Source organism: Methylorubrum podarium (assembly GCF_022179745.1).
GTDB classification, from domain to species: Bacteria; Pseudomonadota; Alphaproteobacteria; order Rhizobiales; family Beijerinckiaceae; genus Methylobacterium; species Methylobacterium podarium.
The window spans coordinates 1-43,487 of sequence record NZ_BPRD01000188.1 but is presented as its reverse complement, the minus strand read 5'-3'; the positions used below and the strand labels follow the sequence as shown (position 1 = coordinate 43,487).

Genomic DNA, 43,487 nt, shown 5'->3' with positions numbered 1-43,487 from the left:
GCGCGCTCCAGCGCGCGGACCACCTCGCGGGCGTAAGGATCGGCGTCGCTGGTGATCGTCGCCACCACCACCTGAACCGGCGCGAGCCAGAGCGGGAAATGCCCCGCGAAATGCTCGATCAGGATGCCGGTGAAGCGCTCCATCGAGCCGCAGATGGCGCGGTGGATCATCACCGGCGGCTTCTTCTGGCTGTCGGCGTCGATGTAGCTGGCGTCGAAGCGCTCCGGCAGGTTGAAGTCCACCTGCGTCGTGCCGCACTGCCAGTCGCGGCCGATGGCGTCGCGCAGCACGTACTCGAATTTCGGCCCGTAGAAGGCGCCCTCGCTGGGATTGACCGCGGTCTTGATCCGCCCCGCCGACTGCTCCTCGATCTGCGCCAGCACCCGCGTCATGACGGCTTCCGCATGGTCCCACAGGGCGTCGGAGCCGACGCGCTTCTCGGGGCGCGTGGAGAGCTTCACCAGGATCTGGTCGAAGCCGAAATCGGCGTAGGTCGAGAGGATCAGGTCGTTGATCTTCAGGCACTCGGCGGCGAGCTGGTCCTCGGTGCAGAAGATGTGCGCGTCGTCCTGGGTGAAGCCGCGCACGCGCATCAGGCCGTGCATGGCCCCCGACGGCTCGTAGCGGTGGACCACGCCGAACTCGGCCATGCGCAGGGGCAGGTCGCGGTACGACTTCAGGCCGTGCTTGAAGATCTGCACGTGGCCGGGGCAGTTCATCGGCTTCAGGGCGAACCAGCGCTTGTCCTCGGCCTCCTCGCCGGCGGATTGGGCGGCGAACATGTTCTCGCGGTACCAGCCCCAGTGGCCGGAGGTCTCCCACAGCGACTTGTCGAGGATCTGCGGCGCGTTCACCTCGGCGTAGTCGCCTTTCAGGCGGCGGCGCATGTAGGCGATCAGCTCCTGGAAGATCGTCCAGCCCTTGGCGTGCCAGAACACGACGCCGGGCCCCTCCTCCTGGAAGTGGAAGAGGTCCATCTCCTTGCCCAGGCGCCGGTGGTCGCGGCGCTCGGCCTCCTCCAGCCGGTGCAGGTAGGCGTCGAGATCTCCTTGAGACGCCCAGGCCGTGCCGTAGATGCGCGTCAGCATCGGGTTGTTGGCGTCGCCCCGCCAATAGGCGCCGGCGACCTTCATCAGCTTGAAGGCGGTGCCGACCTTGCCCGTCGAGGTCATGTGCGGGCCGCGGCAGAGGTCGAACCACTCGCCCTGGCGGTAGATCTTCAGATCCTCGCCCGCGGGGATCGCGTCCACCAGCTCGACCTTGTAGCTCTCGCCCTTGTCGGCGAAGAGCTTCTTGACGTCGTCGCGCGTCCAGACTTCCTTCGTGAACGGGGCATCGCGCGCGATGATCTCGCGCATCTTCGCCTCGATCTTCGGGAAGTCCTCGGGCGTGAACGGCTCGTCCTTGGCGAAGTCGTAGTAGAAGCCGTTCTCGATGACGGGGCCGATCGTCACCTGGGTGCCGGGCCAGAGCGCCTGCACCGCCTCCGCCAGCACGTGGGCGCAGTCGTGGCGGATCAGTTCGAGCGCCCGCGCGTCGTCGCGCGAGAGGAACTCGATCGCAGCGTCGTGCTCGATGATGTCGTCGAGGTCGCGCACCGTGCCGTCGAGCGCCATGGCGACCGTGCGCTTGGCGAGCGACTTGGCGATGCCCTCCACCACGGTCCGACCGGTCACCGCGGCGTCGTACGCGCGGGTGTTGCCGTCGGGGAAGGTCAGGATGGGCATGATGGGACCGTGTTTTTCGGAAGCAACGCCCCGCGGAGGGGACGGCGGGTTTTCGGAAGGCGCGGGGGTGAAGTCAATGCTGACGTGACGTTCGAGCCCGCGTGGCTTCTCGCAGCTTCGACGACGGACCCTTTCCGGCCTCCGCGCCGCCCCTCATGCTGAGGCGCCGCGCAGCGGCCTCGAAGCACGCCGCGACATCTCTCCCGGCTAACCGGTGCCTTAGGATCGACCGTTCCGGCGTGCTTCGAGGCCGAGCGTTCGCTCGGCGCCTCAGCATGAGGAGCGCGGCGCTTGCCGGAGAACGGGCTCGGACCGGCCGTCAGAGATCGTCCGGCCCCCAGCCGAGGCGCAAGGCGATCGCCCGGGCCTCGGCGTCGTCGAGGAACAGCACCAGCCCCGCCCCGCCGTCGGCGGCGATCCGGAAGCGGCGCGTCTCACCCGCTGGCCGGCACGCGTCGAGCTGTTCGAGCAGGCTCCAATCGAAGTTCTTGTCGGCCGGGAAGGTGATCGCCGGGATCGGCGGCTCCGTCTCGAACGCGACGCGGAAGCCGTGCCCGTAGGGGCCGAGCCCCGGCACCCGGGAGACGGTGAGGCCGCGGCAGGTCCAGACGCCGGCGATCTCGATCACGCGGGCGAAGAGTGCGCGGTAGGGCTCCTCGTCGGCGCCGTCGTAGCAGTGATCGACGAAGATCGCCGCGTTGGCGAACTCGTCCTCGATCCCGTCCGCCAGGGCGCGGTAGCTCCACAGGATGTCGATCGCCAGCGCGTCCGGGGCACGCTCGGTCAGCGGCAGGGTCTCGTTGTTGTCGCCGAGGGCGAATTCCGGATGCTCCGCCATCGACCGGGCGACGGCGCGAACGGACTGGCCCTCGTAGTGGGGGCCGAGCCGCAGGCCGGCGGCGATCAGGCCCTCCAGGGCCGCCTCGACGGCGTCGATCTCCGCCTCGCTGCGCACTTGCGGCGGCTGCGGCGTCGGTTCCCAGTCCAGCAAAGGCGAGGCCGGCAGGGGCGAGGCCGCCATGGGCGAGGCCGACATGGGCGGCGGGGAGGGGCGCTCCTGCCCGAACAGGCGACGAATCCAGCCGATCATGTCGTGCTCCACAACCATGCCGCCCCGCGCACGCCCGAGGCGTCGCCGTGCAGGCTGGCCCGGATCGGCGTGTCGAAGGCGTCGGAGAAGACGTGCGGCGCGACCGCCTCGGGCAGCGCGGCGACGAGGCTCTCGACCCGCGAGAGGCCGCCGCCGAGGACGATCACGTCGGGGTCGAGGATGTTGACCACGTGGGCGATGCCGCGCCCGAGGCGGTCGATGTAGCGCGCCATCGCGTCCGCCGCCGGCCGGTCGCCGGACTGCGCGGCGGCAACGATCTCTTCCCCGGTCCGTGTCTGGCGGGAACTGCGGAAAAAGTCGGCGGCGAGGCCGGGCCCCGAGAGCCAGGTCTCGATGCAGCCGTGACGGCCGCAATAGCAGGCCGGACCGGGGCGCTCGTCGTCGCGGGGCTGGGGAAGCGGGTTGTGGCCCCACTCCCCGGCGACGGCGTTGCGGCCCGTCAGCGCCTGCCCCCGCAGGGCGATCCCGGAGCCGACGCCGGTGCCGAGGATGATCGCCCAGACGATCGCCTCGCCCGCGCCGGCCCCGTCGACGGCTTCCGAGACGGCGAGGCAGTTGGCGTCGTTCTCGACCCGCACCGGGCGGTCGAGCCGGGCGGCGAGATCCTTTACGAATGGCCTGCCATTGAGCCAGACCGAGTTGGCGTTCTTGATCAGGCCCGTGGCGCGGGAGACGGCGCCGGGCATGCCGACGCCGACGCTCGCCCCCGCGGTGCCGGCCTGCCTCTCCAGTGCGGCGACGAGGCCGGCGATGGCGTCGAGGGTTCCGGCATAGTCGCCGCGCGGGGTCGGCACGCGGGTCTCCGCCCGCGTCGCCCCGTCGGCGTCCAGGGCGATCCCGGCGATCTTGGTGCCGCCGAGATCGATCCCGATGCGCAACCGCTCGGAAGCCAAGACGGGTTTACTGCGCCGCCACGGCCTTCGGAGCGGTGGGCGGCACATCCTCGCCCGGCCCCTCGGGCGACTCGTCCGAGATCTCGGTGCCGATCGCGACCGGATGCGCCATCACCTCGGCGAGCTTCTTCTTGTCGAGCTCGCCCTCCCAGCGGGAGACGACGATGGTGGCCACGCCGTTGCCGATGAGGTTGGTCAGCGCGCGGCACTCCGACATGAACTTGTCGACGCCGAGCACGAGGGTCATCGCCGCCACCGGCACCGGGTTGCCGGGGATGGCGGCCAGCGTCGCGGCGAGCGTGATGAAGCCCGCGCCGGTCACGCCCGAAGCGCCCTTCGAGGTCAGCATCGCGACGAGGAAGATCGTCGCGTACTGCCCGACCGAGAGGTCGGCGCCCACCGCCTGCGCCAGGAACAGGGTGGTGAGCGTCATGTAGATGTTGGTGCCGTCGAGGTTGAACGAGTAGCCCGTCGGGATCACGAGGCCGACGACCGAATCCGAGGCGCCCAGCCGCTTCATCTTGGTCATCATGTGCGGCAGCACGGTCTCGGAGGACGAGGTGCCGAGCACGATCAGCAGCTCGTCCTTGATGTAGGCGAGGAACTTGATGATCGAGAAGCCGGCGAAAGCCGCGATGCCGCCGAGCACGACGAAGATGAACAGCAGCGAGGTGGTGTAGAACGTGCCGACCAGCCAGGCGAGGTCCACGACCTTGCCGATGCCGTACTGGCCCACGGTGAAGGCCATGGCGCCGAAGGCGCCGATGGGGGCGAGCTTCACCACGAGGCCGATGATGCGGAAGAAGACCTGACCCGCCGCGTCGATGCCGCGGGTGATGCCGGCGCCCTTCTCGCCCATGCCGGTGAGCACCACGCCGGTCAGGATCGCGATCAGCAGGACCTGGAGCAGGTCGCCGGTGGCGAAGGCGTCGAAGAAGCTCTTGGGGATGATCGCCAGGATGTGAGCGACGGTGGAGTCGGCGGCCGCCTTGCTGGCATAGCTCTCGACCGCCTTGGCATCGAGCTTCGACACGTCGGCGCCGAAGCCGGCGCCGGGCTGGATGACCTCGCCGACGATAATGCCGACGAGGAGCGCGATGGAGGAGACCACCTCGAAGTAGATCAGCGCCTTCAGGCCGACGCGGCCGACCTTCTTGAGGTCGCCGATCGAGGCGATGCCGTGGACGATGGTGCAGAAGATGATCGGCGCGATCAGCATCTTGATCAGCGCGATGAAGGCGTCGCCGAGCCATTTGAGCGACACGCCCGTTTTCGGGCTGTACCAGCCGAGCAGGACGCCGAGCACGATGGCGATCAGCACCTGGATGTAGAGCACCCGGTACCAGGGCACGTGCGCGGCGGGCACGCCCGCATCATGCGTTGCGGAATGGGCCATGTTTCCTCACCGATACCGTGTTGCGCGGCCTCGCCCGGGCGGCTTTAGGCGGACGCTAGTCTCTTTAATTTCAGTGCTCAATCGCACGCCGGTAGTCGGCGCCGCCTTTGTAACCGACGACGCTTCGGGCGACCCGGCCCGACTTTTCGGTCTGCCAAGGTCCCGTACGGGCGGGGCTGATGGCAAGGATGCGATGTCCATGCAAGGCTTGGGCGGTCCGATGCCGCAGGGATGTCGGTGGATGAAGTGGGTCCGGAAGACGTGCGAGGGGGCCGGAGCGGCCCGCAACGGCGGCCGGCCGGCTTTCGCCCGGCGCCGGCCGTTGGCCCTTCCCCTCGACGGGGGAGCGCTCTAGAAGCACGGCATGTTCGGCCTCTTCCCCCGCGCGACGCGAATTACGGGCCCGGCCTCCGCGTAAGGCGCCGCACCGGCGGCCGCCCCGGATGCCGGGTGAAGCCCTCCGCCCGTTTCCCTATCGCCGTCCCTCGCGACGAGAATCCTGCCGAACCCATGAGCGACCAGACCAACGCCGCCCCCGCGGCCGCACGCGACTACTCGCGAACGCTGTTCCTGCCGAAGACCGACTTCCCCATGCGCGCGGGGCTGCCCACCCGCGAGCCGCTCTTGCTGGAGCGCTGGAAGAGCATCGGCCTCTACGAGAAGATCCGCGCCGCCGCGAAGGGTCGTCCGCGCTTCGTGCTGCATGACGGACCGCCCTACGCCAACGGCAACATCCATATCGGCCACGCGCTCAACAAGATCCTCAAGGACGTGGTGGTGCGCTCGCAGGGCGCCCTCGGCCGCGACGCGAATTACGTGCCGGGCTGGGACTGCCACGGCCTGCCGATCGAGTGGAAGATCGAGGAGCAGTACCGCGCAAAGGGCAAGAACAAGGACGAGGTGCCGGTGCTGGAATTCCGCCAGCAATGCCGGGCCTTCGCCGCGGAGTGGCTGGACATCCAGCGTGAGGAGTTCAAGCGGCTCGGCGTCACCGGCGACTGGGACCACCCCTACTCGACCATGGCCTATCCCGCCGAGGCGCGCATCGCCGCGGAGCTGATGAAGTTCGCGGCCTCGGGCCAGCTCTACCGCGGCTCGAAGCCGGTGATGTGGTCGGTGGTGGAGAAGACCGCGCTCGCCGAGGCCGAGGTCGAGTACGAGGAGCATGTCAGCGACACGGTGTTCGTGGCCTTCCCGATCCGCGCGGGCGCCCCGGCCGAACTGGCCGGCGCCCGCGTCGTGATCTGGACCACCACGCCCTGGACGCTGCCGGCCAACCGCGCCGTCGCCTACTCGAAGCGGGTCGCCTACGGGCTCTACCGCGTCACGCAGGCCGCCGAGGACAATTGGGCCAAGGTCGGCGACAGCTACCTGCTGGCCGACGCGCTCGCCGAGGGCGTGTTCAAGGCCGCCCGCGTCGAGGCGTTCGAGCGCGTGGCCGACGTGCCGGCGGCGAGCCTCGCCGGGCTCACCCTGTCGCACCCGCTTCACGCCTTCGATCCCGGCTACGGCTTCCCGGTGCCGATGCTGGAGGGCGAGCACGTCACCGACGAGGCCGGCACCGGCTTCGTCCACACGGCGCCGAGCCACGGCCGCGAGGACTTCGAGGTCTGGATGGCCAACGGCCGCCGCCTCGCGGAAGCCGGGATCGACACCCGCATCCCCTACACCGTCGATGCCGACGGCATGCTCACGAAGGAGGCGCCGGGCTTCACCGGCCGCTTCGTCTTCACCGCCAAGGGCGAGAAGGGCGACGCCAACAAGGCGCTCATCGCCGCGCTGACGGAGGTCGGCGCGCTGGTCGCCCGCGGCGTGCTGCGCCACCAGTACCCGCATTCCTGGCGCTCCAAGAAGCCGGTTCTGTTCCGCAACACGCCGCAATGGTTCATCGCCATGGACCGGCCGGTGGACGCGTTGGGCAACCGGACCCTGCGCGAGACCGCGCTGCACGCGATCGAGGAGACGCAGTGGGTTCCGCCCCAGGGAAAGAACCGGATCAACGGCATGGTCGCCGGCCGGCCCGACTGGGTGGTCTCGCGCCAGCGCGCCTGGGGCGTGCCGATCACCGTCTTCGTCGAGCGCGAGACCGGAAAGGTGCTGCGCGACGAGGCGGTCAACGCCCGCATCGCCGAGGCGTTTGCCGCCGAGGGCGCGGATGCGTGGTTTGCCGACGGCGCCACCGAGCGCTTCCTGGCGCCCGAGCACGATCCGGCCAAGTACGAAAAGGTGACGGACGTCCTCGACGTCTGGTTCGATTCCGGCTCGACCCACGCCTTCGTGCTCGACGACGCGCAGGCGTTTCCCGGCCTCGCCGGCATCCGCCGAGCGGTCGATGGCGGGCCCGACACGGTGATGTACCTGGAGGGCTCCGACCAGCACCGCGGCTGGTTCCAGTCCTCGCTGCTCGAATCCTGCGGCACGCGGGGCCATGCGCCCTACGACGTCGTGCTCACCCACGGCTTCGTCCTCGACGCCAAGGGCGAGAAGATGTCGAAGTCGCGCGGCAACGTCGTCGCGCCGCAGAACGTCATCAAGGAATCGGGCGCCGACATTTTACGGCTTTGGGTCGCCGCGGCCGACTATTCCGACGACCTGCGCATCGGGCCTGAGATCGTCAAAACCTTCGCCGAGACCTATCGCAAGCTGCGCAACTCGCTCCGGTGGATGCTCGGTTCGCTCGCCCACCGGGTGCCGGACGACGACGTGCCGCTCGGTGAGATGCCGGAGCTGGAGCGCTTCATCCTGCATCGCCTGGCGCAGCTCGACGGCGAGATCCGCGAGGCCTACGCCGCCTTCGACACCAAGCGGATCGTGGCGCTGCTCAACGGCTTCATGACCGGCGACCTCTCGGCCTTCTACTTCGACGTGCGCAAGGACGCGCTCTACTGCGACCCGATCTCCTCGGTGACGCGCCGCGCCGCGCTCCAGGTGATCGACGCGGCGTTCCGCCGGGTCACGATCTGGCTCGCGCCCTTCCTCGCCTTCACGGCGGAGGAGGCATGGCTCGACCGTTACCCGTCGGAAGACGGCTCGGTGCATCTCCAGACCCTGCCGGAGACGCCCACGGAATGGCGCGACGACGCGCTGGCCGCCCGCTGGCAGAAGGTGCGCAAGGTGCGCCGCGTCGTCACCGGGGCGCTCGAGATCGAGCGCGCCGCCAAGCGCATCGGCGCGAGCCTGGAGGCGGCGCCGACCGTCTACGTGTCCGACGCCGACCTGCTCGGGGCGCTCGACGGCGTCGACTTCGCCGACATCTGCATCACCTCGGCGATCACGGTCCGCGCCGGCGAGGGACCGGCCGACGCCTTCCGCCTCGACGAGGTGAAGGGCGTGGCGGTGGTGCCCGAGCGCGCCGCGGGCCGCAAATGCGCCCGCTCCTGGCGGGTCACCCCGGAGGTCGGGCTCGACCGCGACTATCCCGACGTGACGCCGCGCGACGCGGCGGCCCTGCGCGAGTGGGATGCGGCGCATCCGGGGGCGGCGTGAGGCGCACCGCGAACCGCGAACGCCCCCTCTCCCCTCCGTGGGAGAGGGTGGCCCCCGAAGGGGGTCGGGTGAGGGGAGCCCGGCTGCTGGACGATGCGGAGCGTCGGATGGCGGGCGCTTCATCCTTCGCCGTCGCTCCCCTCTCCCGCCTCGCATCCGCGCGGCACCCTCCCCCGCAGAGGGGGGAGCGGAAACGCGTCGTGGGCCGAGTCTCGTCATGACCCCCTTCCGCGCCGGCCTGATCGCGGCCCTCGCCACGCTGGCTCTCGATCAGGCCTCCAAGCTCTGGCTCTATTTCGGCACCGACCTCGTGATGACCCAGCCCTGGCGGCTGGCGCCGTTCGCGGACTTCGTCGTGGTCTGGAACCGGGGCGTCTCCTACGGCCTGTTCCAGCAGGAGGGCGGGCTCGGGCGCTGGCTGCTCGTCGGGGTCTCGCTCGCCGCCGCCGTCGGCCTGTCGGTGTGGATGTACCGGGCCGGCTCGCGGCTGCTCACCGTGGCGCTCGGCCTCATCGTCGGCGGCGCCCTCGGCAACGCCATCGACCGGGCGGCCTACGGCGCGGTGTTCGACTTCGTCCACCTGCATGCGGGGACGTGGTCCTGGTACGTGTTCAACGTCGCGGATGCGGCCATCGTCGCCGGCGTCGTCGGGCTGATCCTCGACAGCCTGCGGCCCGCCGGGCGCAGGGCGCCGACGGACGTCGCGGAGGACGGCGGCCGTCCCCAGCCTTGAGGCGGGGCGCGGTCTCCTCCGCGTCAAGGCGCCATACCTTCGCCCGAAACCCGGCTCACCTCGGTTCCGAAGGTCTCGGTCCGCGATTCACGTTGAATCGCCGTCCGGCTGACTGCCCCGGATGAAAAGCGGGCGGAGCCGGTCTTTGAAACCTTGGGGAAATTGGCATGAACGGGCGGCGCAGCGTCTCGCGGGCTTTCGGAACGATCCGGCCCCTTGCCTTGGGTGCGGCCCTGCTGCCCTGCCTTGCGGTCGGCGCGGCCCGCGCCGAGGGCGAGTTCATGCGCGATACGCTGAGCAATCTCGGCCTGATCGAGCCGGAACGCCCCGCGATCACCTATCGCGAGCGCGCGCCGCTCGCCATGCCGCCCAAGCTCGGCGGCAAGGAGGACCTGACCGCCGGCCTGCCCGTGCCGCGGGCCCGCCAGGCCGATCCGGCCTGGCCGAAGGACCCCGAACTGATCCAGCGCGAGCGGGCCGCCGTCGAGGCGAAGAAGCCGATCGTGCGCGGCGCGCAGGGGCGCATGAACGACAACAACGAGACGCTCTCGGTCTACGAGCTGGAGGCCGGTCGCCGCGCCGGCGCCGGCGCCCTGACCGGACCGGCCAACACCCCCGGCGAGGGCGACACCCGCACCTCGACCTGGCTCAACCCGTTCGAACTGCTGAAGGGCAAGTCCGAGACGGTCGAGCCGTCCCTGGTCGAGCCCGATCGCGACACGCTGACCGATCCGCCCACCGGCTACCGCAAGGCGCCGATCAAGGTCGCCAAGCCGCAGGGCGGCCCCGTCGGTGGTCCGATCAACGACCGCGACGAAGCCGATCCGCGTGCCTATATCAGGAATCCGTCCGGGCGCTGAGCGCCACCGCCTTCGTGCGGGTCCGTCGTCCTCGATGGACTCGCGCGGTCGTCACGCAATCGGACGGACCGTCACCGCGCGGACACGTCGCGCGGTACGGGATTTGCCACCGGCAACCAATCTCGGGACAATGCCGGGATCGTCGAGACGGAAAGCGCGGAGGGCGGAAGGGCCCCCGCAAAGGACAGCAGGATGCACCTCTACCGGAAGGCCATCGCGCCCGTGGGACCGCAGCGAGGCCTGAACCACGCCGGCCGCGTGGATGCCGCCCCGTTCGGGCGCTCCGAGGCCGGCGGCCCGGAGGTCTCCGCCTTCGTGCTCGACAACGGCCTCGACGTGGTGGTGGTGCCCGACCACCGGGCGCCGGTCGCCACCCACATGATCTGGTACCGCAACGGCTCGGCGGATGATCCGATCGGCCAGTCCGGCATCGCCCACTTCCTCGAACACCTGATGTTCAAGGGCACGGAGAAGCATCCGGCCGGCGCCTTCTCGAAGGCGGTCTCGTCGCTCGGCGGCCAGGAGAACGCCTTCACCAGCTACGACTACACCGCCTACTTCCAGCGCGTCGCCCGCGACCATCTCTCGACGATGATGGCTTTCGAGGCCGACCGCATGGGCGGCCTCGTCCTCGACGATGCCGTGGTGGCGCCGGAGCGCGACGTGGTGCTGGAGGAGCGCCGGATGCGGGTCGAGACCGACCCGTCGGCGCAGCTCTCCGAGGCGATGGCCGCCTCGCTGTTCGTGCACCACCCCTACGGCATCCCGATCATCGGCTGGATGCACGAGATCGAGGAACTGAACCGCGGCCACGCCATCGACTACTACAAGCGCTTCTACACCCCCGAGAACGCGATCCTCGTGGTGGCCGGCGACGTCACGCCCGACGAGGTGCGGCGCTTGGCCGAGGACACCTACGGCCGGGTCGCGCCGCAGGGCGCGCGGCCGCTCCGGACCCGCCCGCGCGAGCCGGAGCCGCGGGCGATGCGCCGCATCGCGGTGGCCGACCCGAAGGTCGAGCAGCCGACCTTCCAGCGGCTCTACCTCACCCCCTCCTGCATGACCGCCCGCGACGGCGAGGGCCACGCGCTCGAACTGCTGGCCGAGGTGATCGGCGGCGGCGCGACCTCGTTCCTCTACCGCAAGCTGGTGCTGGAGATGGGCGTCGCGGTGAATGCCGGCGCCTGGTACATGGGCTCGGCCATCGACGAGACGCGGTTCGCCGTCTACGCCGTGCCGGCCGAGGGCGTGACCCTCGAGGCCCTGGAGGAGCACGTCGACCGCGTGCTGCGCCGTGCCCCCGAGGCGCTCGACCCGGTGGCGATCGAGCGGGCCAAGATCCGGCTCGTGGCCGAGACGGTCTACTCCTCCGACTCGCAGTCCTCGCTCGCCCGCATCTACGGCTCGGCGCTCGCCATCGGCGAGACCGTCGAGGAGGTGCGCGCTTGGCCGACCGAGATCGAGGCAGTGACCCGCGACCGGCTGGTGGCGGTCGCCGCCCGCTACCTCGTGCCCGCCCGCTCGGTGACCGGCTACCTCACCAAGGCCCGCGAGACGGACGTCACGACGGCCTGACGCCACCCGATTCTCCGCGCCGCCGGAAGGCCGGCGGCGCCGTTCGCGAAAAGACGCTTTCCAAGGAACTTCCGATGAATCTCGCCGAGACCGGCACCCGCACCGCGACCACGCCGACCCAGGCGCTGCCGCTCGCGGCCGCCCCCGGCATCGAGGCTTGGCACGTCGCCTCGCCGGTGGTGCCGATGATCGCGCTCTCCTTCACCTTCGAGGGCGGTGCGGCGCAGGACGCGGAGGGCAAGGCGGGCACCGCGCAGATGATGGCGCGGCTGCTCGACGAGGGCGCGGGCGACCTCGATTCCGACGCCTTCCAGGAGGCGCTGGCGGCCCGCGCCATCGAGCTGAGCTTCCATACCGGTCCCGATTCCATCGGCGGCTCGCTCAAGACCCTGACGAAGCACGCCGACGAGGCGATCCGCCTGCTCACCCTGGCGCTCGCCGAGCCGCGCTTCGACCCGGCCGCCATCGAGCGGGTGCGGGCGCAGATGATCGCCGGCCTGCGCTACCAGCAGAACGATCCCGGCGTGCTCGCCTCCCGCCGCTACTTCCGCGAGGCGTTCCCGGGCCATGCCTACGGGCGCCCGTCCGCCGGCACCGTCGAGACCCTGTCGGCGATCACCCGCGACGACCTCGTGGCGATGCACCGCGCCGTGATCGGCCGCGGCGGCCTGAAGGTCGCCGCCGTCGGCGCCTTCGACGAGGCGGGGATCACCGGGATGATCGCGCAGGCCTTCGGGGGCCTGCCCGAGGCCGGCCCGCTGAAATCCGTGCCGCCGACAGCGATCAACGAGCTCGGCCGGCGCATCGTCGTCGATCTCGACGTGCCGCAATCGGTGATCCGCTTCGGCCTCCCCGGCGTGGCCTGGCGCGACCCCGACTTCATCCCGGCCTACGTGCTGAACCACATCCTGGGCGGCGGCGCCTTCACCTCGCGCCTGTTTCAGGAGGTGCGCGAGAAGCGCGGGCTGGCCTACTCGGTCGGCACCTCGCTCACCTCGCACCGGGCGGTCGCCATGACCTGGGGCTACACCGCCACCAAGAACGAGCGCGTGGTCGAGGCCCTCGACGTGATCGGCGACGAGATCCACCGCCTCATCACCGACGGCCCGTCCGACGAGGAGCTGCAGAAGGCCAAGGACTACCTGACCGGTTCCTACGCTCTCGGCTTCGACACCTCGACCAAGATCGCCAACCAGCTCGTGCAGATCGCCTTCGAGGGACTCGGCATGGACTACATCGCCCGCCGCAACGACCTCGTGGCGAGCGTGACCCAGGCCGACATCCGCCGGGCCGGCGCCCGCACGCTGGGCGACGGCCGGATGCTGGTGGTCGCCGCGGGGCGGCCGACGGGGTTGTAAGCAGGTTACCCCGAAGCGGGTTCGAACGAGGCCGGCACGCGGGGACGCGTTGCCGGCCTTATCTTTTTTTCATTGAGCAACCGTTTCCGTCATCCCGGGGCCGCGTCGCGGAACCCGGGATCCATCCGTGATGCGCGGTGAGAATTTGATGTCGAGGCCAGTCGTGGATTCCGGGTTCGCCTGCGGCGCCCCGGAATGACGAACATTGGTGAGCTTCAGACGCGGATACATTCCGTCGGTGTCGTTCTTTTGGCCGTGTTATCAGCCCAGGTGATCCGCTGATCCGCCTGCGCGACAATGCCTCGATCGTTGCCTGGATAGGCATGACGACATGGTGAGAGTGGAGCTGCTCCGAGGGGAGGGAAAGGGAAGCCGATGACCCGGGTCGTCATGCTGATTCACGGCGAGGCCGGCAATTACGGCGCGTCCTTCCCGGATTTTCCCGGCGCGACGACGGGCGCGGACGATCTCGATGAGCTCTACCGCAAGTCCGCCGAGATGCTGGCCTTCCATGTCGGCGGCTTGGTGGAGGACGGCGAGCCGGTCCCGCGGGCGCGCTCGCTCGAAGAACTGCGCGGCGACCCCGTTTTCGTCGCGGAGAGCAGGGACGCGATGATCGGCCTGATCGAGGTCGATCTGCCGGGACGGGCCGTGCGGGTGAACATCTCGGTCGAGGAAAGTCTGCTCAAGCGCATCGACCGCGCGGCCGAGGCGGCCGGCGAGAGCCGATCCGGCTTTCTGGCTCAGGCTGCCAAGGCCCGGCTGACCTCCATGGTGGCCTGATCCTCGGACATCGCCTTGGGTCCGCGCCCAAACCGCCTATCTGGTGGAGGCCGAACCCGCTCCCCGCGCGAGGTCCTCCACGATGCAGCTCACCGGACTCCACCACGTCACCGCCATCACGGGGCGGGCGGCCGACAACCTCGCCTTCTACACCCGCGTGCTGGGGCTCAGGCTCGTCAAGAAGACCGTCAACCAGGACGACGTCTCGGCCTATCACCTGTTCTATGCCGACGGGCGCGCCTCGCCCGGCACCGACATCACCTTCTTCGACTGGCCGGCGCCGCCCGAGCAGCGCGGCACCGACAGCATCGCGCGCACCCTGCTGCGCGTCGGCGGCGCGGCGAGCTTCGACTGGTGGCGCGAGCATCTCGGCCGCCAGGGCGTGACCCACCATCCGGCGATCGAGCGGGACGGGCGCCTCACCCTCGACTTCGAGGACGGCGAGGGCCAGCGCCTCGGCCTCGTCGATGACGGCGGGGCGGGCGAGGCGCATCCCTGGGACGGCAGTCCGGTGCCGCCGGAGCACCAGATCCGGGGCCTCGGCCCGATCCGCCTCGCGGTCTCGCAGCCCGAGCGCACCGAGGCCGTTCTGACGCAGATCCTCGGCTTCCGCCGCGCCCGCACCTTCGAACTGCCCGAGGGCGAGGTGACCGTATTCGAGACCGGCGCGGGCGGTCCGGCCGCCGAGGTCCAGCTTCTCAAGGACACGAGCAGGCCGGCGCGCCAGGGGGCCGGCGCCGTCCACCACGTCGCCTTCCGCATCCCGGACGCCGACTACGAGGCCTGGGCCGACCGCCTCAAGCAGCGGCGCATTCCGTCCAGCGGCCCTGTCGATCGCTACTATTTCAGCAGCCTGTATTTCCGCGAGCCGAACGGCATCCTGTTCGAGATCGCCACCGACGGGCCGGGCTTCGCCACCGACGAGCCGATGGAGACCCTCGGCGAGCGCCTCGCCCTGCCGCCCTTCCTCGAACCGCGCCGGGCCGAGATCGAGGCGGGGTTGAAGCCGCTCTAGGGCCGGTCCGCCCCGCGAGCCGATCGCGAATCATGCTACGGTTGTGTTTCGGGTCGGTTCGACGTGAGGAAGAAGGCGATGCGGGGCGCGACGACCAAGGTCCTTCTCGCACTGGCGAGTGCCGTCTCGCTTTGCGTGGCGGCGGGCCCTGCGGCGGCAGCCCCCTGTTTCCGCTACACCGAACGTCTGACCCTTTCGGGCAAGCTGGTGGTCAAGACCTATCCGGGGATCCCGAACTACGAGAGCGTGGCCCAGGGCGATGCACCCGATACCGTCCTGGTGTTGCTTCTGCCCAAGCCGATCTGCATGGAGGCGAACAAGGCCGACACGTCCGTGCTCGACGAGGCGGTGTCAGGTGTCCGGGCGGTGCAGCTCGCCGCCACGCGCAAGGAACTGGGAGTCACCCCCGGTCGCGCGGTGCGCGTCTCCGGCAATGTCTTCGCGGCGCTTACGGGCCATCACCACACACCGCTCGTGATGAGCGAGGTGCGGGTCGAAAAAGCCCGCTGACGGCCGATCCATGCCGATCCGGCGATGCACCCTTGCCGGGGCAGCCATGCGCCGGATTCAAGAACAGTTCCAGACAAACCCACATTCGGTGCGCTGTGGCAGCGCTGCGTCTTGACGCGGATGCTGCAACTGCGAGAAGAGCCCGCTTTCGACGCTTCGAGAATCGGGAAACCTGCGGCCGATGAGCAAGTACAACGAGGAGCGCGTCCTCTCCGTCCATCACTGGACCGACACGCTCTTCTCCTTCCGCACGACGCGCGATCCCTCGTTCCGCTTCCGCAACGGCGAGTTCACGATGATCGGCATCGAGGTCGAGGGCCGGCCGCTGCTGCGCGCCTACTCGGTCGTCTCGGCCAATTACGAGGAGGAGCTGGAGTTCTTCTCCATCAAGGTGCCGAACGGTCCGCTCACCTCGAAGCTCCAGCACCTCAAGGTCGGCGACCCGATCATGGTCGGCAAGAAGCCGACCGGCACGCTCGTGCTCGACAACCTCCTGCCCGGAAAGAACCTCTACCTGCTCGGCACCGGCACGGGGCTCGCCCCCTTCCTGTCGATCATCAAGGACCCGGAGACCTACGACCGCTTCGAGAAGGTCGTGCTGGTCCATGGCTGCCGTCAGGTGCAAGAGCTGGCCTACGGCGAGACCATCACCGAGACCCTGCCTCGCCACGAGTTCCTCGGCGAGATGATCGCCAACCAGCTGATCTACTACCCGACCGTCACCCGCGAGCCGTTCCGCAACCGCGGCCGGATCACCGATCTGATGACCTCGGGCAAGCTGTTCGAGGATATCGGCCTGCCGCCCATGTCGATCGAGAACGACCGCTTCATGCTCTGCGGCTCGCCGGAGATGATCAAGGACACCCGCGAGATGCTGACCGGCCTCGGCTACGAGGAGGGCAACCACGGCGAGGCGGCCCACTACGTCATCGAGAAGGCCTTCGTCGAGAAGTGAGGTTTTCGACGGTTCGCTGAGGAACGGCGGGCGCCGCACCCGACATGACCCCTCCGCCCGCCCTGTTCGTCGTCGGCGCCGGCACCGAGATCGGCAAGACCTACACCACCGCCGCCCTCGTCCGCCGCCTGCGCGGGCAGGGCCGGCGGGTGCGCGCCCTGAAACCGCTCGCCAGCGGCGTACCCCCGCTCGACCATCCCGATTTCGCCGAGAGCGACACCGGCCGGCTGCTCGCCGTGCAGGGGCTCCCTGTGACGCCCGAGACGGTCGCGGCCTGCTCGCCCTGGCGCTTCGCCGCGCCGCTGGCGCCGGACCTCGCCGCCGCCCGCGAGGGACGCAGCCTCGCCCTTTCCGAACTGGTCGGATGGTGCGGTGCGCGGCTCGCCGAGGCCGAGGGCGGCGAGACGGTGGTGATCGAGGGCGTCGGCGGGCTGATGAGCCCGATCACCGAGGCCGCCACCGGCCTCGACTGGCTGAAATCCCAAGGCATTCCGGCCCTGCTCGTCTCCGGCAGCTATCTCGGCGCGATCAGCCACGCGCTGACCGCCGTCGAGACGCTGCGGGCGCACGGCATCCCGCTCGTCGGGATCGTGGTCAGCGAGAGCGAGGGGGCGCCGACCCCCGCCGAAACCGTTGCTGGGCAGATCGCCCGCTACGTCGCCGTCCCGGTCGTTTGCCTGACGCGGGGTGGGGAATTCCCGGACGGCCTGCCTGCCCTCGGCTGAGTCCTATCGTCCGCGCGGCGCCTTCGGCTCGCGGGATTCCTGGATCTCCTCGGCCTTCTCCTCATCGGTGTCGCTGCTGCGCTTGATCGTGTCGTCGGGCTTGGCGGCGAGCCCCTTCACGATGGTGACGAGGCGCTTGCACTCGTCCGGGAAGCCGTAGGACTCGAGCACGATCGCCGCGTCGCGGAGCGTCCGCAGATCGCGCACGATTTGCGCGTTCTTCGCTTCCTGAAGCTCCTTCTTCGCCGCGATGGCCGGTTCCAGCCCGGTATCCTCGACATCGCATTCGGCTCGGGCTGCCGGCATCGCGGCGAGCATCAGGAAGGCGCAGGCGATCAGGCGACGCATGGTCACGTCTCGTGTGGGTTGCGGGTTTTTTTGAAACTCAGCCGCGGTGGCGCAGCAGGTCGTTGGTCACGGCCACGAGCTGCGCGGCGCGGTAGGGCTTGGGCATGAACACCGACTCGTTCACCGCCTCGGCGGCGGAGAGGCCGTCGCGGCCGCCGGAGGTGTAGACCACCGGCAAGCGCGGCAGGCTGCGCCGGGCGCTGCGGGCCAGCGCGATGCCGTTCGTGTTGCGGGCCAGATCGATATCGGTGAAGAGCAGGTCCACCTGCTCGCTCGACAGGATCGCCTCCGCCTCGTCCGCGTCGGCGGCGGTCAGCACCCGGTAGCCTTCGTCGAGCAGCGCCTCGGTCGCCAGCTCGCAGACGAAGGACTCGTCCTCCACCACGAGGATCGTGTCGGCGCGCGGCGCCAGGGAGAACGGGGGCAGGACGGCGGGGGCGCAAGCGAAGGGGATCATGGCAGAACTCCAACTCACCCGTGCTCGAACAACGGTCGAGCTTGCGGATCGCCGGACCAACGGGGCCGTGAAGGGCCGCGTTCACCGTGATTGCTTCGATTTGCGCGCATTTGGTAACCGATTGGTTAACCTTGACGGCATGGTGCCGGAACGGCTCCCGGCCGCGCCGGCCGCGGTGGCGTCCCTCACTCCTTGTCGAATTGAGCCGGCTTTTGCCCCGTCGGCGATCCGCCCCTCGAAGAGCGCCTCAACGACCGTGCCTACCCCGTGACCCGACCCTGGCAGATCGGCTTCGGCGTCGCGCTCACTGCGCTCGCCGGCTTCGTGGACGCGCTCGGCTTCATCCGGCTCGGCGGCCTCTACACCTCGCTCATGAGCGGGAACACGACCCAGCTCGCCGTCGCGCTCGGCCACAGCGAGCCCCTCGCCGCCGTGCTGCCCGCACTGCTGATCGCCGCCTTCCTCGTCGGCGCGGTCTCGGGCGGGGCCATCGCCGCCCTCTGCCCGACGCGCTGGGTCACGCCGACGGTGCTCGGCCTGGAGGCCGCGGCGCTCAGCGCGGCTTTCGCCCTGGCGGCCGAGCATGCCCATGTCGGCGTGGCCTCGCTGTTCCTGGCGCTCGCCATGGGCGGGCAGAACGCGGTGCTCGCCCATGTCCAGGGCTTCCGCGCCGGCACCACCTTCGTCACGGGCGCGCTGTTCGCGTTCGGGCAGAAGGCGGCGCTGGCGCTTGCCGGCAGGGGGCCGCGGCTGGGATGGGTCGGCGACGGCTCGGTCTGGCTCTCGCTCCTCGTCGGAGCGGTTGCGGGCACCGTCGCCCATACGCATCTCGGGATCGCGGCGCTCGCGATTCCCGCTTGCATCGCGGCCGGTCTATGCCTGGCCGCGAGCCTGTTCGCCCTCGTCACCCGGCAGCCGCCGGTGGCACTGACCAAGATCTGAAGAAGGCCCCTCCGGCATGAGCGTCTCCGCTCCCTCCCTCACCGATCACGTCGCGGACATCGCCGCCGGCGCCCACGTCACCGCCGCCCACTGGCTCAAGGGGACCCTGGCCCTGGCGCTCGCCGATGGCGGCGTGCTGCTGGTCCGCGACGGCGCGACCGAGACCGTTCCCGCCCACCCGGACAGCGGCATCCTCGTGGCGGCCGGCGACGGCGTCCGGCTGGTGAGCGGGGGCGACGACGGCCGCGTGGTCGCGACGGAGGCGAACGGCCAGACGAGCGAACTGGCGCGGGCCAAGGGCGGCGGCTGGATCGACGCATTCGCGCTGCACAGTGACGGATCGGTCGCCTTTGCCTCCGGGCGCGCGATCGTCGCCCGCGACGCCAAGGGGCGCGAAAAGACCTTCACGGCGCCCTCCACCGGCCGGGGCCTCGCCTTCGCGCCGAAGGGCTACCGGCTGGCGGTGGCCCACTACAACGGGGTCAGCCTCTGGTATCCGAACCTTGAGACCCCGCCGGAATTCATCGAGTGGAAGGGCTCGCATCTCGACGTGACGTGGTCGCCCGACGGCCGCTTCGTCGTCTCGACCATGCAGGAGAACGCGCTCCACGGCTGGCGCCTCCAGCCCGACCGCGGCCATATGCGGATGTCGGGCTACCCGGCCAAGGTGCGCTCGCTCTCGTGGTCGGCGGACGGCAAGTGGCTCGCCACCAGCGGCGCCGAGGCCGCCATCGTCTGGCCGTTCGACTCGAAGGAGGGCCCCACCGGCAAGGCGCCGCGGGAATGCGGCGTGCGGCCGGCGCGGGTCTCGCGCGTGGCGTTCCACCCGAAGGCGCCGGTCCTGGCGATTGGCTACGAGGACGGCTGCGTGCTGCTGGTGCGCTTCACCGACGCCTCGGAGCTCCTGGTGCGCCCGGCGGTGAAGGGCAGCGCGATCTCGGCGCTCGCCTGGGACGCCACCGGCGGCCGCCTCGCCTTCGGCTGCGCCGACGGGCGGGCCGGCCTCCTCACCCTCCCGGCCTGACGCCCGCCCCGTGGCCCTGTTCGGACGCGCGCCGAAGCCCGACGCCGCCGCCCGGCGGCGGGTGGAGGCGTGGCTGCGCGAGGCGGGCGGCTACGGCCTGGACACGGCGATGACGGTGAGCGAGATCGTCTGCGCCGACCCGGCCTGTCCCGGCACCGAGACAGTGGTCCTGATCTTCCCGCCCGGCGAGAGGACGCGGGCCGTGAAGATCGCCGGCGCGCTCGACGCGCTGAGCGCGGCGGACGTGGCGGCCGCCCTCGCTCAAGCGTGACCGCCGGCCCTCCCCGGAGACGCGGACCGCCCTACAAACTCCGCAGGCGCCCGAAGGAGGTTCTCACGTGTTCCGTGTCGTCCGCACGCTCGGCCTCGCCTTCGGACTGCTCGCGGCGGTCATCGCCGCGCAGGCGCCGGAATTCGCCCAGCAATACACCCAGCGCCTCGGCGGGGCGCTTGACGAGCTGCGCCGCTCCATCGCCTCCCTCGACGCCGACGCGAAGGCCACCGGCCGCAGCCGCGACGAGGCGCTGGCGCTCCTGCGGACCAATCCGGACGCCTTCATCGCCCGGCGCGGCGAGTCGGCCCGAACCGACGTCGAGCGGCTGAAGCGGCTGGAGGCGCAGAAGCTCGCCCTCGATACGGCGGCGAGCCCGCTCGGGCGCCTCACGGTGATCGCCCGCGACCCCGACATGGACATCGCCCGCGCCGCCTACCGCGACTACCAGCCGGCGGTCCCGACCACGGCGGACGGCCTCGTCGCCGGCCTGCTCGGCTTCCTCGCGGCCTGGGGCGGCTGGCGTGTCACCAGCGATGTCGGCCGCCACCTCGCCCGCCGCCGTCGGCGGACGCGGCCCGAGACCACGCCGGTCTGATCCAGATCCGGCGCCGACGCTCCAGGCTCTTCGTGTCGGATCGTCTTTTTCCGAAAGCCGCAAACCACGTTTCGGGATGATGCTCGGGGTGTTGCAGCGCTTCTACAGCCCGGCCCCCCGGCCTGCACTAGGTGTAGGCACGCGCCCGCACCCCGCAGGGGCGCCGGATCCGGTCTCTCCTCGATCATGCCGCGTCCCCCGAACACGACGGTCGATCCCGCCCTCGACGCGGCGGCCCTGCTGCGCCGCATCGGCTTCTTCGGCCTGTTCGTGGTGCTGCCGGTGGCCGCGCAGGTCTCGCGCCGCGCCACCGTGGTGCTGGCGCCCATCGCCGTCGTCCTGCTGATCACCGCGAGCGCCATCGACCAGCACCAGCGCGCCGTCAAACCGGCCCTGAAGCGGCTCCTGACGGCACCCTCGTTCCTGGCGGGCATGCTGGTGGTGTTCTGGTCGGGCCTGTCGCTCGTCTGGACGCCGTTTCCCGGGCCGGCGAGCGAGCGGCTGGCCAACCTCGTCGCCACCGTGGTGATGACCCTGCTCGCCTATCTCGCGCTGCCCGACCGGATGCGCTCGGCCAACCTCTACCTGCTGCCGCTGGGCGTCGGGGCGGCCGCCATCGTCGCGATCCTGATCAACCTCGTCGGCGACGCGATGCTTAAGGACAATCCGGACGGCGACAGCGCCCTGGAGCGCGGGGCGGTGCTGCTGGCACTGCTCGCCTGGCCCGCCGTGGCGTGGCTGCGCTCGCGCCGCCGCGACATCGGCTCCCTCGTCGTGGTGGTGCTGGTTGCGGGGGCGCTGCTGCTGGCGCCGGGCGTGACCGCTCTGTTCGCCCTGGCCGCCGGGGCGCTCGCCTTCGCGCTGACCCATTGGCGCCTGTCGCTCGGCGTACGGGTCACGGCGCTCAGCGCCGCGGGTCTGCTCGTGGTCGCGCCGCTGCTGCCGTTCCTCGCGCGCCCCATCGGCGTCGCCCTGTTCGGCCCGGTGGCGCCGGGCGTGCTGGCGCTCAAGGCGTGGCAGAAGGTCGTCACCCTGGAGCCGGTGCGGCTCGTGACCGGCCACGGCCTCGAGACGGCCCTGCGCGGAAAGATCTTCGGTATCCTGCCGATCAATGCGCCGACCACGATGCTGTTCGAGTTCTGGTACGAGCTCGGCATCGTCGGCGCCTTCGCCGCGGCGTTCGCCCTCTACGGCGCGATCCACCGCGCCGGCCGCGACGCGACGGTGCTCGCGCCCTGCGCCATGGCGGCCTTCGCGACGGCCTTCGCCATCGGCTGCATCGGCGTCGGCCTCACCACGATCTGGTGGCTGACCACGCTCGCCATGGCGATCCTCACCTTCGTGGCGATCGAGCGCGGGCAGTTCCGATCCCGCCGGCCCAAGGTCGGGCTGATCCCGCGGCTACCGGCGCGCGGCTGACGCTCAAGCGTCCGGCGGCTCGATCGCGTCCGCCGCCGCCTCGATGGCGGCCATGTCGTCGTCGGAAAGGCCGAAATGGTGGCCGATCTCGTGGACGAGGACGTGGGTGACGAGGTGGCCGAGCGTCTCGTCGTGCTCGGCCCAGTAATCGAGCAGCGGCCGGCGGTAGAGCCAGACGGCGTTGGGCATCTGCCCCGTGGCGACCTCGCCCGATTGCGCCAGCCCGACGCCGCGGAACAGGCCGAGCAGGTCGAACTCCGACTCGCAGCCCATCTCGGTCAGGGTCTCCTCGTCGGGGAAGTCGTCGACGTGGATGCGCACGCCCGCGCAGAGCGCGCGGAATTCCTCCGGCAGCGCGACGAAGGCGGCATCCGCCAGCGCCTCGATCTCGGCGAGGCTCGGCGACCTCGTCTCGGCCCAGTTGCTCCCGCCGCCGTCGCTCACGACGCGCCGGGCTCCGGCGGGACGACCGGCAGCACGCAGCGCTTCAGGAAGGCGGCCAGGTCGTTGGTGATGTGGTCGATATGCGGCTCCTTCACCGCCTCCTGCTCGAACCGCTCGCGGAACGGGTCCGGCGTCGGCGGGACGACGAGCACGGTCGCCATGCCGAGGTCGTGCGGCACGACGAGGTTGCGGGCGATGTCCTCGAACAGGGCCGAGCGCCGGGGATCGACCCCGTGGCGCAGGAGGAAGCGCTCGTAGGTGCTGCGGTCGGGCTTCGGCACGAAGTCGGCGGCGGCGATGTCGAACACGTCCTCGAAATGGTTGAGGATGCCGAGCTTCTCCGCCACCTGCTCCGCGTGGCGGCGCGACCCGTTGGTGAGGATCAGCTTGCGCCCCGGCAGATGCTCGATCGCGGTGCCGAGGGATTCGTCGAGCTTGATCGTCGAGTGGTCGATGTCGTGGGCGAAATCGAGGAAGTCGTGCGGATCGACGCCTTCCTCCACCATCAGCGCCTTCAGGGTGGTGCCGTAGCGGTGGTAGAAATGCTTCTGCAGGGCACGGGCCGAGATCGCGTCGAGGCCGTAGAGCCGCATCACGTAGAGCGTGATCCGCTCGTCCACCTGCGGCCAGACCCGCGCGTCGCTCGGATAGAGCGTGTTGTCGAGGTCGAACACCCAGGTATCGACGTCGGAGAAGCCGCGGGCGTCGGCGGTGGTGAAGTGGCTCTCGCCGGGAAGAAGCAAGGGAAAGGTGACGCTTGAAAGGGGAAACGGGACGGGGATGCCCCGTCCCGTAATGTAGGCGTTCGCGCGCCTCAGGGAAGCGCTGCCGTCAGGTGCGCCGGATCAGGGTGCCCGCACCGAAATCGGTGAACAGCTCGAGCAGCGCCGCGTGCGCGACCTTGCCGTTGAGGATGACCACCGCCTCCACGCCCTGTTCGAGGGCGTAGATGCAGGTCTCGACCTTCGGGATCATGCCGCCCGTGATGGTGCCGTCGGCGATCAGGCGCCGGCAATCCTCCACCGAGAGCTCCTGGATCAGGTTCTTGTCCTTGTCGAGCACGCCCGGCACGTCGGTCAGGAGCAGCAGGCGCTTGGCCCGCAGCGCCCCGGCGATGGCGCCGGCGAAGGTGTCGGCGTTGACGTTGTAGGTCTTGCCGTCCTCGCCGTAGGCGACGGGGGCCAGCACCGGGATCAGCTCGGCCTTCAGCACCGCGTCGAGCACGCCGCGCTCGACATGCTCGGGCTCGCCGACGAGGCCGAGATCGATCGCCTGCTCGATGTTGCTGTCGGGGTCCTTGATCGTGCGCAGCGCCCGCTTGGCGCGGACCATGTTGCCGTCCTTGCCGCACAGGCCGATCGCCCGGCCGCCCTCGGCGGCGATCCAGCCGACGATCTGCTTGTTGATCGAGCCGGCGAGCACCATCTCGACCACCTCGACGGTGGCCTCGTCGGTGACGCGAAGGCCGCCGCGGAACTCCGACTCGATGCCGAGCCGGGCCAGCATCTTGCCGATCTGCGGCCCGCCGCCGTGCACGACGATCGGCTTCAGCCCGGACTGTTCGAGCAGCACGATGTCCTCGGCGAAGTCCTCCGCCGCCGCCGGATCGCCCATGGCGTGGCCGCCGTACTTGATGACCACGATCTCCTGATCGTAGCGCTGCATGTGCGGCAGCGCCTGGGTCAGGATCTCGGCGCGCACATGCACGTTCGGCAGCGGATCGGTCATCGCGGTCGTCCTGGCTCTCTGCTGAGTCGGGGGCGGATTCGGCGGGGTTCTAGCGCAGGCTTCGTGCGGAGCGAAGACATCGCCTGCTCGCGATTCTGCGATGGCGGTCGCGCGAAGGGGGAGATCGCCGCCCCGGCGCAGATCCGGCGGCGATCGTCACGACCCTCAGGTTGAAACCCGGCGATCGCGCACGCGCCTCTATAGATTTGGCCGAAGAAGTTAATCCGGCATTAACCATCTTCATCAATCATCGGCCCATCGAACGAAGGGGGCCGATCATGCTGAACGCCGATCTGGTGACGCCGCGTCCCAGCCTCACCCATCCCGGCCTGCTCGCGCGCGTCGTCGAGCGCTTGGGTCGGGGCGCGGGCTCCTCGGCGGACGTGTGGCGGCAGCTCACGGAGAACTACGCGGTCGATCTCGACGCGGTGGCGGCGCTCCTGCCCTGCGCCGAGCCCGAGCCGCTCTGGCTCACGGCCCGCGCCCAAGCCCGCAAGCGTTGACCCCGCAAGCGCTGACCCCGCCTCAGCCGATCACCCGCAGCCCGTCGCCCGCCCGCAGCGGGCCGCCGGCCAGGACCTCGGCGTAGACGCCGCAATCGGCGTGGCCGAGACCCTCCATCAGCGCCTTCGGGATCGACAGGTCGCGCAGGCCGGTCTGCGGATCGACGTTCGTGGCTGCGCACCGCACGGTCCGGCTGGTGACCTTCAGCCGGACGCCGCCCTCCGCCTCCAGCACCCGGCCGACCATGTCGAGTTCGGCCCAGGGCGCCAGCCCGTCGAGATAGAGATTGCCGCGGAAGCGCAGGGGATCGACGGGAGCGCCGACGAGATCCTCGGTCGCCGCCACGCTCGCCCGGTTGATGAGCGAGACGTAGCCGGTGCGCGAATCGGTGAAGCGGTAGCCGGGCGCCGCCGCCAGCACCCGCGGCGCGCCGCGCAGCTCCTGCGGCAGGAACCCCTTCATGAAGTCGGCGAGCGCCTCCCGGCCCTCCGCGGTGCTCAGATCCGCGTCCACCGCCGGCGCGCCGTTCTCCTCGACGGTGAGGCGATGCGTGGCGTTGTCGAAGCGGGTGCGCAGCCGCGCCAGCGCCTCGTTGCGCATCAGCATCAGGTAGGCGACCTTGGGCAGGTGGCGCGGCACGGTCTCGTTGAAGCCGGACGGGCCGTTCTCGATGGCGTAGAGCCGGTCGCCCGGAAAGTAGCCGCTGGTCTCCAGCTCCGCCGCCTCCAACGCCTCGGGCGAGAGCCCCTTGACCGGATAGCGGTAGAGGGCGGCGATGCGGATGTCGGGCGTCTGGCTCATGCCGCATCGCTACGACCGGGCCCGTGCCGTTTGCAACCGGTCCCGCACGAGACACGCGCCGTCTACGGAGAATTCCGCATGGTCCGCGGCCGCGGTCTCGGTCAGCGTGCCGCCTCCGTCAGGAGGATGAAGACAGATGGCCGAAGTCACCGCGCTCTACCGATATCCCGTCAAGGGGCTCTCGGCCGAGCCGCTTCCCGCGCTGAGCCTGGCCCGCGCCTCCGGCCTCGCCTTCGACCGCGAATATGCCCTGGCCCTCGGCACCACGGCCTTCGATCCGCAGAATCCCGAGCCGCTCGACAAGGGCTTCTTCCTGATGCTGCGCAACAACGAGGTGCTGGCGGCGCTCTCGACGCGGTTCGATCCGGAGACCGGACATCTCACGGTCACGCGCGACGGTGAGACGGTGCTCAGCGAGGATCTGACCCGTGCGGCGGGGCGCGAAGCCGTCGAGCGCTTCTTCGAGGCGTATGTCGGCCCTGCCGCCAAGGGGCGGCCGCGCCTCGTGCGGGCGGCGGATCACAAATTCACCGACGGCAGCGTGATCTCGCCGGCCTTCATGCGCGCGGTCTCGCTCATCAATCTCGCCTCGGTCCGCGCCCTGGAGGAGCGGACGGGCCGGACGATCCACCCCCTGCGCTTCCGCGCCAACATCTACGTCGACGGGCTGGAGCCCTGGGCCGAGATGGATTGGGTCGATCGGGAGGTGACCATCGGAGCCTTGCGCCTGCGGGGGCTCGCCCGCACGCCGCGCTGCGCCGCCGTCGACGTCAATCCGGAGACCGCCGCGCGCGACACCCATCTGCCGAAGGCGCTCAAGCGGCATTTCGGTCACGTCGATCTCGGCATCTACCTCGAAGTGCTCACCGACGGCGCCATCGCGGTCGGCGACCGGATGGCGGTGACCTCACCGACCGAGGCCGCCGCCGGCTGACCCGCGGCGGGGCCGGCGGAACGGTCCCGAATGACCTGCGATTCGGCCGCGCTCTCCCCCTTGTGTTACGTAAACGCAACACCAGATCAGTCCTGCCGGCGGCTCTCAAGACAGCGCCGGTGTCCCGGCGGGGCTGACCCCGCGGGGCAACGCATCGGAGGCTCCGTGCCGCGTGAGCGGGCGGAAGACAATCCGGTCCGGGGAAGGGCAACACGCATGAATTTCGAGAAATACACCGAGCGCGCCCGCGGCTTCGTCCAGGCTGCGCAGAATCTCGCCGTCCGCGAAGGCAACCCTCAGCTCGCGCCCGGCCATCTCCTCAAGGTCCTGCTCGACGATCCCGAAGGGCTCTGCGCCGGTCTCATCGACCGCGCCGGCGGTCAGTCGCGGGTCGCGCATGCGCAGGTCGAGCAGTGGCTCGCCAAGCAGCCGAAGGTCTCGGGCAATTCCGCGCAGCCGCAGGCGACGCGCGACCTCGTGCGCGTGTTCGACACCGCCGAGCAGGCCGCCGAGAAGGCGGGCGATTCCTACGTCACCGTCGAGCGGCTGCTGCTCGCCTTCGCCGTCGAGAAGGAGTCCGAGGCCGGCCGCATCCTGACCGCGGCGGGCGTCACCGCGGCCTCGCTCAACGCGGCGATCAACGCGCTCCGCAAGGGCCGCACCGCCGACAACGCGAGTGCCGAGAACGCCTACGACGCGCTCAAGAAGTACGCCCGCGACCTCACGGAAGCCGCCCGCGACGGCAAGCTCGATCCGGTGATCGGCCGCGACGAGGAGATCCGCCGCACGATCCAGGTCCTGTCCCGGCGGACCAAGAACAACCCCGTGCTGATCGGCGAGCCCGGCGTCGGCAAGACCGCTATCGTCGAGGGGCTGGCGCTGCGCATCGTCAACGGCGACGTGCCGGAATCCCTCAAGGAGAAGAACCTGCTGGCGCTCGACATGGGCGCGCTGATCGCGGGCGCGAAGTATCGCGGCGAGTTCGAGGAGCGCCTGAAGGGCGTGCTCTCGGAAGTCACCGCCGCGGAAGGCCAGATCATCCTGTTCATCGACGAGATGCACACGCTCGTCGGCGCGGGCAAGGCCGACGGCGCCATGGACGCGTCGAACCTGCTGAAGCCCGCGCTCGCCCGCGGCGAACTGCACTGCGTCGGCGCGACCACGCTCGACGAGTACCGCAAGCATGTCGAGAAGGACGCGGCGCTGGCCCGCCGCTTCCAGCCGGTCTTCGTGTCCGAGCCCACCGTCGAGGACACGGTGTCGATCCTGCGCGGCATCAAGGAGAAATACGAGCAGCACCACGGCGTGCGCATCCAGGACAGCGCGCTCGTCGCGGCGGCGACGCTGTCGAACCGCTACATCACCGACCGCTTCCTGCCCGACAAGGCGATCGATCTCGTGGACGAGGCCGGCTCGCGCCTGCGCATGCAGGTCGACTCGAAGCCGGAAGAGCTCGACAACGTCGATCGCGAGATCGTGCGGCTGAAGATCGAGGGCGAGGCTCTGAAGAAGGAGACGGATTCCGCCTCCCGCGACCGGCTCCAGCGCCTGGAGAAGGAGCTTGCCGACCTTGAGGAGCAGTCCGCCACCATCACGGCGCGCTGGAAGGCCGAGAAGGACAAGCTGGGTGCCGCCGCCGAGCTCAAGAAGAAGCTCGACGAGGCGAGGAACGAACTCGCCGCGGCCCAGCGCCAGGGCCAGTACCAGCGCGCGGGCGAACTCGCCTACGGCGTGATCCCCGGCCTGGAGAAGCAGCTCGCCGAGATCGAGGCCGCGGCCGAGAGCGCGGTCGCCCGCGACGGCATGGTCGAGGAGGCGGTGACGCCGCAGCACATCGCGGGCGTCGTCTCGCGCTGGACCGGCGTGCCGGTGGACAAGATGCTGGAGGGCGAACGCGAAAAACTGCTCGCGATGGAGGAGGCGCTGGGCAAGCGCGTCGTCGGCCAGCGCGAGGCGGTGGAGGCGGTCTCGACCGCGGTGCGCCGGGCGCGGGCCGGCCTGCAGGATCCCAACCGGCCGATCGGCTCGTTCATGTTCCTCGGCCCGACCGGCGTCGGCAAGACCGAGCTGACCAAGGCGCTCGCCGGCTTCCTGTTCGACGACGACACGGCGTTGGTCCGCATCGACATGTCCGAGTACATGGAGAAGCACGCCGTCGCCCGCCTCATCGGCGCGCCTCCGGGCTATGTCGGCTACGAGGAGGGCGGGGCGCTGACCGAGGCCGTGCGGCGCCGGCCCTATCAGGTCGTGCTGTTCGACGAGGTGGAGAAGGCGCATCCGGACGTGTTCAACGTCCTGCTGCAGGTGCTCGACGACGGGCGCCTGACGGACGGGCAGGGCCGGACGGTCGATTTCCGCAACACGCTGCTGATCATGACCTCGAACCTCGGCGCCGAGTATCTGGTCAACCAGCCGGCCGGCCAGGACACCGACGCGGTGCGCGACGAAGTGATGGGCGTGGTGCGGGGCCATTTCCGTCCCGAGTTCCTGAACCGGGTCGACGAGATCATCCTGTTCCACCGCCTCGCGCGCTCGGAGATGGGGGCGATCGTCGACATCCAGCTCGGCCGCCTCGCCAAGCTCCTGGAGGATCGCAAGATCACCCTCGACGTGGACGACGAGGCCCGCACTTGGCTCGCCGACAAGGGCTACGACCCGGCCTACGGGGCGCGGCCGCTGAAGCGGGTGATCCAGAAGAACGTGCAGGATCCGCTCGCCGAGGCGATCCTCTCCGGCGTGATCCACGACGGCGAGACGGTGCCGATCCGCGTCGGCCCGGCCGGTCTGATGATCGGCGACATCGCCGCCGAGCGCCGGCCGGCGGGGGTGCTGCTGAACTGACGCAGGAGCTTTCGGGCTCGCTCAATGAAATGGGCTGGGCCATGCCGGATGGTGTGGCTCAGCCGTTCTGCTTCACGAGTTGACGACTGCCGTCGCCCGCGCATCGTGTTGACGTTGTCTATACGGCGCGCCATGTTCAGGTCATGCCGAAGGATCGCGAACCCTCGTCGCACGGCGTTGCCGCCTCTGTCGCCGTTGCGGAGCGGTCTCCTGCGTCCGACCCCAAGGGCAGCATCAACCTGCGCATCGAATCGCAGACCCGCCAGTTGATCGACGAGGCGGCCGCCGCCCTCGGCAAGACGCGGACCGAGTTCATGGTCGAGACGGCCCGGCGGCACGCGATCGACGTGCTGCTCGACCAGCGATTGTTCAGGCTCGATCCCGATCGCTACGATGCCTTCATGCACGCGCTCGACAATCCGCCTGCGCCCGGAGTGAAGCTTCGGTCGCTGCTTCGTCGTGTTCCGGCATGGCAGAAATAGCCGGGGGACCGGAACGTCCCGGATCGCCTCTCTCGCCACCCGTTCCACTCAGCGCCCAGCACGATCTGTCCGCTTTCGATTGCAGTGAGCCGACCCTCGACGACTGGCTCAGGCATCGGGCGCTAAAGAATGAAAGCCGGTTCTCGCGCACCTATGTCGTCTGCGAGGACAACCGGGTCGTCGCCTATTACTGCATCTCGGCGGGGTCGGTCGCGCGCAACGACGCACCGGGAAAGCTGCGCCGCAATGCGCCCGATACGATCCCGGTCTCGGTGATCGGCCGGCTGGCTGTCACCCGTGAGTGCGCGGGTCGAGGGCTCGGCGCCGACATCCTGGCCGACGCGCTACGCCGCATCGCGTTGGCGTCCCAGAGCATCGGCATCGCAGCGGTGCTGGTTCATGCCAAGGATGATGCGGCCAGACGCTTCTATTTGAACTGCGCCGAGTTCATCGAATATCCTGAGGACAGCCGCACGCTGTTCCTGCCGATTGAAACGGTGCTCGCGGCGTTCGGTTGAGAGGGCGAGTGGCGGAACTGATTTTCATGCAACCGGCGGCGTCGATCGGATGGCCTGTGGGGAACGGAGCGTCTCTCCAGGAAAGCCGCGTGAGAACGACGAACTGGCAACCGCGCCCATGACGACCGAAACGCTCACCTACGCCATCGGCGACATCCACGGCTGTGCCGACCTCCTCGACCGTATGCTGGAACGCATCGAGTCCCACGCGGCCGGAGGCGCGAAGAAACTCGTGTTCCTCGGCGACTACATCGATCGCGGTCCCGACAGCGCGCGGGTGATCGAGACCCTGCGCCGCCTGCAATGGCGCGAGCCGGACGACGTGGTCTGCCTGATGGGCAACCACGAGGAGATGCTGCTGAAGAGCCTGCGCGAGCCCGGCGCCCTCGACCACTGGGTCTACAACGGCGGCGCCGAGGCGCTCGCCTCGTTCGGCGTCTCCGGGCCGGAGGAACTGCCCGGCGAGGTGCTCGACTGGATCGAGGCCCTGCCGACCCTGCACGCGGACGCGCAGCGCTGGTACGTCCATGCCGGCTTCCGCCCGGAATCCGAGGTGCCGGACCCCGATCCGCACAACCGGCTCTGGATCCGGGAGCCGTTCCTGTCCGAGGATCACGATTTCGGCCGCCACGTGGTCCACGGCCACACGCCGCGGACCCGCGGCGGCCCGGATTGCCGCCGTTTCCGCACCAATCTCGACACCGGCGCGGTCTACGGCAACGCCCTGACCGCGGGCGTGTTCTCGAACGCGCAGGGGCCCGCCCTGGAATTCCTGCGGGTGCCGGCCCAGGCTTGACCGTCCGAGGCGACTCGGGCCTTACGCCCCACCGCGAGACCTGCGATGCGGCGCGCCTGCCGGCCGGGCCGGCGAACCTCGATTTCTGTGAGCGCTGAGGTTTCGTCACCGGACCTGCTTGAACCGGGCGGCGGCTCCCTCTCTAACGGAGGCAGCCGCGGGGGTTCGCGCCGCGGATGAGGAGCCGACGCCGATGGATGCGCCCGCAGAGCCCCGCAGCCGGACCGAGGAGAAGCCGCTCGCCCGGCTCGCCCTCCGCTTCACCGATTGGGCCGAGAAGTGGTTCCCGGACGCCTTCGTGTTCGTGGCCATCGCCGTCGTCATCGTGGCGGGCGCGGCGCTCCTGAACGGCGCGCCGGTCCAGGCGGTGACGAAGAGCTTCGGCGACGGCTTCTGGAGCCTGATCCCCTTCACCATGCAGATGGTCTTCGTCACCATCGGCGGCTACGTGGTGGCGACCTCCGCGCCCGTCCAGGCGCTGATCGACCGCCTGGCGCTGGTGCCCAAGACCGGGCGCGGCGCCATCGGCTTCGTGGCGCTCGCCACCATGCTCTCCTCGCTCCTGAGCTGGGGCCTCAGCCTGATCTTCGGCGGCCTGCTCGCCCGGGCGCTCGCCCGGCGGCCGGATCTGCGGATGGATTACCGGGCGGCCGGCGCGGCGGCCTATCTCGGCCTCGGGGCGACCTGGGCGATGGGGCTTTCCTCCTCCGCGGCGCAGCTTCAGGCGAACCCGAAGAGCCTGCCGCCGGGGCTCTTGCCGATCACCGGCGTGATCCCGTTCAGCGAGACGATCTTCCTCTGGCAGTCCATGCTGATCACCGCGATCCTCGTCGTGCTCTCGGCGGTGATCGCGGTCGCCTCCGCGCCGGGCCGCGAGACCGCGGTGACGGCCCAGGATCTCGGCGTCGACGTGTCGAAGGAGGACACGAGCCTGCCCCCGCCGAAGCAGCCCGGCGAGTGGCTGGAGCACGCCCCCGTCCTGACCGTGCTGATCGGCCTGCTCGCGGCGGGCTGGCTGATCCAGGAATTCGCGCGCCAGGACTGGATGATCGCGATCTCCAGCCTCAACACCTACAACTTCCTGTTCCTGATGGCGGGTCTCGTCCTGCACTGGCGGCCGAAGCGCTTCCTCGCCGCCCTCGGCAAGGCGGTGCCGGCCACCGCCGGCATCCTGATCCAGTTCCCGTTCTACGCCGCCATCGCGGCGATCCTGACGGGCGCCAAGAACGCCGCCGGGCACAGCCTGTCGGACGTGATCGCCCACGCCTTCGTCGCCCTGAACACGCAAGGGAGCTTCCCGCTCGCGATGGGCGTCTACTCGGCGCTGCTCGGCTTCTTCATCCCCTCGGGCGGCGGCAAGTGGCTCCTGGAAGCGCCCTACGTGATGCAGGCGGCCAACGAGCTGAAGGTGCATCTCGGCTGGGCGGTGCAGGTCTACAACGCGGCCGAAGCCCTGCCGAACCTGATCAACCCGTTCTTCATGCTGCCGCTGCTCGGCATTCTGGGATTGAAGGCCCGCGACATCGTCGGCTTCAGCTTCCTGCAGCTCATCGTCCACCTGCCGGTGGTGCTGTTCCTGCTCTGGGCGCTCGCCTTCACGCTGGAATATCACCCGCCGGTGATGCCGTAGGGCGCGCCTAGGGGCGGCCCTGGGGCGGGCCGCCCATCGCGATGATCCCGGCATCCATGAGACCGCGGGCCTCGTCGCCGCTCGAGGCAAGCAGCGAGAAGCTGACGGGACGCCGAGGCCCGCTGTCATGGCCGGTCTCGCCGTCCGACCAGAAACTCGTCGCGAGCGGCGAGAACGCATCCGCGATCCCGGATTCCGTGAACCCTTCGCTGCGGGCGCGGGCGTCGACGCGCTGGAGGAAGCCCTTCGCCCGCACGCCGAGCTGTGCCTTCAAGCCGTCGCGCTCGGCCGACCACACGGTCTGGACGAGACAGTGCCGGCCCAGGGCATCCCGGCCCCAGGCGGCGACGTAGCGCGGCGACAGCAGTTCGACCGCCTTGTCCCGGTCGGGCGCGCGGGACGGAATCTGATCGATCGCGTCCCGCGAGGCGGGCCGCGTCGCGAGCCCCTCGAACGGGGTGCGGCCGTGGCGGATGTAGCCGAGGCAATCCTCGAAGATCAGCCGCATCACCAGCGGCTCGTTCTCCTCGATCTCGGCGGCGTGGGCGGAGAAAGCGGCCAGGCAGGCGGCGAGCAGAAGCCAGGATCTCGGCACGCGCCCCTCCTGCGGATTCGGCCGGATCGCCGGATCAGCGCCGCGCCGGCACCAGCACGGCGATGGCCGCGAGCAGCCAACCCGCCATCAGCACAATCCCGCCCGCCGGCGCGGCCATCGGGAACAGCGCTTGGCCGACGAGCGCCCGCATCGCGAGGTCGCCGGAGAACAGCACCAGCCCGACGAGCATCGCCGCCGCGGCGAGGCGGCTGGGGGCGCCGCGCGTCAAGCCGGCGGCGGCAAAGCCCGTCAGGGCGAGGATGGCGGGGGCGTGGAAGAGGAGAAACTGCGCGGCGGTCTTCAGCGTCTCGCCGCCGCTGGTATGCGCGGCGGCGGCGCTGGCTGCCACGCCGAGTCCTCCGGCGAGCGCCGCGAGGGCGGCGAGAAGACGGTCGAGGCCGGTCACGCGCCGCGCTCCTGCAGCAGCCGGGCGATGCTGGCACGCAGTTCGGCCACGCCGCGGTCGTCGCGGCTCGAGGTCAGCAGCACTTCCGGATAGGCCGCGGGGCGCTTGGCGAGGGCCGCCTGGATGCCGGCGATGCGCTTCTCGATTTCGGATTTCTTGAGGGCGTCGCCCTTGGTCAGCACGATCTGGTAGGAGACCGCCGCCTTGTCGAGCCCGTCGAGCAGGTCGGTGTCGATCGATTTCAGGCCGTGCCGGGAATCGATCAGCACGTAGACGCGGGCGAGATTCGAGCGGCCCTTGAGGTAGGCGTGGATCAGCTTGGTCCAGGCCTCGACCTTGGCCTTCTCGACCGCGGCGTAGCCGTAGCCCGGCATGTCGACGAGCATCAGGCGCCCGCCGATCCGGAAGAAGTTGAGCTGCTGGGTGCGGCCCGGCGTGTGCGAGGTGCGCGCCAGGGTGTTGCGGCCGGTCAGCGCGTTGACGAGGCTCGACTTGCCGACATTGGAACGCCCGGCGAAGGCGATCTCGACGCCCTCCATCGGCGGCAGGGCGCCGAGAGCCGGCGCGGCGGCGGTGAACTCGGCCTCGCCCACGAAGAGCAGGCGCCCGGCTTCCAGCAGTTCGGGGGAGGGGTCTTCGATGGCGGCGTCTGTCATGGTCGGGGGCCGCTGCTTTCCCTCCCCCGCGCGGGGAGAGGAGAGGGGGTGGGGGTTCGTGGAGGAGGCAGCGGGGCGCCTCATCCTGCACGACCCCTGCCTCCGGCTCCTCCCCGCGAGGGGGGAGGAGGGTTCGTCGGTCAGCGCGCGGTCAGCCCTTGGTGGCCGCGGCTTTCTTGTCGCCGCGTTTGAACATGCCCCTGATGTTGTCCCACAGCTCCACCTTCACGCCGTTGCGGCGCATGATGATGTACTGCTGGATCACCGAGAGCAGGTTGTTCCAGGCCCAGTAGATCACGAGGCCGGCGGGGAACGAGCCGAGCATGAAGGTGAACACGATCGGCATGAAGGCGAAGACCTGCGCCTGGACCGGGTCCGGCGGCGCGGGGTTCATCTTCATCTGCACGAACATCGTGATGCCCATGATGATCGGCCACACGCCCAGATGGATGAAGTCGGGCGCGGCGAACGGCAGCAGGCCGAACAGGTTCACGATGCTCGTCGGATCGGGCGCGGCGAGGTCTTGGATCCAGCCGAAGAACGGCGCGTGCCGCATCTCGATGGTGATGAACAGGACCTTGTAGAGCGCGAAGAAGACCGGGATCTGGATCAGCACCGGCCAGCAGCCGGCGATCGGATTGATCTTCTCCTTCTTGTACAGCTCCATCATCGCCTGTTGCTGCTTCGTCCGGTCGTCCTTGTAGCGCTCCCGGATGGAAGTCATCTCCGGCTGCACGGCCTTCATCTTGGCCATGGAGACGTAGGAGCGGTTGGCGATCGGCAGGAAGAAGATCTTCAGGATCAGCGTCACCAGCAGGATCGAGACACCGAAATTGCCGGCGAGATGGAAGAAGAAGTCCAGCGCCCGGAACATCGGCTTGGTCAGGAACCAGAACCAGCCCCAGTCGATCATCAGATCGAACTGCTTGATGCCGAGCTCGCGCTCGTAGGCGTTGATCTGGTTGACCTCCTTGGCGCCCGCGAACAGGCGCTGGGTCGTGGTCGAGGACGCGTTCGGCGCGACGGTGACCGAGTCGCCCCGCACGGAGGTCTGGTAGACCTTGGTCGCCCCGTCGGTGCGCTCGGTGAAGGCGCCCGTGAAGGGCTTGTCCTGCTCCGGGATCGTGGCGGCGGCCCAGTACTTGTCGGTGATGCCGACCCAGCCGCCGGTCACGTTTGTCCAGGCCTTGCCCAGCGTGCCGGGGCCGCCATAGGACGGCTCCTTGGCGACCTTGTCGTAGGTGTATTCCTGCAGGCCGTCGTTGCCGAGCACGCCGATCAGGCCCTCGTGCAGCACGTAGTAGCCCTGGGTGTGCGGCTTACCCCAGCGCGAGACGAGGCTGTAGGGGTAGAGCGTTACGGGGTTGGCCGAGGTGTTCTCCACCTCGTCGCGGACCGTGAACATGAACTTGTCGTCGACGGCGATGATGCGCTTGAAGACGAGGCCCTGGCCGTTGTCCCAGCTCAGCGTGAGCGGCTTGCCGGGGGCGAGCAGGTCGCCGTCGGCCTTCCAGACCGTGTCGCCGTTGGGCAGCGGCCCGGCATTGGCGCCGACCCAGCCGAACTCGGCGTAGTAGGGGTTCTGGCTGCCGGTGGGCGAGAGCAGCACGATGCGCGGGCTCTCGTCGCTGACGGTCTCGTGGTAGTTCTTGAGGCTCACGTCGTCGATGCGCGCGCCCTTGAGCGCGATCGAGCCGTAGAGGGCGGGCGTGTCGAGCCGCACCCGCGCCGAGCGCGCCAGCGCCTCCTCGCGGGTGACGGGACCCTGGGCGGCGGTGCCCGGCACGGTGCCGGGCACGGGCGCGCTGGGGCTGCCCTCGCGCGGGCTCGGGGCGGGGATGCCGTCGGCCGTCTGCGGCGCGCCCGGTTGCTGCGCGGTCTGGCTCTGTGCCGCCTGTCGCTGCCGCTCGCTGGCCGGCCCGGTGACGAAGTAATGCCAGCCAAGCAGGACCACCAGCGACAAGGCGATGGCGACGAACATGTTCGTCTTGTCGTTACCCATCGGTCGATCCGTCAGGCGCCTTCGATGTGGAGGGGAGGGGGTGAGGGCCGCCCGCGGTCGCGCCCCGGCCGGAGCGGGAGCCGCCGCGTCGCGATGGGGAGGAACGGGGAGCGTCGCCGGTGCGCGGCGCGGCCGGGCGCGTCACAGAATGGAGCGCGCGCCGCAGATCCTCGACGAGGCTTTCGAAGGGAGCGTTCAGTGCGGGGCGCCGGGCGATCACCACGACATCCGCGCCGATCGAGGGCGCATCCGTCGCCACGGCGGCGACGGCGCTGCGCAGGCGTCGCCGGATCCGGTTGCGTTCGGTCGCATGCCCCACGCGCTTCGTGATGGTGAAGCCGAGGAAGATCCCCTCGGCGGTCGCGCCGTCACGGGTCTCGCCCGGATCGCGCAGGCGCCCTTGGGCGCTCATGCGTTCCGTGCGGAACCGCCGGCCCTGGGCGGCTGCCAGGAAATCCGGGCGCCGCCGGAGACGTCCGATCGTCGGCACGGGCGCTCCGATCCCGATTCGCGGGCTCGTGTTGCGAGACGTGGCGCCGTCCTGCGGCGCCACGGAGTGTGTCAGGCCGAGAGGCGCTTGCGGCCGTGCGCGCGGCGGGCGGCGATGACCTTGCGGCCGCCGGCGGTCGCCATGCGGGCGCGGAAGCCGTGACGGCGCTTACGGACGAGCTTGCTCGGCTGGTAGGTTCTCTTCATGATCGGTCTCCGGCGGTCGAGGTCTCGACCCGGCGGCGCTTGCGATCAGCGCGCGGACCGTGTGTGAACCTCGAAATGGGATCTGCAAACGCGAAGGGCGCCCGGGACAGGGCGCCGCTTCGCAATGGCGCGGCTTATGGCGGAGGGGGCGCCGCAAGTCAATGACGGGCTGCCGATGCGGAGGCACGGCTGCGCACGGTGCCGCAGCGTCGTCGCTGCCCCCGTCGTGCGTATCGAAACCGTAGGGATGCGGCCGGTTGGGATCCCAATCCTCGATTCCGGGCCTTCGCAACTTTTCGGGACACCCGCCGAGCGTTTAACGGTGCGTTAACCTTTCCGTTCTACAAAGAGGCACATCCAGATTGTCTGGATCCTGATTGGGATCTCCGTCCAGTCTGTTTGATGCCTCCCTGTAAGACTCATGAGAGCCGCTCCTCTGGAGCGGCTTCTTTTTTTGGCGCCGATCCGCCCGCCGGGCCCCGCGCCATCCGCCGTCGCCGCGCCGTTAACGTTAAAAGGACGTGAACCCTCTTTCGGCTCGCGTTCGGCGCTACACTTGCCCCACTGGCTGCATTCGCACCGAGATCGTCCCCATCCGGGACAGATGGTTCGCCGGCGGTACAGGAGGCAGGATGACCGAGTTCGACGTCACGTTCCGGGACGACCGCGAGTGGGTAAGCTTCGGCGAGTCCTACGTGTCGTCGGAAGCCTTCAAGACCCTGTTCCGCGAGGGGATGCTGCTGGTCGAGGAGACGGCGGCCTATCTCGACGGGGAGGGGAGGGCCGAATCGCGCCTGATCTCGCGCGACGCCACGCTGGCCTATGCCAGCGAGAGCATGCGCCTCACCACCCGGCTGATGCAGATCGCCTCCTGGCTGCTGGTGCAGCGGGCGGTCTCCGAGGGCGAGATCTCGCTGAGTCAGGCGCAGGAGGAGAAGACCCGCGTCAAGCTCGCCGAGTCGGAGCGCGCCCTGCCGGAGGCCGGCGAGGCCTTCGCGGCGCTTCCGCTCCGGCTTCAGGATCTCGTGCGCCGCTCGCGCCGGCTGCACGCGCGCATCCTCCACCTCGACGCGCTGATCAGCGAGGACCGCCCCGTGCCGGTGCCGCGGGAGAGCCCGGTGACCGCCCAGTTCGGGCGCCTGCGGGCCGCCTTCGGCGGGGAGTGATTTCTTTCGAAAGCTGAGAGGCAGGCTGCCGGCGAAAGCGACCGGGGCCGGACGGGGCGCGTGTCGTCGAGGGATGGCCGCGCCCGTTCGATTCGGCGGGGCTTCGGCGGCGCCTCGCGTCGCGCCCATTCACACCGTTTCCGATTGATTCCTTCGGCACCGTTTCCCGTCATTCCGGGGCGCCAAAGGCGAACCCGGAATCCACCTGTGATGCCACGTTGAGCCGCGCATTACGGGTAGATCCCGGGTTCCGCTGCGCGGCCCCGGGATGCCGGGGGTGGGGCCGAACCGAAGTGATCAACCGGAAACCGTGTCAGACGGCGTGCCGGCCCTCGCGCGCAAACGAAAACGGCGCCGCGAGCGGCGCCGTCTCATCGATCCGGGCCGGAGCCCAAATCCCAAAAAATCACTTCTTGCCGAAGCCGAGGCCGGCGAAGCGGTTGTTGAAGCGCGAGACGCGGCCGCCGCGATCGAGCATCTTCTGCTCGCCGCCGGTCCAGGCCGGGTGCGTGGTCGGGTCGATGTCCAGGTTGAGGACGTCGCCTTCCTTGCCGTAGGTCGAGCGGGTCTTGTACTCGGTGCCGTCGGTCATCACGACCTTGATGAAGTGGTAGTCGGGGTGCTCGGTCCCCTTGGCCTTGCCGGCCTCGTTCTTTGCCATGACGAATTCCTGAGGTAGCACGCCGACCGGCCCCGCCACTCGGGGAGGAGCCAGGGGCAAAACATCGCGCGCATTCCGATGAAGGCGCGCCTATACCTCAGCCTCGGGCGACCGACAAGAGAGGGCGGGCGGATCGGCGGTCTCGCGCGAAATCTCGGCACGACAATCGGCGAAGACGTGTCCGCAGGGTCGACGCGAACTGGAAATCGGGGCGGTCGCTGCTTATGCGATGGCTCACGTCAACGACGACACGACAGAAACCGCCAAGATAGAAACGGCTCAGGACGGGACGAAACGATGTCGAGGAACGATGGCCCGCAGGCGTGACGCGTCGCCCGGCGCAGAGGTCGACCCGCGGGCGGCCCTCCGGGGGCGGGCGCCCCTCGGGGCGCTCAAACCCCTGATCCCCTTCGCGAGCCGCTATCGGGGCCGCATCCTCGCGGCGCTGGTCTCGCTGCTCGCGGCCTCCGGCGCGACACTCGTCGTGCCGATCGCGATTCGGCGGGTGATCGACCACGGCTTCTCGCCGGAGGGACAGGCGCTCATCAACTCCTACTTCGTCGCGCTGCTCGGCGTGGTGGCGGTGCTCGCGGTGTCGAGCGCGGGCCGCTACTACTCGGTGGTGACGCTCGGCGAGCGCGTCGTGGCGGATCTGCGCTCGGCGGTCTTCGCCCGGCTGACCAGCCTCGACCCGACCTTCTTCGACAAGGCGCAGTCGGGCGAGATCGTCTCGCGGCTCACCGCGGACGCGACGCAGGTCAAGGCGGTGTTCGGGGTCTCGATCTCGATCCTGCTGCGCAACCTGTTCCTGTTCGTCGGCGCCGTCGTCATGATGGTCTGGACGAGCCCCGGCCTGTCGATCCTCGTCCTGGCCGCGATCCCGCTCATCGTCTTCCCGCTGATCCTGTCGGGCCGCGGCGTGCGCCGCCGCTCCCGGGCGGCGCAGGACCGGCTCGCCGACGCGTCGGCCTACGCCGCCGAGGCCGTCGGCGCCGTGCGCACGATGCAGGCCTTCGGCATGGGCCGCACCACCGCCGGGCGCTTCGCGGAAGCCTCCGAGAACGCCTACCGGTCGGCGCGGGCCTCGATCACCGCCCGCGCCCTGCTCACGGGCGTGGCGATCTTCCTGATCTCGGCCTCGGTGGTCGGGGTGATGTGGTACGGCGCCAAGGGCGTGCTCGCCGGCACCACCAGCGCCGGCCAGCTCTCGCAATTCATCCTCTACGCGGTGTTCGGCGCCAGCGCCCTCGGCCAGCTCTCCGAGGTCTACGGTGAACTCGCCCAGGCCGCGGGCGCCGCCGAGCGGCTCGGCGAGATCCTGGCCGCCGAGCCGGCGATCCGCTCGCCCGAGCACCCGGTCGCCCTGCCGAGCCCGGCCCGCGGCGCGGTCGCGTTCGAGGCGGTGCGCTTCCGCTACCCCACCCGGCCCGAGCACGCGGCGCTCGACGGCGTCTCGTTCACGGCGGCTCCGGGCGAGCGCATCGCCCTGGTCGGCCCCTCTGGGGCCGGCAAGACCACGGTGCTGCAATTGCTGCTGCGCTTCTACGACCCGGACGAGGGGCAGGTGACGATCGACGGCGTAACCCTGCCGCAGGCCGATCTCGACGCCCTGCGCGAGCGCCTCTCCCTGGTGCCGCAGGATCCGGTGGTGTTCTCCGGCACGGTCCTTGAGAACATCCGCTACGGGCGCCCCGGCGCGAGCGAGGGGGAGGTCGAGGAGGCCGCCCGGCTCGCCAACGCCGACGGCTTCATCCGCGCCCTGCCGGAGGGCTACGCGACGCTGCTGGGCGAGCGCGGCACCACGCTCTCGGGCGGGCAGCGCCAGCGCATCGCCATCGCCCGCGCGATCCTCAAGGACGCGCCGATCCTGCTCCTCGACGAGGCGACCTCGGCCCTCGACGCCGAGAGCGAGCGCGCGGTGCAGAACGCCCTCGACCGGCTGATGCAGGGGCGCACCACGCTGGTGATCGCCCACCGCCTCGCGACCATCCGCGCCGCCGACCGCATCCTCGTCTTCGACGGCGGAAAGATCGTCGAGGAGGGCACGCACGAGAGCCTGCTCGCCCGCGGCGCCCTCTACGCGCAGCTCGCGAGCCTGCAATTCGCCGACAGCTTCGACGAGAGCGCCCGGGCGCGCGACCCGCGCCCGAAGCACGCGGCGGAGTAGGGCTTGATGGACCTCACCCGCTTCCCCCGCGTGGCGCTCACCGACGGGCCGACGCCGATCCGCTCCCTCGACCGGCTCTCGACCCATCTCGGGACGGAGCTGAACGGCGTGCGGCTGTTCGTGAAGCGCGACGACGTCGGACCGGTGGGGCTCGGCGGCAACAAGCTGCGCAAGCTTGAATTCCTTCTCGGCCAGGCGCTGGCGGAGCGCGCCGACACGGTGATCACCGTCGGCGCGCTGCAATCGAACCATGCCCGGCTCACCGCCGCCTCCGCCGCGCGGATGGGGCTCGCCTGCGAGCTGTTCCTGACCCGCAGCGTCCCCCGGGAGGACGCCGACTACACCGGCAACGGCAACCGGCTGCTGCAGGATCTGTTCGGCGCCCGCGTCCATCTGCTGCCGGGTGAGGCGGATTCGCTGGCGCGGGCCGAAGCGCGGGCGGAGGAACTGCGGTTGGAGGGGCGGCGCGTCTTCGTCTTTCCCTCCGGCGGGTCGAGCCCGCTCGGCTGCCTCGGCTACGCCGCCTGCGCTGCCGAGATCCTGGAGCAATCGGCCAATCTCGGCCTCGCCTTCGCCCGGATCGTCGTGCCGAACGGCAGTTCCGGCACCCATGCCGGCCTCGCCGCGGGCCTGACCGCCGCCGGCCGCGATCCGCATCTCGCCCAGTCCTACACGGTGCTCGCCCCCGAGGCCGAGGCGCGCGACGCGACGCTCGCCAAGGCCCGCGACACCCTCGCGCTGATCGGCGGCGGCCTGACGCTCGCCGACGACGCCGTCCGGGTGGACGGCGCCCATCGCGGGCCGGGCTACGGCATCCCGACCGAGGGCATGCGCGAGGCGGTGCGGCTCATGGCCCGCACCGAGGGGCTGCTGCTCGATCCCGTCTACAGCGGCAAGGCGTTCGCCGGGCTGCTCCACGACGTGCGCGCGGGCCTGTACGAGCGCGGCGCGGCGGTGCTGTTCGTGATGACCGGCGGCGTGCCGGGGCTGTTCGCGTATCGGAGCGAGTTTTAGATTCGGCTCCCAGGTCACTGTAGCCCTTCAGCGCCTGTTCGCTGGGTAGCAATCGAAGCCCACTCCCCGCACGGGGGGAGAGGGGGGATCTCGCGCAATCAGTTTTGGACGAGAACCTGTTCTGGCGCGCAGTAGTAGCCAGGCCGGCGACGGGCGCCGTGAACTCGACCTCGTAGGCCGCGCCGCGAACTCCGCAAGACGCCGTGCCGTGCGGCTCACCGCTCCGTCAGCTTCATCTCGATCCGGCGGTTGCGCGCATAGGCCTCGTCGCTCGTCCCCGAATCGAGCGGCTGGAACTCGCCGAAGGCGCCGGCGAGCAGCCGCTGCGGCGGGAGGCCCTTGCTCCGCAGGTACTGCACGACCGCGATGGCGCGGGCGGCTGACAGCTCCCAGTTTGAGGGGAACTGCGCCGACTGGATCGGTCGCGCGTCGGTATGGCCGTCCACGCGCAGCACCCAGGGGATGTCGGCGGGGATCTCCCGCGCGATGTCGAGGATCGCGCCCGCGATCCGGTCGAGCTCCGGGCCGGCCTCGGGCTTCAGGGCCGCGGAACCCGCCGTGAACAGCACCTCGGATTGCAGCACGAATCGGTCGCCGACGATGCGGACATCGGTGCGGCTGCCGATGATCTGGCGCAGGCGCCCGAAGAAGTCGGAGCGGTAGCGGGCGAGTTCCTGCACCCTCTGGGCGAGCGCCACGTTGAGGCGGCTGCCGAGTTCGGCGATGCGGGCCTGGCTCTCCCGGTCGCGGGACTCGGAGGCCGCCAGCGCGTCCTCGAGCGCCGCGAGCTGCCGGCGCAGGGCGCGGATCTGCTCGTTGAGCAGCTCGACCTGATTCTGCGCCCGCTGCGTCGCGCCGCGCTCGGCGGCGAGCTGCGCATCGACGTCGGCGCTCTTGCCCTGGGCCGCCTCGCTGGCGTCGGCCAGCGCCCGGAGCCGGTCGCGCTCGGCCTCCGCCGCGGTCAGGGTGTTGCGCAGGCCGGCGGCCGCCTCTTCCTGGGCGCGGCGGCTCGAACGCTCCAGCGCGAGCAGGTCGGTGAGGTCGGCGATCTGGCGGTTGAGGCGGTTGAGGACGGCGTCGCGGCCCGTCAGCTCCTGCGAGAGGAAGAACTGCCCCACCACGAAGACGGTGAGCAGGAAGACGACCGCGAGCAGGAGTGTCGCGAGCGCATCGACATAGCCCGGCCAGACATTGAGGCTGCGCTGCGAGCGCGCGCGCGCGGACGCCATGTCAGCGCTCCTCCCGCCGCCGCGGGAGCGG

The 43,487-nt window shown here is 70.2% G+C and carries 43 protein-coding genes; 25 read left to right on the top strand and 18 right to left on the bottom strand.

Going from position 1 to position 43,487, the window contains the following annotated elements:
* The 4 genes from thrS to MFF42_RS10345 all read right to left on the bottom strand — a co-directional run.
* Positions 1-1,727: threonine--tRNA ligase (thrS, locus tag MFF42_RS10360; protein ID WP_238255683.1), on the bottom strand; the 1,727-nt coding region annotated here is incomplete at its 3' end.
* A gap of 319 nt (positions 1,728-2,046) precedes the next feature.
* A complete protein-coding gene (locus tag MFF42_RS10355; RefSeq protein ID WP_238255682.1) occupies positions 2,047-2,817 on the bottom strand; it encodes a hypothetical protein in 771 nt (256 codons plus the stop codon).
* Complete coding sequence (locus MFF42_RS10350) at positions 2,814-3,716, bottom strand: ROK family protein (protein ID WP_238255681.1); 903 nt, start codon at positions 3,714-3,716, stop codon at positions 2,814-2,816. The genes MFF42_RS10355 and MFF42_RS10350 overlap by 4 nt, the downstream gene beginning before the upstream one ends.
* Positions 3,717-3,738: 22 nt before the next feature.
* The gene (locus MFF42_RS10345; protein WP_238255680.1) at positions 3,739-5,127 is read right to left on the bottom strand and encodes a dicarboxylate/amino acid:cation symporter; all 1,389 of its coding nucleotides are present in this window, start codon (positions 5,125-5,127) and stop codon (positions 3,739-3,741) included.
* 510 nt (positions 5,128-5,637) lie between these two features.
* Here MFF42_RS10345 and ileS point away from each other — a divergent pair.
* The 10 genes from ileS (at position 5,638) to bioD (ending at position 17,127) form a co-directional block, all read left to right on the top strand.
* The gene (ileS, locus tag MFF42_RS10340) at positions 5,638-8,613 is read left to right on the top strand and encodes an isoleucine--tRNA ligase (RefSeq protein ID WP_238255679.1); all 2,976 of its coding nucleotides are present in this window, start codon (positions 5,638-5,640) and stop codon (positions 8,611-8,613) included.
* Between the two features lie 217 nt (positions 8,614-8,830).
* Positions 8,831-9,346, top strand: a complete 516-nt coding sequence (gene lspA / locus MFF42_RS10335) for a signal peptidase II (RefSeq protein ID WP_238255678.1) — start codon at positions 8,831-8,833, stop codon at positions 9,344-9,346.
* Between the two features lie 167 nt (positions 9,347-9,513).
* Positions 9,514-10,206, top strand: coding sequence for a hypothetical protein (locus MFF42_RS10330; RefSeq protein ID WP_238255677.1), 693 nt, complete (start codon positions 9,514-9,516; stop codon positions 10,204-10,206).
* 192 nt (positions 10,207-10,398) lie between these two features.
* Complete coding sequence (locus MFF42_RS10325) at positions 10,399-11,781, top strand: M16 family metallopeptidase (protein WP_238255676.1); 1,383 nt, start codon at positions 10,399-10,401, stop codon at positions 11,779-11,781.
* 74 nt (positions 11,782-11,855) lie between these two features.
* Entirely contained in the window at positions 11,856-13,139 is a 1,284-nt protein-coding gene (locus tag MFF42_RS10320; RefSeq protein ID WP_238255675.1) for a M16 family metallopeptidase, read from the top strand.
* A gap of 375 nt (positions 13,140-13,514) precedes the next feature.
* Entirely contained in the window at positions 13,515-13,922 is a 408-nt protein-coding gene (locus MFF42_RS10315) for a type II toxin-antitoxin system HicB family antitoxin (RefSeq protein WP_238255674.1), read from the top strand.
* A gap of 82 nt (positions 13,923-14,004) precedes the next feature.
* Positions 14,005-14,937, top strand: coding sequence for a ring-cleaving dioxygenase (locus MFF42_RS10310; protein WP_238255673.1), 933 nt, complete (start codon positions 14,005-14,007; stop codon positions 14,935-14,937).
* 78 nt (positions 14,938-15,015) lie between these two features.
* The gene (locus MFF42_RS10305; RefSeq protein WP_238255672.1) at positions 15,016-15,447 is read left to right on the top strand and encodes a DUF4431 domain-containing protein; all 432 of its coding nucleotides are present in this window, start codon (positions 15,016-15,018) and stop codon (positions 15,445-15,447) included.
* 181 nt (positions 15,448-15,628) lie between these two features.
* On the top strand, positions 15,629-16,402 hold the full coding sequence (locus MFF42_RS10300) for a ferredoxin--NADP reductase (RefSeq protein WP_238255671.1): 774 nt from the start codon (positions 15,629-15,631) through the stop codon (positions 16,400-16,402).
* A gap of 44 nt (positions 16,403-16,446) precedes the next feature.
* Positions 16,447-17,127, top strand: a complete 681-nt coding sequence (gene bioD / locus MFF42_RS10295; RefSeq protein ID WP_238255670.1) for a dethiobiotin synthase — start codon at positions 16,447-16,449, stop codon at positions 17,125-17,127.
* A 3-nt stretch (positions 17,128-17,130) separates the two neighbouring features.
* Here bioD and MFF42_RS10290 read toward each other — a convergent pair whose 3' ends face one another.
* Both MFF42_RS10290 and MFF42_RS10285 read right to left on the bottom strand, forming a co-directional pair.
* Positions 17,131-17,475, bottom strand: a complete 345-nt coding sequence (locus MFF42_RS10290; protein ID WP_238255669.1) for a photosystem reaction center subunit H — start codon at positions 17,473-17,475, stop codon at positions 17,131-17,133.
* 37 nt (positions 17,476-17,512) lie between these two features.
* Positions 17,513-17,932 carry a response regulator gene (locus tag MFF42_RS10285; RefSeq protein ID WP_238255668.1) on the bottom strand — a complete coding sequence of 140 codons (420 nt, stop codon included), beginning with the start codon at positions 17,930-17,932 and terminating at the stop codon, positions 17,513-17,515.
* 267 nt (positions 17,933-18,199) lie between these two features.
* Between MFF42_RS10285 and MFF42_RS10280 the strand changes: the two genes are divergently transcribed.
* The 5 genes from MFF42_RS10280 to MFF42_RS10260 all read left to right on the top strand — a co-directional run bounded on the left by MFF42_RS10280 (position 18,200) and on the right by MFF42_RS10260 (position 22,186).
* On the top strand, positions 18,200-18,874 hold the full coding sequence (locus MFF42_RS10280; RefSeq protein WP_238255667.1) for a YoaK family protein: 675 nt from the start codon (positions 18,200-18,202) through the stop codon (positions 18,872-18,874).
* A gap of 16 nt (positions 18,875-18,890) precedes the next feature.
* On the top strand, positions 18,891-19,898 hold the full coding sequence (locus MFF42_RS10275; protein WP_238255666.1) for a WD40 repeat domain-containing protein: 1,008 nt from the start codon (positions 18,891-18,893) through the stop codon (positions 19,896-19,898).
* Between the two features lie 10 nt (positions 19,899-19,908).
* Positions 19,909-20,169, top strand: coding sequence for a hypothetical protein (locus tag MFF42_RS10270; RefSeq protein WP_238255665.1), 261 nt, complete (start codon positions 19,909-19,911; stop codon positions 20,167-20,169).
* 67 nt (positions 20,170-20,236) lie between these two features.
* A complete protein-coding gene (locus MFF42_RS10265; protein WP_238255664.1) occupies positions 20,237-20,767 on the top strand; it encodes a DUF2937 family protein in 531 nt (176 codons plus the stop codon).
* A gap of 186 nt (positions 20,768-20,953) precedes the next feature.
* Complete coding sequence (locus MFF42_RS10260) at positions 20,954-22,186, top strand: peptide ABC transporter permease (protein ID WP_238255663.1); 1,233 nt, start codon at positions 20,954-20,956, stop codon at positions 22,184-22,186.
* A 3-nt stretch (positions 22,187-22,189) separates the two neighbouring features.
* On the opposite strand, the gene MFF42_RS10255 is transcribed toward MFF42_RS10260, so the two are convergent.
* The 3 genes from MFF42_RS10255 to argB all read right to left on the bottom strand — a co-directional run bounded on the left by MFF42_RS10255 (position 22,190) and on the right by argB (position 24,358).
* Complete coding sequence (locus MFF42_RS10255; protein WP_238255662.1) at positions 22,190-22,630, bottom strand: metallopeptidase family protein; 441 nt, start codon at positions 22,628-22,630, stop codon at positions 22,190-22,192.
* Positions 22,627-23,373: a pyrimidine 5'-nucleotidase gene (locus MFF42_RS10250; RefSeq protein WP_238255661.1), complete on the bottom strand. Its 747-nt coding sequence runs from the start codon at positions 23,371-23,373 to the stop codon at positions 22,627-22,629. Before MFF42_RS10250 ends, MFF42_RS10255 begins: the two co-directional genes overlap by 4 nt.
* An 88-nt stretch (positions 23,374-23,461) precedes the next feature.
* Positions 23,462-24,358, bottom strand: a complete 897-nt coding sequence (argB, locus tag MFF42_RS10245; protein WP_238255660.1) for an acetylglutamate kinase — start codon at positions 24,356-24,358, stop codon at positions 23,462-23,464.
* Positions 24,359-24,636: 278 nt separating this feature from the next.
* Between argB and MFF42_RS10240 the strand changes: the two genes are divergently transcribed.
* Positions 24,637-24,861 carry a hypothetical protein gene (locus tag MFF42_RS10240; RefSeq protein ID WP_238255659.1) on the top strand — a complete coding sequence of 75 codons (225 nt, stop codon included), beginning with the start codon at positions 24,637-24,639 and terminating at the stop codon, positions 24,859-24,861.
* 22 nt (positions 24,862-24,883) lie between these two features.
* Here MFF42_RS10240 and MFF42_RS10235 read toward each other — a convergent pair whose 3' ends face one another.
* Positions 24,884-25,663, bottom strand: a complete 780-nt coding sequence (locus tag MFF42_RS10235) for an MOSC domain-containing protein (RefSeq protein ID WP_238255658.1) — start codon at positions 25,661-25,663, stop codon at positions 24,884-24,886.
* Positions 25,664-25,799: 136 nt separating this feature from the next.
* Between MFF42_RS10235 and MFF42_RS10230 the strand changes: the two genes are divergently transcribed.
* The 6 genes from MFF42_RS10230 to MFF42_RS10205 all read left to right on the top strand — a co-directional run bounded on the left by MFF42_RS10230 (position 25,800) and on the right by MFF42_RS10205 (position 32,864).
* Positions 25,800-26,597, top strand: coding sequence for an MOSC domain-containing protein (locus MFF42_RS10230; protein WP_238255657.1), 798 nt, complete (start codon positions 25,800-25,802; stop codon positions 26,595-26,597).
* Between the two features lie 216 nt (positions 26,598-26,813).
* Entirely contained in the window at positions 26,814-29,438 is a 2,625-nt protein-coding gene (gene clpB, locus MFF42_RS10225; RefSeq protein WP_238255656.1) for an ATP-dependent chaperone ClpB, read from the top strand.
* Positions 29,439-29,581: 143 nt separating this feature from the next.
* A complete protein-coding gene (locus MFF42_RS10220) occupies positions 29,582-29,920 on the top strand; it encodes a type II toxin-antitoxin system TacA family antitoxin (protein ID WP_238255655.1) in 339 nt (112 codons plus the stop codon).
* Complete coding sequence (locus MFF42_RS10215; protein ID WP_238255654.1) at positions 29,908-30,438, top strand: GNAT family N-acetyltransferase; 531 nt, start codon at positions 29,908-29,910, stop codon at positions 30,436-30,438. The genes MFF42_RS10220 and MFF42_RS10215 overlap by 13 nt, the downstream gene beginning before the upstream one ends.
* A 118-nt stretch (positions 30,439-30,556) precedes the next feature.
* Positions 30,557-31,234 (top strand): metallophosphoesterase family protein, encoded by a 678-nt coding sequence (locus tag MFF42_RS10210; RefSeq protein WP_238255653.1) that lies wholly within the window; start codon positions 30,557-30,559, stop codon positions 31,232-31,234.
* 193 nt (positions 31,235-31,427) lie between these two features.
* The gene (locus tag MFF42_RS10205; RefSeq protein WP_238255652.1) at positions 31,428-32,864 is read left to right on the top strand and encodes a short-chain fatty acid transporter; all 1,437 of its coding nucleotides are present in this window, start codon (positions 31,428-31,430) and stop codon (positions 32,862-32,864) included.
* Positions 32,865-32,871: 7 nt separating this feature from the next.
* On the opposite strand, the gene MFF42_RS10200 is transcribed toward MFF42_RS10205, so the two are convergent.
* The 6 genes from MFF42_RS10200 to rpmH form a co-directional block, all read right to left on the bottom strand.
* Positions 32,872-33,459 (bottom strand): hypothetical protein, encoded by a 588-nt coding sequence (locus tag MFF42_RS10200; RefSeq protein ID WP_238255651.1) that lies wholly within the window; start codon positions 33,457-33,459, stop codon positions 32,872-32,874.
* A 34-nt stretch (positions 33,460-33,493) separates the two neighbouring features.
* Positions 33,494-33,865 (bottom strand): DUF423 domain-containing protein, encoded by a 372-nt coding sequence (locus tag MFF42_RS10195; RefSeq protein WP_238255650.1) that lies wholly within the window; start codon positions 33,863-33,865, stop codon positions 33,494-33,496.
* Positions 33,862-34,521: a ribosome biogenesis GTP-binding protein YihA/YsxC gene (yihA, locus tag MFF42_RS10190; protein WP_238255649.1), complete on the bottom strand. Its 660-nt coding sequence runs from the start codon at positions 34,519-34,521 to the stop codon at positions 33,862-33,864. Before yihA ends, MFF42_RS10195 begins: the two co-directional genes overlap by 4 nt.
* A gap of 151 nt (positions 34,522-34,672) precedes the next feature.
* Complete coding sequence (gene yidC, locus MFF42_RS10185; protein ID WP_238255648.1) at positions 34,673-36,523, bottom strand: membrane protein insertase YidC; 1,851 nt, start codon at positions 36,521-36,523, stop codon at positions 34,673-34,675.
* Entirely contained in the window at positions 36,516-37,013 is a 498-nt protein-coding gene (gene rnpA, locus MFF42_RS10180; protein WP_238255647.1) for a ribonuclease P protein component, read from the bottom strand. The genes yidC and rnpA overlap by 8 nt, the downstream gene beginning before the upstream one ends.
* 71 nt (positions 37,014-37,084) lie before the next feature.
* Positions 37,085-37,219: a 50S ribosomal protein L34 gene (rpmH, locus tag MFF42_RS10175; protein ID WP_012253788.1), complete on the bottom strand. Its 135-nt coding sequence runs from the start codon at positions 37,217-37,219 to the stop codon at positions 37,085-37,087.
* A 632-nt stretch (positions 37,220-37,851) separates the two neighbouring features.
* Between rpmH and rcdA the strand changes: the two genes are divergently transcribed.
* Entirely contained in the window at positions 37,852-38,385 is a 534-nt protein-coding gene (gene rcdA, locus MFF42_RS10170) for a protease adaptor protein RcdA (RefSeq protein WP_238255646.1), read from the top strand.
* Between the two features lie 406 nt (positions 38,386-38,791).
* Here the strand turns inward: rcdA and rpmE are convergent, their stop codons facing one another.
* Complete coding sequence (gene rpmE, locus MFF42_RS10165; protein ID WP_238255645.1) at positions 38,792-39,046, bottom strand: 50S ribosomal protein L31; 255 nt, start codon at positions 39,044-39,046, stop codon at positions 38,792-38,794.
* A 310-nt stretch (positions 39,047-39,356) separates the two neighbouring features.
* On the opposite strand from rpmE, the gene MFF42_RS10160 reads away from it, so the two are divergent.
* Positions 39,357-41,213, top strand: coding sequence for an ABC transporter transmembrane domain-containing protein (locus MFF42_RS10160; RefSeq protein WP_238255644.1), 1,857 nt, complete (start codon positions 39,357-39,359; stop codon positions 41,211-41,213).
* Positions 41,214-41,219: 6 nt separating this feature from the next.
* Positions 41,220-42,227, top strand: coding sequence for a D-cysteine desulfhydrase family protein (locus tag MFF42_RS10155; RefSeq protein WP_238255643.1), 1,008 nt, complete (start codon positions 41,220-41,222; stop codon positions 42,225-42,227).
* A 215-nt stretch (positions 42,228-42,442) separates the two neighbouring features.
* Here the strand turns inward: MFF42_RS10155 and MFF42_RS10150 are convergent, their stop codons facing one another.
* A complete protein-coding gene (locus MFF42_RS10150; protein WP_238255642.1) occupies positions 42,443-43,456 on the bottom strand; it encodes a peptidoglycan -binding protein in 1,014 nt (337 codons plus the stop codon).
* Positions 43,457-43,487 lie beyond the last annotated feature (31 nt).

What these genes read in the sequence shown, in the direction of transcription:
- MFF42_RS10355 (WP_238255682.1), bottom strand. Translation starts at nt 2,817, where the DNA reads ATGATCGGCTGGATTCGTCGCCTGTTCGGGCAGGAGCGCCCCTCCCCG.
- MFF42_RS10345 (WP_238255680.1), bottom strand. Translation starts at nt 5,127, where the DNA reads ATGGCCCATTCCGCAACGCATGATGCGGGCGTGCCCGCCGCGCACGTG.
- ileS (WP_238255679.1), top strand. Translation starts at nt 5,638, where the DNA reads ATGAGCGACCAGACCAACGCCGCCCCCGCGGCCGCACGCGACTACTCG.
- lspA (WP_238255678.1), top strand. Translation starts at nt 8,831, where the DNA reads ATGACCCCCTTCCGCGCCGGCCTGATCGCGGCCCTCGCCACGCTGGCT.
- MFF42_RS10330 (WP_238255677.1), top strand. Translation starts at nt 9,514, where the DNA reads ATGAACGGGCGGCGCAGCGTCTCGCGGGCTTTCGGAACGATCCGGCCC.
- MFF42_RS10325 (WP_238255676.1), top strand. Translation starts at nt 10,399, where the DNA reads ATGCACCTCTACCGGAAGGCCATCGCGCCCGTGGGACCGCAGCGAGGC.
- MFF42_RS10320 (WP_238255675.1), top strand. Translation starts at nt 11,856, where the DNA reads ATGAATCTCGCCGAGACCGGCACCCGCACCGCGACCACGCCGACCCAG.
- MFF42_RS10315 (WP_238255674.1), top strand. Translation starts at nt 13,515, where the DNA reads ATGACCCGGGTCGTCATGCTGATTCACGGCGAGGCCGGCAATTACGGC.
- MFF42_RS10310 (WP_238255673.1), top strand. Translation starts at nt 14,005, where the DNA reads ATGCAGCTCACCGGACTCCACCACGTCACCGCCATCACGGGGCGGGCG.
- MFF42_RS10305 (WP_238255672.1), top strand. Translation starts at nt 15,016, where the DNA reads ATGCGGGGCGCGACGACCAAGGTCCTTCTCGCACTGGCGAGTGCCGTC.
- MFF42_RS10300 (WP_238255671.1), top strand. Translation starts at nt 15,629, where the DNA reads ATGAGCAAGTACAACGAGGAGCGCGTCCTCTCCGTCCATCACTGGACC.
- bioD (WP_238255670.1), top strand. Translation starts at nt 16,447, where the DNA reads ATGACCCCTCCGCCCGCCCTGTTCGTCGTCGGCGCCGGCACCGAGATC.
- MFF42_RS10290 (WP_238255669.1), bottom strand. Translation starts at nt 17,475, where the DNA reads ATGCGTCGCCTGATCGCCTGCGCCTTCCTGATGCTCGCCGCGATGCCG.
- MFF42_RS10285 (WP_238255668.1), bottom strand. Translation starts at nt 17,932, where the DNA reads ATGATCCCCTTCGCTTGCGCCCCCGCCGTCCTGCCCCCGTTCTCCCTG.
- MFF42_RS10275 (WP_238255666.1), top strand. Translation starts at nt 18,891, where the DNA reads ATGAGCGTCTCCGCTCCCTCCCTCACCGATCACGTCGCGGACATCGCC.
- MFF42_RS10260 (WP_238255663.1), top strand. Translation starts at nt 20,954, where the DNA reads ATGCCGCGTCCCCCGAACACGACGGTCGATCCCGCCCTCGACGCGGCG.
- argB (WP_238255660.1), bottom strand. Translation starts at nt 24,358, where the DNA reads ATGACCGATCCGCTGCCGAACGTGCATGTGCGCGCCGAGATCCTGACC.
- MFF42_RS10240 (WP_238255659.1), top strand. Translation starts at nt 24,637, where the DNA reads ATGCTGAACGCCGATCTGGTGACGCCGCGTCCCAGCCTCACCCATCCC.
- MFF42_RS10235 (WP_238255658.1), bottom strand. Translation starts at nt 25,663, where the DNA reads ATGAGCCAGACGCCCGACATCCGCATCGCCGCCCTCTACCGCTATCCG.
- MFF42_RS10230 (WP_238255657.1), top strand. Translation starts at nt 25,800, where the DNA reads ATGGCCGAAGTCACCGCGCTCTACCGATATCCCGTCAAGGGGCTCTCG.
- clpB (WP_238255656.1), top strand. Translation starts at nt 26,814, where the DNA reads ATGAATTTCGAGAAATACACCGAGCGCGCCCGCGGCTTCGTCCAGGCT.
- MFF42_RS10220 (WP_238255655.1), top strand. Translation starts at nt 29,582, where the DNA reads ATGCCGAAGGATCGCGAACCCTCGTCGCACGGCGTTGCCGCCTCTGTC.
- MFF42_RS10215 (WP_238255654.1), top strand. Translation starts at nt 29,908, where the DNA reads ATGGCAGAAATAGCCGGGGGACCGGAACGTCCCGGATCGCCTCTCTCG.
- MFF42_RS10210 (WP_238255653.1), top strand. Translation starts at nt 30,557, where the DNA reads ATGACGACCGAAACGCTCACCTACGCCATCGGCGACATCCACGGCTGT.
- MFF42_RS10205 (WP_238255652.1), top strand. Translation starts at nt 31,428, where the DNA reads ATGGATGCGCCCGCAGAGCCCCGCAGCCGGACCGAGGAGAAGCCGCTC.
- yihA (WP_238255649.1), bottom strand. Translation starts at nt 34,521, where the DNA reads ATGACAGACGCCGCCATCGAAGACCCCTCCCCCGAACTGCTGGAAGCC.
- yidC (WP_238255648.1), bottom strand. Translation starts at nt 36,523, where the DNA reads ATGGGTAACGACAAGACGAACATGTTCGTCGCCATCGCCTTGTCGCTG.
- rpmH (WP_012253788.1), bottom strand. Translation starts at nt 37,219, where the DNA reads ATGAAGAGAACCTACCAGCCGAGCAAGCTCGTCCGTAAGCGCCGTCAC.
- rcdA (WP_238255646.1), top strand. Translation starts at nt 37,852, where the DNA reads ATGACCGAGTTCGACGTCACGTTCCGGGACGACCGCGAGTGGGTAAGC.
- rpmE (WP_238255645.1), bottom strand. Translation starts at nt 39,046, where the DNA reads ATGGCAAAGAACGAGGCCGGCAAGGCCAAGGGGACCGAGCACCCCGAC.
- MFF42_RS10160 (WP_238255644.1), top strand. Translation starts at nt 39,357, where the DNA reads ATGGCCCGCAGGCGTGACGCGTCGCCCGGCGCAGAGGTCGACCCGCGG.
- MFF42_RS10155 (WP_238255643.1), top strand. Translation starts at nt 41,220, where the DNA reads ATGGACCTCACCCGCTTCCCCCGCGTGGCGCTCACCGACGGGCCGACG.
- MFF42_RS10150 (WP_238255642.1), bottom strand. Translation starts at nt 43,456, where the DNA reads ATGGCGTCCGCGCGCGCGCGCTCGCAGCGCAGCCTCAATGTCTGGCCG.